36 protein-coding genes (2 of these 36 cut by a window edge) are annotated in these 57671 nt (G+C 63.5%); 22 read left to right on the forward strand and 14 right to left on the reverse strand.

Annotated elements, in window-relative coordinates; genetic code table 11:
• From BMY91_RS05405 to BMY91_RS05445, 9 genes are all read right to left on the reverse strand, one after another.
• Positions 1-542, reverse strand: the 5' portion of a protein-coding gene (locus BMY91_RS05405) for a transglutaminase TgpA family protein (protein WP_090819529.1). The gene continues 1936 nt to the left of window position 1, outside the view; the window shows 542 of its 2478 coding nt (coding positions 1-542); it begins with the start codon at positions 540-542; the stop codon falls past the left edge of the window.
• Positions 539-1951 (reverse strand): DUF58 domain-containing protein, encoded by a 1413-nt coding sequence (locus BMY91_RS05410; RefSeq protein ID WP_090819531.1) that lies wholly within the window; start codon positions 1949-1951, stop codon positions 539-541. Before BMY91_RS05410 ends, BMY91_RS05405 begins: the two co-directional genes overlap by 4 nt.
• 59 nt (positions 1952-2010) lie before the next feature.
• A complete protein-coding gene (locus BMY91_RS05415) occupies positions 2011-2982 on the reverse strand; it encodes an AAA family ATPase (RefSeq protein WP_090819533.1) in 972 nt (323 codons plus the stop codon).
• A gap of 56 nt (positions 2983-3038) precedes the next feature.
• Entirely contained in the window at positions 3039-9122 is a 6084-nt protein-coding gene (locus tag BMY91_RS05420) for an Ig-like domain-containing protein (RefSeq protein ID WP_177179850.1), read from the reverse strand.
• Between the two features lie 247 nt (positions 9123-9369).
• The gene (locus BMY91_RS05425; RefSeq protein WP_090819539.1) at positions 9370-15486 is read right to left on the reverse strand and encodes an Ig-like domain-containing protein; all 6117 of its coding nucleotides are present in this window, start codon (positions 15484-15486) and stop codon (positions 9370-9372) included.
• A gap of 174 nt (positions 15487-15660) precedes the next feature.
• Positions 15661-16833, reverse strand: coding sequence for an adenylate/guanylate cyclase domain-containing protein (locus BMY91_RS05430; protein WP_090819542.1), 1173 nt, complete (start codon positions 16831-16833; stop codon positions 15661-15663).
• On the reverse strand, positions 16823-17416 hold the full coding sequence (locus tag BMY91_RS05435; protein ID WP_090819545.1) for a PH domain-containing protein: 594 nt from the start codon (positions 17414-17416) through the stop codon (positions 16823-16825). Before BMY91_RS05435 ends, BMY91_RS05430 begins: the two co-directional genes overlap by 11 nt.
• Entirely contained in the window at positions 17409-18332 is a 924-nt protein-coding gene (locus BMY91_RS05440; protein WP_090819548.1) for a biotin--[acetyl-CoA-carboxylase] ligase, read from the reverse strand. Before BMY91_RS05440 ends, BMY91_RS05435 begins: the two co-directional genes overlap by 8 nt.
• A gap of 94 nt (positions 18333-18426) precedes the next feature.
• Complete coding sequence (locus tag BMY91_RS05445; protein ID WP_090819550.1) at positions 18427-19305, reverse strand: SDR family oxidoreductase; 879 nt, start codon at positions 19303-19305, stop codon at positions 18427-18429.
• A gap of 203 nt (positions 19306-19508) precedes the next feature.
• Between BMY91_RS05445 and BMY91_RS05450 the strand changes: the two genes are divergently transcribed.
• The 9 genes from BMY91_RS05450 (at position 19509) to BMY91_RS05490 (ending at position 31504) form a co-directional block, all read left to right on the forward strand.
• The gene (locus BMY91_RS05450; protein WP_090819553.1) at positions 19509-21092 is read left to right on the forward strand and encodes an acyl-CoA carboxylase subunit beta; all 1584 of its coding nucleotides are present in this window, start codon (positions 19509-19511) and stop codon (positions 21090-21092) included.
• Positions 21089-21334: an acyl-CoA carboxylase epsilon subunit gene (locus tag BMY91_RS05455; RefSeq protein WP_090819555.1), complete on the forward strand. Its 246-nt coding sequence runs from the start codon at positions 21089-21091 to the stop codon at positions 21332-21334. Before BMY91_RS05450 ends, BMY91_RS05455 begins: the two co-directional genes overlap by 4 nt.
• Positions 21335-21400: 66 nt before the next feature.
• A complete protein-coding gene (locus BMY91_RS05460; protein ID WP_090819558.1) occupies positions 21401-23083 on the forward strand; it encodes a DUF885 domain-containing protein in 1683 nt (560 codons plus the stop codon).
• 304 nt (positions 23084-23387) lie between these two features.
• Positions 23388-24821 (forward strand): dicarboxylate/amino acid:cation symporter, encoded by a 1434-nt coding sequence (locus tag BMY91_RS05465; RefSeq protein WP_090819561.1) that lies wholly within the window; start codon positions 23388-23390, stop codon positions 24819-24821.
• Positions 24822-24913: 92 nt separating this feature from the next.
• Entirely contained in the window at positions 24914-25387 is a 474-nt protein-coding gene (locus tag BMY91_RS05470; protein ID WP_090819564.1) for a YbjQ family protein, read from the forward strand.
• 141 nt (positions 25388-25528) lie between these two features.
• The gene (locus tag BMY91_RS05475) at positions 25529-26254 is read left to right on the forward strand and encodes a TetR family transcriptional regulator (RefSeq protein WP_090819566.1); all 726 of its coding nucleotides are present in this window, start codon (positions 25529-25531) and stop codon (positions 26252-26254) included.
• Between the two features lies 1 nt (position 26255).
• A complete protein-coding gene (locus tag BMY91_RS05480; protein WP_090819569.1) occupies positions 26256-28781 on the forward strand; it encodes an MMPL family transporter in 2526 nt (841 codons plus the stop codon).
• 118 nt (positions 28782-28899) lie between these two features.
• Positions 28900-29574, forward strand: coding sequence for a Maf family protein (locus BMY91_RS05485; RefSeq protein ID WP_090819571.1), 675 nt, complete (start codon positions 28900-28902; stop codon positions 29572-29574).
• A gap of 118 nt (positions 29575-29692) precedes the next feature.
• A complete protein-coding gene (locus BMY91_RS05490) occupies positions 29693-31504 on the forward strand; it encodes an acetyl/propionyl/methylcrotonyl-CoA carboxylase subunit alpha (protein ID WP_090819574.1) in 1812 nt (603 codons plus the stop codon).
• A gap of 69 nt (positions 31505-31573) precedes the next feature.
• Here the strand turns inward: BMY91_RS05490 and BMY91_RS05495 are convergent, their stop codons facing one another.
• Entirely contained in the window at positions 31574-32983 is a 1410-nt protein-coding gene (locus tag BMY91_RS05495; RefSeq protein WP_090819577.1) for an MFS transporter, read from the reverse strand.
• A 294-nt stretch (positions 32984-33277) separates the two neighbouring features.
• On the opposite strand from BMY91_RS05495, the gene BMY91_RS05500 reads away from it, so the two are divergent.
• From BMY91_RS05500 to BMY91_RS05515, 4 genes are read left to right on the forward strand one after another with little or no spacing between them, the layout of a single operon-like run.
• On the forward strand, positions 33278-34690 hold the full coding sequence (locus tag BMY91_RS05500; protein WP_090819580.1) for an MFS transporter: 1413 nt from the start codon (positions 33278-33280) through the stop codon (positions 34688-34690).
• Positions 34691-36892 (forward strand): molybdopterin oxidoreductase family protein, encoded by a 2202-nt coding sequence (locus BMY91_RS05505; RefSeq protein WP_090819583.1) that lies wholly within the window; start codon positions 34691-34693, stop codon positions 36890-36892.
• Positions 36889-38454 (forward strand): FAD-dependent oxidoreductase, encoded by a 1566-nt coding sequence (locus BMY91_RS05510; RefSeq protein WP_090819586.1) that lies wholly within the window; start codon positions 36889-36891, stop codon positions 38452-38454. The genes BMY91_RS05505 and BMY91_RS05510 overlap by 4 nt, the downstream gene beginning before the upstream one ends.
• A gap of 45 nt (positions 38455-38499) precedes the next feature.
• On the forward strand, positions 38500-39237 hold the full coding sequence (locus BMY91_RS05515) for an MBL fold metallo-hydrolase (RefSeq protein ID WP_090819589.1): 738 nt from the start codon (positions 38500-38502) through the stop codon (positions 39235-39237).
• A 21-nt stretch (positions 39238-39258) separates the two neighbouring features.
• Here BMY91_RS05515 and BMY91_RS05520 read toward each other — a convergent pair whose 3' ends face one another.
• Positions 39259-40155: a LysR family transcriptional regulator gene (locus BMY91_RS05520; RefSeq protein ID WP_177179851.1), complete on the reverse strand. Its 897-nt coding sequence runs from the start codon at positions 40153-40155 to the stop codon at positions 39259-39261.
• Between the two features lie 120 nt (positions 40156-40275).
• Here BMY91_RS05520 and BMY91_RS05525 point away from each other — a divergent pair, with 120 nt between their 5' ends.
• Complete coding sequence (locus BMY91_RS05525) at positions 40276-41691, forward strand: M20 family metallopeptidase (RefSeq protein ID WP_090819595.1); 1416 nt, start codon at positions 40276-40278, stop codon at positions 41689-41691.
• 29 nt (positions 41692-41720) lie between these two features.
• Entirely contained in the window at positions 41721-43049 is a 1329-nt protein-coding gene (locus BMY91_RS05530; protein ID WP_090819598.1) for an MFS transporter, read from the forward strand.
• 109 nt (positions 43050-43158) lie between these two features.
• Here the strand turns inward: BMY91_RS05530 and BMY91_RS05535 are convergent, their stop codons facing one another.
• Positions 43159-44568: an NAD(P)H-quinone dehydrogenase gene (locus BMY91_RS05535; RefSeq protein ID WP_090820643.1), complete on the reverse strand. Its 1410-nt coding sequence runs from the start codon at positions 44566-44568 to the stop codon at positions 43159-43161.
• A gap of 121 nt (positions 44569-44689) precedes the next feature.
• On the opposite strand from BMY91_RS05535, the gene BMY91_RS05540 reads away from it, so the two are divergent.
• The 4 genes from BMY91_RS05540 (at position 44690) to BMY91_RS05555 (ending at position 51155) form a co-directional block, all read left to right on the forward strand.
• Positions 44690-45490 carry a purine-nucleoside phosphorylase gene (locus BMY91_RS05540; RefSeq protein WP_175538546.1) on the forward strand — a complete coding sequence of 267 codons (801 nt, stop codon included), beginning with the start codon at positions 44690-44692 and terminating at the stop codon, positions 45488-45490.
• Positions 45491-45982: 492 nt separating this feature from the next.
• Positions 45983-47581 carry a glycoside hydrolase family 68 protein gene (locus BMY91_RS05545; protein ID WP_090819604.1) on the forward strand — a complete coding sequence of 533 codons (1599 nt, stop codon included), beginning with the start codon at positions 45983-45985 and terminating at the stop codon, positions 47579-47581.
• Positions 47582-47675: 94 nt separating this feature from the next.
• Complete coding sequence (locus BMY91_RS05550) at positions 47676-49307, forward strand: glycoside hydrolase family 32 protein (RefSeq protein WP_090819607.1); 1632 nt, start codon at positions 47676-47678, stop codon at positions 49305-49307.
• Between the two features lie 102 nt (positions 49308-49409).
• Positions 49410-51155, forward strand: a complete 1746-nt coding sequence (locus BMY91_RS05555) for a phospho-sugar mutase (protein WP_090819610.1) — start codon at positions 49410-49412, stop codon at positions 51153-51155.
• Between the two features lie 6 nt (positions 51156-51161).
• Here the strand turns inward: BMY91_RS05555 and nirD are convergent, their stop codons facing one another.
• Positions 51162-51542, reverse strand: a complete 381-nt coding sequence (nirD, locus tag BMY91_RS05560) for a nitrite reductase small subunit NirD (protein ID WP_090819614.1) — start codon at positions 51540-51542, stop codon at positions 51162-51164.
• 281 nt (positions 51543-51823) lie between these two features.
• Between nirD and nirB the strand changes: the two genes are divergently transcribed.
• Genes nirB through BMY91_RS05575 form a run of 3 tightly spaced genes read left to right on the forward strand, consistent with a single transcriptional unit; the run spans position 51824 to position 56668 of the window.
• The gene (gene nirB / locus BMY91_RS05565; protein ID WP_090819618.1) at positions 51824-54454 is read left to right on the forward strand and encodes a nitrite reductase large subunit NirB; all 2631 of its coding nucleotides are present in this window, start codon (positions 51824-51826) and stop codon (positions 54452-54454) included.
• Positions 54455-54463: 9 nt separating this feature from the next.
• Positions 54464-55498, forward strand: coding sequence for a uroporphyrinogen-III C-methyltransferase (cobA, locus tag BMY91_RS05570; protein ID WP_090819621.1), 1035 nt, complete (start codon positions 54464-54466; stop codon positions 55496-55498).
• Between the two features lie 12 nt (positions 55499-55510).
• The gene (locus BMY91_RS05575) at positions 55511-56668 is read left to right on the forward strand and encodes a uroporphyrinogen-III synthase (RefSeq protein WP_090819624.1); all 1158 of its coding nucleotides are present in this window, start codon (positions 55511-55513) and stop codon (positions 56666-56668) included.
• Between the two features lie 43 nt (positions 56669-56711).
• Here BMY91_RS05575 and BMY91_RS05580 read toward each other — a convergent pair whose 3' ends face one another.
• A protein-coding gene (locus BMY91_RS05580) for a Y-family DNA polymerase (RefSeq protein ID WP_090819627.1) crosses the window boundary here: on the reverse strand, positions 56712-57671 show its 3' portion. The gene runs 339 nt beyond the window's last position; the window shows 960 of its 1299 coding nt (coding positions 340-1299); its start codon lies beyond the right edge, outside the window — the gene reads right to left on this strand; the stop codon is at positions 56712-56714.

The raw sequence follows: 57671 nt of genomic DNA on the forward strand, positions 1-57671 counted from the left end.
GGAAGCAACGGCCAGTAAGGACTCTTCAGGCGCCATGTCAGCAGGCCGGCGGAAAGCGCCGTGAGCAATGAACTGAGGAACGGCACAATGAGCATGCCGTTGGCCGTGCCCACCGGCACCCCGACGGTCAGCATGTCCTTCCACGAGAACACCACACCCAGCAGAAGGGTCCGCAGCGAATCAAGGCTGGGCAGGAAGCCGAGGACCGCCGAGTCCGGCACCGCCAGGGCGGAACCGAACAGCATGTAGGCGCCGAAGGCCAGGGCGGCCGTGATCAGCAGTCCCAGGCGGAGGTGGGCGTTCAGGACGGCGATGCCCAGCCCCAGTAACACACCGCCCAGGCCGGCCACCAGATAGTGCGGGTCTCCCCCGAAACTCAGGCTGAAACCCAGAACACCCAGGAACAGCAGGACCACCAGCGCGCCGCAGTCGACGGCGAAGTGCCATAAGGGGCGTCCATCAGCGAACATTGATCCGCTGGTGGCGCGGCTGGCGGGCTTGGCGGCGCGGGGGCGTACGCGCAGGTTCGGCGCGGTACTCATGCTGCCGCCTTTCGAAGAACAATGGCAAGATCGTCCAGGTCACCAACCGTGAGGACCGTCAGGTCCGCGATGTTGGCCCTCGACGGCGCCGCTCCGGGTTGAACACGGACCGCGAGGCTCCGGACGCCGGGAGGGACGGACGCAGCCGCGGAGCGCAGCTGTGTGGCGGTCACATGGCTGCCCACCACAAAGAACACCACGGAGGCGTTGGGGACGGTGTCCGACAACGTCCGGGCGAGGTCGACGGCGGTCTTCCGCATGGGTGCCCCGACAATCCTTGTGGTGTCGTCCAGGAGGTTACGGCCGGTTTCGCAGCGGAGCGGACCCTTCTGGGTCAGCACGTCCAACTCGCGCTGTTCGCGGATCGCTTGGCGGCCGATGGACGCGGCCACGGAGATTGCCATCTCGAATTCCGGCTCGGAGCTGTACTCGTCCGTATTGATGGACAGCGAAATGGCCAGGTGTGCCCGGCGGGTCTCTTCGAATTGGCGGACCATGAGCTTGTTGGTGCGTGCCGTCGTTTTCCAGTGGATGTGGCGCCGATCGTCTCCGGGCACATAGTCCCGAAGGGCGTGGAAGGACACATCGGCGCTTGAAAGCTCTGTGGTGGGCATGCCTTCAAGGTCCCGGATGAAGCCTGCTGCCGAGCTACCCAACGACACCGTGCGGGGATGAACGTACAGGTCCACTGGCTCAGTCCACATCACGCGGCGGCGCAGCAGGTGGAGAGGATCTGCGCGAACGGAGCGGACCGGGCCCACCACGATCACGGCACGGCGTGCCGTCGGAATGGTGAAGAGGTCCTCATGCACCTGGGCCGGTTTCATGCGGGGCAGATGGAAAACGGCCGTATTGGCACCGACGGGGAGCTCCAGTGAAGCAGGAAGCAGCGGCCGGGTGGACACGTTGGAGACCGCAATGCTGCCCACGGCGTCATCACCCACCGCCACGCGGGTACGGGCGAGGTCCAGGACCACACCGTACGCCGAACGGCCCACGATGAATGCAATGGCCAGGACGAACAGAAGGAACGCCACCATGGCCGCCGACTTCGCCTCTTGCCAGCCCCAGGCCTGCCCTGCCCACCACAGCCCGATCGCCGCGGCAAGGACCACCCAGCCCAGCAGGCTCACCACGGACAGGACGGGCCAGACGAATTTCAGCCACGCAGCCCGGACTGTGCGCCATGCCGGCGAAAGGGCTTCCCGGGCTGTTCCAGCCGCTTCGGCCCAGACTGCGGCGGGGCGAAGGGTGCCGGATTTGCCTGGACTTCCTGGCTTACCTGGGCGTGTGGAACGTTTGCCGGCGTCGCCGCCGGAGCCACGCAGGCTGCGCAGCGTGCCGCCAAGTGCGGACGCAGCGCGCTTGAGCGAATCAGCAGCCCTGTTCGGGGGTGTGCTGGAGGACATATGGGGACCTTTGTTAGGGCTGGGGTGCAGGTGCGGAGATGACGCGTTGCCGGGCTTGCCTAGGCGCTGGCGCGTTGCTGCGGGGCAGCGACGTCTGCCAGGACCCGGTTGAGGACAACGTCGGGGGTGGCTCCGGAGAATTCGGCTTCCGGATCCATCACCAAACGGTGCGTCCAGACCACCGGCGCCAGTTCCTTGATGTCGTCCGGGAGCACGAAGTTCCTGCCCTGACCCGCTGCCCACACCTTGGCGGCGCGAACCATGGCAAGTGCACCACGAACGGAGACACCAAGACGGGTTTCCGCCGCATTGCGGGTCTCCTCGCACAGGCGGGAAATGTACTCAAGCACGGCAGTGTCCACGTGGGTTGTGGCTGCGAGGTCCGCCATGTCCGCCACTGCCTGCGTGGTGATCAGCGGGGTGAGTTCGTTGGACCGGTCCTTGAGATTCGCTCCACCGAGCAGGCGAACTGTGGAGGCGTGGTCCGGGTAGCCAATGGACGTCTTGATCAGGAAGCGGTCCAGCTGCGCCTCGGGCAGGCGGTAGGTACCGGCTTGTTCGATCGGGTTCTGGGTTGCCAGCACCATGAACGGGCGGCCTGCCTCGTAGGTGGTCCCATCCACGGTCACCCTGGATTCCTCCATGACCTCCAACAAAGCTGACTGGGTCTTCGGGGAGGCACGGTTGATTTCATCGGCCAGGACGATGTTGTTGAACACCGGACCCTTGTGGAACTCAAACTTCTGGGTCTTTTGGTCGTAGATGGTGACACCCGTTACGTCGGACGGCAGGAGGTCAGGAGTGAACTGAATGCGGTTATGCGAACCCTGAACCGTTGCGGCCAACGCGCGGGCCAGCGAGGTCTTACCCGTGCCCGGTGCATCCTCAAACAGGACGTGGCCCTCTGCCAGCATCGCGGTGAAGGTCAGCCGAATGACGTGTTCCTTGCCGAGGACAGCCTTGCCCACGTTGGCCACGAGCTTCTCGAACGTTTCTGCAAACCATACGGCTTGCTCGTTTGTCATGGTCATCGGTTGATCCTGTTCCTTGTGGTGGGGGTTTCGAATGAAGTTGTTGATGTCATGGCCTAGCAGCCGCCGGGACGGGCACCGTAAATGTCCACGGTGGTGGACTTGACGAACCAGCCCGGGTGGCTGCCCTCGGTGACGCGGTACCAGGGGGTGCCGTTGGTGTAGATGTCCTTGGTGCAGTCAATCTTCAACCTGCCCTCCGATCGGGACACCCAGCCAACGCCGCATGACGGGCCGCTCGGGTTGTATGTGTCCGGTTGTCCGGGCTTTCCAGGGCACGTGTTGTTGTGCGCCTGAATCTCCGTAGCCGGAGGTGGTGGCGGGGTGGGGTCAGCACCGCTGGTGGCAGCGACGTTTCCGCTTCCTGGCCCGGCCACTACGGTCACAGCCCTGACCTTAAGCTGATGGGTCTTCTCCCAGCCGCCACCGGCCGCGTCAAAGCTGTTCGCCTTGCCCACGCCGGTCCAGCCACCGTTATCGAGGCTGACCTCGTAATGGTCCAAAGGACGTCCGTTCATGTTCGGGTTGTTCCACGTCCAGTGCACTTGGCCGTCGCCCTTGGCAGACTTCCCACCGCTCACGTTCGGGGCATTCGGCGGACCGTAAGGGTTCCCCGTACCGATCGCCTTGGCATCGCCGGCCATGCCATTCTTCACAGAGGTTGCGATGATGTTGACCACCACGTTGGTGCCGTTCGGCTGGCCACCGATGTCGCCGCCTCCGCGGCCAATGGGACCCGAGCCGCTGGCGGTCTGCCAACGGTAAGTGATCTCGTTGTCCTGGGAGCCGTTCCGTTCTGCGGCCGTGAGCGGTGTGAAGGTGACCCTGAGTTGCCCGCTGGCCCCGGTGGCCACGACGGAGCCACTCCCCACGGTTCCGGGTTTGCCCGCTGCCCGGATGGCAGCGGACTGCTGGCTGACGCCACTGACGCCGGCCTTGTTGGTCGCCGAGACCGTAAACGTGTAGTCGGCTTCGGCATTCGCGACCGTGACGTTCTGCGAGGTTGCGGCCACCGATTGGGAAGCAACGACGGCGCCGCCCCGGTAGGTGGTCAAGGTGTAGGCAGAGACGGCATCACCGTTGTTGTTGGGCGCCTTCCAGCTGACCTGCAGCTGGCTTTGCGGGCCAACGGACCCGGCACCCGACACCGACGGTGCAGCCGGGGTGGCTGGCACTCCGGCAGGGGTTTCCGCAGCGGAATACGGGCTCCACTCGGAAGGTTCCTTGGCGTCGTTTCGGGCCAGAACCCGAACCTTGTACGCCACACCGTTGGTCAGTCCGGTCCAGACATGGCTGTTGCCCGTGAGGTTTTGGATCTGCGGATTTTGCCCTGCCGGTGCCGGGGAGATCTCGAGATCGTAGGACTTGATGGGCGAGCCCTTGCTGGCCGGGGGTACCCAGGCGACGGAGAGTTGCTTGTCGCCAAATTTCAGGGTCGGAGCAACCGGGGTGTCCGGCTTGACGTCGGGACGGACCTCCGCGGATACCGGAGAACGTTCGGATTCATTGATGGCGTTGGTGGCCGTGACTGCGAAGTGGTACTTCACGTTGTTGGTCAGGCCGGTCAACGTACACGTGTTGGCAGGGCAATCCTGCTTGAATCCGCCTTCGCCATACACGGTGTACTTGGTGATGGGTGATCCACGGTCGGCGGGGGCGTTCCAGGTCAGCAAGGCCGTCTGGTCCCCCACGCTCTGGGCGAGGGGCGTGGTGGGCGGTGCCGGCTTGTCTTTGACCGTCAGGCGTATTCGGGCTGTGGCGTAGCGCGAGAGCTCCCCGGTCTTGTCCTCTACTGTGTACGCAACAACCATGGTTCCGGTGAAGCCCGCTGATGGCGTGATGGTCACATTCCCACCGCTGGCCTCGGCCGTACCCTGGCCCGTTTCGGTGACCGCGGAGACTATCTTCAATGGCGTGTCAGGGAACGGATTGGAATCGTTGGCCAACGCGTTGACTGTGACAGGCTTCCCGGACTGGGCGTCCGGTTCGACGTCATCATTGGCCACTGGCTTGGGCCTGTTGGAAGCCGACAGAGAAAGCTTGTACGTTGCCAGCGCTTCAAGCCCCCGCGGGTCCTTGGCTTTCACCTGGACCGTTCCGCCCTGGCCGATTTGCACAGAATCCTCGGCAGAGACCTTGAGGGTCTTGCCGTCGACGCTGACCCTGAAGCCACCGGGAGCAGCGCCCACCAGTTCATACTTCATGTTCTGGACGTCATCGGAGTCGGGATCGGACGTGAGCTTGCCCAAGTCCAGGCTGGCCGAGTCGCCCTTGGGCACCTCAACGTCACTGCCCAGGAGCACAGGCGGGTTGTTCTTGTTGGGGTCAGGCAGCACCTTGGTGCGGATGCTCAGTGTCGACTTCAATCCATTGGGATCGTCCGGACCAGTACCGTCCGTCACTTCAAAGCTGATGGAACCGGGCCCAACATACTCGGCCCCGGCGGTGTACTTGATGGAAGAACCGCCATTGGCCACGGGGTCGCTGCCGTCGGCACCGATGAGCTTGATGCGGTCGGTCTGGGTCAGGCGGGGTGAGCGGCCGTCACGGACCTTCACCCAATCCGCCAGATCCACGGTGACGGACTGGCCGGAGACGAGCTCCACCACCTCGTCCTTGGCGAGCGTCGGAACCTGCTGGCCGATGCCGGGGACCCAGATGATGGCCGTGGATTTCTGCCCATCCACGTCCTCCACGGTGTACGGAACAAGTTGCGGTTGTTCGGTGAGCTCAACAATGACGTTGCCTTCGGAACCCGGGCGGGCCGTTTCCGAGCCTGTGCTGACCTTGAGGTTCTCCCCCACGCCGTCAGGATCTTCGTCGTTCTTGAGGACTGGTACATCCACGGCGGTCTTGCCGAGCGTCTGTGCCGATGTCACTCGATCATCACGGGCAATGGGGGCCTGCAGGGGGATGTCGTTCTTGACGATCACGCGAATGCTGGCGTTGCCCACTGCGTCCCGGTCATCGGCTACGGAGTAGCGGACATTGACGGTCCCCTCGGCGGCAGGTGCCGTCACCAGGATGCGGCCGCTGGTCTTGCTGACCTGGGCATCCAGGCCGGCATCGGCTTCGATGCTGTCCGTCAGGATGCGGATGATGTCACCATCAGGATCGGTGTCGTTGGCTGTGGCATCCACGGCGATCTGGCGCCCCGGGCGGACCTTGACCTCGTCATCCACGGGCGCAGGCTTCTGGTTGTCGTCGCCACGAGGAGCGACGCCCACCGTCACTGTTCCGGTGTTGACCGCACCTTGGCGATCGATCACCTTGTACCGGAACGTATCCGTACCGGCCCCGTCACCGGCGGCGACGAAGTCGATGAAGCTGCTGCCCGCCGTCGCAGTTCCCATGGTGGGTGTGCTGTCGATGCCGGTGAGTTGCACGGAATCGCCGTCGGGATCGATGCCGTCCAGCGGAACCGGAATCCGGACGCTGCCACCGGCCACCACGCGCGCCGTAAGGTTCTGCGGTTGCGGCCGGGAGTTTTGGGCACCTTCAAGCGGCAGGATGTGGATGGTCACCGCCGCGGCGCTCTTCTGGCCTTGCGGGTCCACCGCGTTGTAAATGGCACGCACGGTCTTGGGGGTGGGACCTGCAATGAACCGGAGGGTCTTCTCGGAAATAAACGCCTTGCCGTCTTCTTCCGGGATGCTCTGTGCCAGCACCGGATCGACGGACAGCTCTTCACCCTGCGGGTGCGAGTCATTGTCCAGGACCGGAATGGTCACGACGTCGTTGACGCGGACGTTGACCTCGTCGGGTTTTGGTTGGGGAGCTTCGACGACGGCGGGGGCCGGCACCGGGACGACGCCAACTGTTCCGGTGGCCGAGGCCCGGCCATTGGACATCGTGTAGCTGAACACGAACGGTTCCTTGGCGCCCAGCACGTCGGTGACGCGCAGGACGGAGTGGTCAATCACGCTGACCGAGGCTGACGAGCCATCCGGGACGGTGACGGACTGAAGCACCAGCACACCACCGGACGGATCGGAGTCGTTAGCCAGTGGATCAACGAGCACGCTGCCGCCGACCGGAAGGAGCGCCACGTCATGGACGGCGACAGGGGCTCCCGAGTCTTTGCCGGACTCCACGTCAACGCGGATCAGGCCCTGGCTGCTTTGGGGACCGTTGCTGGCGATGTAGGTGAGATACACAGGTCCGGGCGTGGTGCTGCGGAACGTGAAAGTGCCGCCGTCGGTCACGGGACCCAGCTCGGCTGGACCCGCGGCTTCAACGTGGGCCACACGCAAGGCACCGCCGTTGGGATCAACGTCGTTCTTCAAGGGTGCGATGACCAGGTCCTGGCCTACCACTGCAGTGACGTGATCGGCGTTAACCACCGGCGCCAGGGCGCCAGGTGGCTGGACGTTGACCACGACACGGCCTGTGGTGGTGGCCCGGCCGTCCCAGACGGTGATGGTGACGTTCTTCTTGCCCGGAGCTGCGCCGGAATCCTGATATGTGAGCAGGCCGTCGCGGCGAACCTTCACCTGGTCCTGGTCGTTGTCCGATTTCGCGTCGAGGAGGACCAGGTCGTCACCGTCAGGGTCCATCCAGTCGGTCAGGATGTTCTGGCTGACGGACTTGCCCTGTTCCACCAACATGGTGGTGGGCTCACCGCGTTTGAAGAAGGGAGGCTTGTTCTCCTCGGGAGCCACTACCCGCAGGGTCACCTTGCCGCCCGCTGACAAATTTCGACCATCAGCAGCGTTGTAGTCGAAGACTTCCGCGCCGGGCTTGGCATCTGCCGGAACCTTGATTTGGAACGCCGAGCCACCGTAGATGTTTTCCAGCGCTCCTGCCTTGGGTCCATTGGCTCCCACCGATGCGGTGAGGACATCGCCGTCGGGGTCTGAGTCGTTGTCCAGGACGCTCAGGATGGAGGTCCGTCCGGGACGGACGCCGAACTCGTCAGGCTTGGTTTCCGGCGGACGGTTCGGCTTGGTCCGGTCAGGGAGGACGTTGATGGTGTTGTTGTCCGCAGACTCCTGGTCCTGGTCATCGGACTGGTTTTTGGGCGGGACAACGTCGTCCCAATTGTTGACGAGCTGCATGTTCTGGTTGACCAGCCATACGCTGCCCGAGTTCACGTCGTTCAGGACTACGAGGTCGCGGTTAACGCGGAACACGTAGCTTGGTGATGCACTGGCCTTGGGGACGTCGTTCTTCTTGTCGTCGGCGTCGTTGTCGCAGTCGCGGACGTATTTGTTGGCTCCGGACCACGCGGAGTGGACACACTTGCTCACCTGCACGGGAGCGGCGGGAACGCCTTCGCCGTCCGCGTTGACTGTTGCTGCGGTGGAGCCATCCAAGGGCTGCTTCAGGAGTGCTTTACGCGTGGCGATGGCGACGTAGCTGCTGTCTTCGCTGCTCTGCTGGAGCTTGGCTTCGCGGGCGTCCTGCAACTGGAGCTTGCGTCCGCCGGGCAGGAACAGGTTTCCGGAAGCGGCGTCAAGGACAACGGGCTTGTCCCCTACGACTGCAATTTGGAGGTCGCCCGCACCCTTGAGGTCCTCCACTGACGTGACCTCGGAGTCGGTCCGCTCGCCGTTGGCATCAACGGTGGTGACCGTGATTTCGCCCTTGCCGGGATCGGCTGTGTAGATGCGGTTGTCCTGGCCCACTGCCGACACCAGGCCCTGGTTGCCCGTCAGGACGGGCTCGGTTCCTTCTTCGTCGAAGCCGTTCACGGTGGAGGGAGACAACGCCCACACCTTGCCGCGGGCGGGATCGGTCACCGAGAGGACTGTGGAACCGTAACTGACTTGGGACGACGACGGCAGTTGCTTATCGCCTCCCAGCTTCAGGTTCGCGGCCGATACCTGGTTGATGGTGGAGCCGGACTCGTCGTCAACGAACACGTTGCCGTCGTGCTGCAGGACGTCGAACGTTGTGGTGGCAGGAGTGACGGCACCATCAAGCACGCGGGACGGGTAGTTCAACCGGCCCACGGCGTTCTTGGTTTTGCTCACTACCCACACGCCGCCGTCGTTCAGGTCCACCTCGGTGGTCTTGAACCCCGGGTACAGCACAGCGCCTGCGACGAGGACGGCGCCTGCCGCAGTCACAGCTATGCCCGATACGAGTTTCTTGTTTTGACGCTTTTTCAGCCCCAGCTTGCCGAAGAAAGTTGTCACAGCCCCAGAATTCCCTTTGTGTTTAGCCGCCCCCCAGCGACTTCCGGGCCAACCGACATGTGCCGGCAGCCGTGCATTCCGCAGTACCCCCATACGGCGGCGGAATTTTCAGTCACTAAGAATATCCCACGCGCCCCACGGCCAGCCAAGGAAACCCGAGACCGGGCTATCCATTGGCTTTGACAGCCTACTTTCTTTGCAGGCGGATGCGCGATGGGGACAAGTGCCCGTTCGCATGGCGTCACGGTCAGCATGGGGGCGCTCCGATGCCAGCAGGATCCGGAAGATTGGTGTGACCTGCGATGATGTACCGGCCCACGTTGCGGTAGGACCCGGATTCGATGCGCCACCAACGGTGCATGCCTGTCCAATTATCTGATTGGTCGATGTAACAACGCACAACAATTGCGCCTTGATCGGCCGAAGCCATCCACGGCGGAGTGTTATTGCTTTGACCGTCACACGTGAACCTCTTCGGATCGTAGTTGGCTCCGCCCAGCGTGAAGCTGCATGACCGCGTAACCGCTCCGGGGTTCATGGTGGTGGTCCACTGGCCTTGCCGTCCTGAGGTGGCATTAGCAGTGGCAATGCCCCCGCCGGTGCCCAGGGAGTTGAAGGTCTGCACGCTGATGCTGTGCCCTTCTTCCCACCCGGCTGTGTTGATGGTTCGGCTGCCAGAAGCACCCACTGTCTCCCAACCACCGCCGTCGATCCGGATCTTCGTGGTCTTGACATCGTTGGTACCTGCACCGGGCGAGGACCAGTTGAAGGTCACCGATTTCTGATTCACAGCGCCATTGGAACCGGATGCCGACGGCGTACCCGGCGATCCGTAAGGCGTAGCCGTCGCGGGCGCGCTGGCGTCCGAGTTGGGTGCCACGGTGGAGTGCGCCGTTACGGTCACGTTGGTCGCCTGCCCGTTGGTGAAGCCACCCACTGTCTGTCCGGGCTGGATGGCACCGGAGCGTCCGCCCGCCGAGTAGGTGTAGCTGACTTCATTGGCTTTGGAGCCGTTGCGTTGAGCCGGGCCCAATGCGGTGAAGTTAATGGTGATCTGCCCGCCCGCAGCGCCTGTGTTGGCCGGCGTCGCGCTCACGTTGCCCACCGTGCCGAGCTTGCCGGTGGCCCGCCGGGGAGCTGACGGCGCACTGACTGCGCCCTTGCCGGCCTTGTTCTCAGCCTGCACCGTGAACGTGTAGGCGGCTTCCGAGTTGCCGGCGGTAAAGGTGGCCGTGCGGACGTTTCCGGGGATGGTCTGCGTTTGCGCCGCTCCGGTTCCACCGCTCATGGTGACGTAGTAATTCTTGATGGGGTCGCCGTTGATATCCGGCTCTGCCCAGTCCGCCCGGAGCTGGTTCTGAGAACCAACGGAGGATACGACGACGGTGCTCGGCGCCGCTGGGGCGCCGGGGATCCCGGCCGGGTGATCTTCGGCGGAATACAGACCCCAATCAGAGGGACCGAGTTCATTGACGGCCTGCGCACGGACCTTGTACTTCACGCCGTTACTCAGGCCCGGCCACGTGTAGCTCAGCCCGGTGACCTCATTCTTGACCGCGACGCCGTTGGCGGGTGGCGGCGAGATCTCCAGGTTGTAGTGCTTCACCGGGGAGCCCTCAGTCTTGGCGGGAGTCCAGGTAATAGCCATCTCCCTGTCGCCTGCCTTGACCGTGGGGACGCCCGGCGGTGACGGCTTCTCATCCGGAGTGATCTCGTTGGAGGCTACGGACGGCTGCGAATCGCCTACCTCATTGGTGGCAACCACGGTGAAAACGTACTTGACGTTGTTGGTCAGCCCGGTCAACGTGCAGGTAGTGGTGGGGCACTCCTGTTGGAAGCCGGCAGATTTCACCGTGTATTTAGTGATGGCTGCGCCATTGTCCGACGGCGGCGCCCACTTGAGCACGGCAGTCCGGCTGCGTACATCCGTAGCTGCCGGGGCAGAAGGAGCGTCCGGTTTGTCGCGGACCGTGATCCGTACGCGGCCAACGGACTGGCGGCTGGGATCGTCGGTTTTGTCCTTGATGGTGTACCTGGCCACCAGGACTCCCTTGAAGCCGTCAGCCGGTGTCACCGTGATCGAATCGCCGGAAATGGCCGGAGTGCCGGAGGCGCTTCCGGTCTCAACCACTGCGGACACGATCGTCAGAGGTTCGCTGAAGGGGTTGAAGTCGTTCCCCAGCACGTTGATGGTCTGGGTCTTGCCGGCGTCCGCATTGTCCACAACGTCGTCGTTGGCTGCAGGCTTGGGCCGGTTGGAAGAAACCACTGTGACTGTGACAGCGGCTTTGACCGGCTCAGAGCGGCCGTCGGTCACCTGCAGGGGCAAAGTGCCGCGTGCCCCGGGGTTGAGCGAGCCACCGGGGGTGACTTTCAGCACGCTCCCTTCGATCCGAGCGTCGAATCCACCGGGCATTCCACCATCCAGGCTGAAGGTAAGTTTGCCTTGGTCTTTCTGATCGACGTCCGCAGCGAGGTTGGCAAGGTCCAACTCGACGGTGTCGCCCTTGGGGGCCTCGATGGCCGCGCCGCTAAACGTCGGCGGATGGTTGGCATCGGGGTCAGGGAGCACTTTGGTGAGAATGGTCAGCGTGGATTTCAGGCCTTCGGCGTCATCGGGCCCACTGCCGTCGGTCACTTCGAAAGTGATGGAGCCAGGACCCGCGTACTCGGCCTGGGCCGCATATCTCAGCGCTGTTCCATCGCCTGCGATGACGTTGGCTGAGTCGCCGCCCTGAACACGGATCTTGTCCGCGACTGTGATGCGCGGCTGGCGTCCTTCCCGGACCTTGACATAGTCCCGCAAGGCCAGGGTGATCTCCTCCCCCGCAGTGACCTCAACAACATCGGTCTTGGAGAGTGTCGGGTACTGGAGTCCTTGGCCTGGAATCCACATCACTGCGGTGGCGGTCTGGCCGTCAATGTCGGTCACCGTGTACGGAATCAACTGATCCTGAGGGACCAAAGTCACCACCACGTTGCCGGCGGCTCCCACCCTGGCATTCGGGTTTCCATCAGGCAAGGAGATCTTCAGGTCCTCTGCCACGCCGTCCGGGTCCGAGTCGTTTTTCAGCACCGGAACGTCCACCGCCGTTTTGCCCAGGGTTTCGGTGAGCGTGATCCTGTCATCCACGGCCACGGGGGCATGGAGCGGCGCTGTGGGACTGGCCTGGACGCGGATCACGGCCGAAGCCTCGGCCTTCTTGTCGTCCTGGATCCGATAGTTGATGCTTTCGGTGCCAGCTGCGCCGGGCGCGGTCAGCACCACTTTTCCGGCGGCCGCTTCCACGTGTAGCTCCGGCTTCGCCTCGAACGTCGGCACCAAACCGATGGGGTCGCCGTCGGGATCTGAGTCGTTCTTCAGTGCGTCCACGGCCACACGGCGTCCGGGACGGACGTCGATGACGTCATCCACGGCGATTGGTTTCTGGTTGTCGGCTTCGGCGGGCGCTATGCCCACGATCACCGTGCCCGTGTTCTCGGCACCTATGCGGTCCCGGACACGGTAGCTGAAAGTGTCCGTCCCTGCGGACTGGCCGCCGGCCGTGTATTCCAGGTAACCGTCGCGAAGGATGGCGGTTCCGAGTTCGGGAGCTTTGTCGATGCCGATGAGTTGGACGGAGTCGCCGTCGGCGTCAATGCCGTCCAAGGGGACCGGAACCTTCACGGTCATGCCCGCAACCACCCTGGCAGTCAGGTTGCGCGGCTCCGGCCTGGTGTTGGTTGCATCGTCGCGGCCACGGACGCGGATGGTGACTTGCTGGGAATCTGTCTGCCCGGAATCGTTGCTGACCTTGTAGATGGCATAGACAGTGGTGGGCTCCTCACCCGCAATGAACCGCAAGGTATTCCCGGCAACGAACATTCGGCCCGCAGCCTCGTCCGGTTGCTGTGCCAACACTGGGTCCAGGGTGAGCTCTCCGCCATTGGGATCGGTATCGTTCTCCAACACTGGGATGGTCACGACGTCGCCGACGCGGACAGAGACTTCATCCGGTTTGGCTTGCGGGGCTTGAAGCTTGGTGGGCGCGGGGACCACCTGGACGGAGATATCCCCGGTGGCGGAAGCTTTACCGTTGGAAATGGTGTATTTGAGCGAAAGCTGACCCTCGGCGCGAAGATCGGTGATCTTGATGACCGAGTGGTCCAGTACTGCCACGGAAACGGGAAGTCCGTCGGCGGCCGTCACGGACTGCACCACCAGGACGCCACCGCTTGGGTCTGAGTCATTGCCCAGCACGTCCACAACTACGCTTCCACCGCTGGGCAGGAGCGCAATATCGCGGACCGCCACGGGCGCGCCGTCGCTGTTCCCGGATACGACGTCCACCCGCACCAGTTGCTGCGCGCTGGCCGGTCCGTTGGTCACCATATAAGTGACGTAGTGGGCGCCCAACGCGGTGGAGTTGAAGGTAAACGTCTGCTGGTCCGGTCCTACCACTGCGGTCGATTGCTCGTCCGGTTGTGCCTGGGCAAGCCGAAGGGTTCCGCCCTGGGGGTCAGTGTCATTCTTGAGCGGTGCGATCACGGTGTCCTGGCCGGCGACAGCTACCACGTGGTCCGCGTTCGCTACGGGCGGGAGTGCCCCGGCACCACGGACGTCAACACTGATTTGTCCCTGCGTTGTCAGGGATCCGTCGGAGATGCTCACTGTCAGGGTCTTCCGGCCCGGGCCTGCGCCCGAGTCCTGGAACGTGAGCAAACCGTCGGGCCGGATCCGTACCTGGTCTGCAGGGTCGCTGCTGGAGACGGCGACGGCGAAGATGTCATCGCCGTCCGGGTCTATCCAATCCGTGAGGACATACTGGCTGGCGATCTTGCCGGATTGGACCACCAGCGCGTTATTCCGGTTGGGCTTTGGTTGAGGCGCGTTGTTTTCCTCGGAGGGAACTACGCGCAGGTCCACCTCGGCACTCGCGGTTCCGTCGCGGCCATCGTCAACGGTGTACTTGAAGCGCTCCGACCCCGTGGTTCCGGCGGGCACGGTGATCTGGAAGCCGGTGCCACCATAGACGGCGGACAGCGCACCCGATTTCAGTGGCTCGCTGTTGCTGACAGTCAGGACGTCGCCATCCGCGTCGGCATCGTTGTCCAGGACGGGCAGGATGGTGGTTTTGCCCGCCCGGACCCCAAAGGAATCGGGCTTGGCAACCGGCACCGTGTTCGGTTTGCTGCGGTCCGGGAGGACCGTCTGCTGGACTTCGTCCGCGGAGTCCTTCTCGGCGTCGTCAGACGTTTGCTGCGGAGGGATGACGTCGTCCCAGTTGTTGACCAACTGCATGTTCTGGTTAACCATCCAGACGTTGCCGGAGTTGACGTCGTTCAGCACCACCAGATCCCGGTTGACCCGGAAAACGTACGACGGCGATGCACTCGCCTTGGGGACGTCCGATCGCTTGTTGTCTGCTTCGTTGGCGCATTCCCGGACGTATTTGTTGGCTCCGGACCACGCGGCATAGGTGCAGGACCCCAAGTGGACAGGAGCGGCAGGAATTCCTTGACCGTCCGCCTGGATGGTTTTTGCCGTCCCGCCGTCCAAGGGCTGCAGGAGCAATGCCTTGGATGTGGCGATGGCAACAAAATCCGCGGCCGGTCCACTCTGCTGCAGCTTGGCTTCCCGGGCATCGTCCAAGTGCACCTTGCTGCCGCCGGGCAGGACAATGTCCCCTGTTTCTTCATTGAGGACCACTGCTTTGTCGCCCACAGCCGCCAGCTGGACCTTGCCACCGGCCTTCAACGCGTCGTCTTTCCGGACCTGGGAGTCCACAGCCTTGCCGTCGGCGTCCACTCTGGTGGCCGTCAACGCGCCCGTTGCCGGATCAAGGGTGTGGATGGTGTCGTTACTGCCAACCACCGATACCAGGCCCGGGGACTGTTCGAACAGTGGCTCGGATTCGTCACTGAAGCCGCCAAGGGAGCTCGGAGAAACAGCCCAGACTTTGCCCTTGGCCGGGTCGGTGACCGCCAAAACCTTGTTGCCAAAACTGACGTCTGCGGCACCGGGCAGCTTTTGGTCTCCCCCGAGGCGCATGTTGGCAGCACTGACGGGGTTGATAGTGCCGGCATCGGAGTCGTCAATGAAGATGTCGCCGGCCTGCTGGAGGATGTCGAAGTTGGTGCTCGCCGGGGTCACTGCCCCGTCCAGCGACTTGGAGGGGTAGTTGAGCCTGCCAGCGGCGTTCTTGGACTTGCTGACCACCCACACGCCGCCGTCGTTGAGTTCAACGTCCGTGGTTTTGAAGCCAGGGTAGAGGATTGCGCCGGTCACCAGGACGGCTGCGGCCGCAGTGAACGCCGTAGCCGTGATGACCTTCCGTCGGCGGTTAACGGCACGGCGTTTGCCGGACCCGTTTGGCAGAGCCATCCCACATTCCCCCACAAATTGGCAGCTTAAAAGCGCCGATGCCCGCCCCCACGGCAATCACGACACAAACAACCCCAGACTACCGGGTTAATCCATCGATTTGCTAAGGCTGAGTCATGTGGACTATGTCACAGCGGGGTCCAGATCACGGCAGGGGCCAGGTCACGGTAGCGTCTAGTCGAGCACCAGGCCCTTGCCGCGGCCACGCGCAAGCATCACAGGGTGGATCTCGCCGAAGCCCCGGACATTCTCTGATTTTTGGGGAACCAGTACAAAGCGGTCATCTTGTCCCAGGGCAGCTGCGGTCATCGCATCAACCAGCACGGTGCCGGGCTGGGCCAGTGTGGTGAGGCGGGCCGCCAAGTTCACAGTGGGACCATAAATGTCGCCAAGCCGCGATAGGATCCGGCCCCACACCATGGATACACGGCATTGCGGCAGGATTTCATCCTCGGTGAAGGCTTGCGCCAGCGCCAATGAAATCTCTGCGCCGGCAGCAGGCGTCTCGGCGATATACAGGACTTCGTCGCCCACGGTCTTGACCAGGCGGCCGCCACCCACGGAAATAATCTCGGCACACTTGTTCTCGAAGCGCTGCACCAGCTGGGCCAACGTTTTCTCGTTCATGCGGCGCGAGAGGCTGGTGTAGGACACCAGGTCCGCGAAACCGACGGCGCGGGCCAAGGGCAGCGGTGAATCGTCCTCGTCGCCTTCGCGCCCCTCTTCGCTTGCCTGCAATCCGGCTTCGGCCCGAACTGCCAGCCGCTGGACGCCCGCATTGAGCTGGCGGCGGTAGGAGTAGACCAGGATTTCTTCCAGGGAATCCACCAAGGACGGCAGACGCCCCACAAGCTGCTTACGGGCCACGGCATCAGGAATCCCCTGCTCGGAGACCATGTCCTCCACCAAGGCTTCAATCTGCCAGACCACCATGCGGTCCGTCATCTGGCCAATGGAACGTGTCACTGAGATGGCCGCTTCTTCGGTCAGCAGGCCTGCCCGGACCAGGTCCAGAATGCTGGACAAGGCTGCTTGGTCGCGCTCGGTAAAAGCAACGTCCTCATCGCCGAAGTTGGGGAAGCCCAGCGCGCGCCAAATTTTCCGCGCGGACAGGATGGACACACCGGCGCCTGCGGCAACTTCGCGGCGACGCAGCTTGCGTTCGCCACCCAGAAGCTTTGACTCAAGCGCCTTGATAGCCAGGCGTTCGGCGGACATCACGCCAGTGGGCGGCCCGGTGGGTACCGGTGCGGGCGCGGCTTCGGTGTCCTCATCCACGGAAGGCTCGGGTACGGCGTCGAACTCCTGGTCCAGGTCCTCGCCGGACTGCTGATCCTCAACGCTCATCTCTTCCACCTTCTCTCAGCTCCCACGGCAATTCTTCAAAATCCCTCAGTACTTCACCCTCAAAAACCTCACCCTGCGGGAGTTCGTCCATGGCGTCAAGAATGAAGCCCCTGAACTTCCCAACCTCGGGAACGTCGGCCAGGACGGCCGTTCCGGAGTGCCCGGTATCCAAGGATATATTCCCTGAGTGCAATGTCCGCTGGATGAAGCTCTGATGGACCTCCACATGGCGGACCGTCATCAGGGACACCTGCCAGTCGCGACGCCGAAACATTCCGTATTTGGCAAGTATCCGCCGGCTCGTCAGGATGTACCGGGCGGAACGCCACCGCACCACCCTCCTAACGCTGTAAGCAATGAGCAGCCACGCGGCGAGCACCACTGCAGTTCCCATCAGCCACGGCGTCCATTCCACTGTAATGAATGGCGCAAGCCGCTGCGCATTTCCCTTGACTACCCAGGCACAGGCGTAGGCCGCCACGGCCGGAACCACAATGAAGGCCAGCACCGGGAAAAAGAGTGAGCGGGCCTGTTGACGCGTGATGGTGATGACCTGCTCCCCCGGAAGCAGCTCTTTACGCATAACCGCTTTCCGTGGCGCGCAAGTGCACCACGTCCCCGGCCGTTATGACGTGCTCCCTGCCGCCGTGGTCCACCACCAGCAACGAGCCGTGCTCATCAAGGCGCGAGGCGTGCCCCACCAGCTCGTTGTCACCGGGCAAGTGGGCGCGCACTTCGCGGCCCAACGTCACCATGGCAGATTCCACCCGCTTGTGCAGGGACGGCCCACCTGCCAAGCCCGCGGCCGGGTCCCCTTCGGAATTGCAAAAACTGCGGTAAAGCCGGGCAAAACGCGAAAGATAGCTCTTCAGCAGCGCGGTGCGGTCCGTCGTCGTGGCTCCTTCCAAGGCGAGAGATGTTGCCGTGGGGACGGGCAACTCATCCTCGGCCAGGCTGACGTTGAGGCCTACGCCAAGGATCACGGCGGGAACGGACCCATCGGCCAGGGGCGTCATCTGCGCCAGAATGCCCGCCACCTTGCGGCCCTTAACCAGGACATCATTGGGCCATTTGATCTCGGCTGTTACGCCGGCGGTTTCCTGCAAGGCCTCGCGCAGGGCCACGGCCGCAAGAAGGGAAAGCCACGAGTAGCTCTGCGTCGGCACCGGCATGCCTTCTGCGGTGACAGGCCGAAGCACCATGGACACGGACACCGCGGAACGCTCCGGCGATTCCCACTGCCTGTCCAGCCGTCCGCGGGCAGCAGTCTGGTGTTCGGCAGTCAATACCGCGAGGTCTCCCCAGTTTTTCGGCTCCACCGTAACGGCCCGCACCAGGTCCTGGTTGGTGGACCCTGTGGATTCGACGATGGTCAACTGCGAAATGCCGGTGGCTGACAGGAATTCCGGCTGCAGCAGCGACTCACGGTCCAAGGTGGGCCGATTGCTCCCGGCGGAGGGGACCTGCGGTTCGCTGCTGTCTGACTGTTCGGCATCCATAGCTGAATCCTATCCAGTTGCGGCGCGCCCGGAACGGCGCCGGCCCTGAAATGCGTCTGGGAATCCGCCCAGAGAAATCTGCCCGGAGATTCGCCTAGAGAAAGATGTCCGGCACCAGGCGGTCCTCGGGCGCGCCAAGGCTGTACGGGGTGAAGTCTGATACTCCGGCAGCGCGAAGCACTTCCTCGTCTGTAAAGAACTTCCCGGTGGCGCCCGAGCCGGTCAGCACTGCGTGTGCGGCGTCGGCCATGATTTCCGGTCCACGTGCTGCTTGCACGATCTGCTGCCCACCGGGCATGTTCCGGATGGCTGCTGTGTCAATGAGGGTGCATGGCCAGAGCGAGTTCACTGATACTCCGTCGCCCTTCAGCTCTTCAGCGAGTCCCAAGGTAGTGAGGCTCATCCCGTACTTGGCCATGGTGTATGCCAGGTGCATCCCGGCCCATTTGGGATCCAGGTTGAGGGGCGGCGACAGCGTGAGAATGTGGCCGTGCGCAGATTCCCGCAGGGCCGGCAGGGCCAGCTTGGAGAGCAGGAACGTGCCACGGACATTGATGTCCTGCATGAGGTCATAGCGCTTCATGTCCACGGCGTCAGTGCGCGAAAGATCAATTGCGGAGGCATTGTTGACGACGACGTCGATCCCACCGAAACGCTCGACGGCGGCGGCCACCGCGGCAGCGACGTCGTCGTCATTGCGGACGTCCCCCACGAGCGGCAGGGCCTGGCCCCCTGCTTCCACCAGTTGTTCCGCGGCGGTAAAGACAGTGCCCTCGAGTTTGGGATGAGGATCGCCGGTCTTCGCCATGATCACAATGTTGGCGCCGTCGCGGGCTGCGCGGGTGGCGATGGCCAGTCCGATGCCGCGGCTGCCACCGGACATCAGGATGGTCCTGCCCTTGAGCGAAGCGGTGGCCACGTAGGGAGTCTCTGCCTGCGAAAGTGCGCTGGAAGCGTCGTTGCTTGAAGTCATGGGGACACTCTAGCCCAACTATGTTACTGACGGGTAACATAGCATTGGCTTTGGCTTGGACGCTGAAAATTGTAGGGTTTCTACAGCGGTTCGCGGCAAAGGCGTCACTAGACTGGCCATCGGGGCCTGTTCTTTGTACGGAAGCTACTTAACCGTGAACGAACTGTGCCAGCGAAAATCAGCTACAGAGCCGGAGACACTTGATGAGCCACGATCTGACAACGACAGCGGGAAAGATTGCCGACTTCCGCGACCGCCAGGCCCGTGCAGAGCAACCTTCCGGCCCGGAAGCGATTGAGAAGCAGCACGCACGCGGCAAGAACACGGCCCGCGAACGCATCGACCTCCTGGTTGACCCGGGGTCCTTCGTGGAGTTCGACGCCCTGGCAGTCCACCGTTCCACGGCCTTCGGCATGGAGAAGAAGAAGCCGCTCGGCGACGGCGTTGTCTCCGGATACGGCACAGTGGATGGCCGCCTGATCGCCATTTACAGCCAGGACTTCAGCGTCTACGGCGGTTCGCTGAGCCAGGTCAACGGCGAGAAAATCGTCAAGGTCCAGGAATTCGCACTGCGCAACGGCTGCCCGGTTGTGGGCATCAACGACGGCGGCGGTGCACGTATCCAGGAAGGCGTCGCCTCTCTGGCCATGTTCGCGGACATCTTCCGCAACAACGTCCACGCTTCCGGCGTTGTCCCCCAGATCTCCCTCATCATGGGCCCTTGCGCCGGCGGTGCCGCCTACTCCCCTGCCCTCACCGACTACGTGGTGATGGTGGACAAGACCTCGCACATGTTCATCACCGGACCCGACGTCATCAAGACCGTCACCGGCGAAGACGTGGACATGGAAACACTCGGCGGCGCCCGGCAGCACAACGCCACTACCGGTACCTCCACCTACCTTGCCTCCGATGAAGCCGACGCGATCGAATTCGTCCGCGAGCTCCTGGATTTCCTCCCGTCCAACAACCTGTCCGAGGCCCCCGTGGTGGAGCACGACCAGGAACTGGAACTCAACGACGACGACCTCGCCCTGGACGGCCTGATCCCGGATTCCGCGAACCAGCCGTATGACATGCTTAAGGTCATCGAGCAGATCGTTGATGACGCCCACTTCCTGGAGATGCAGTCCTTGTACGCCCCCAACGTCATGATCGGCTACGGCCGCGTTGAGGGACACACCGTGGGCATCGTGGCCAACCAGCCCATGCAGTTCGCTGGAACACTGGACATTTCAGCGTCGGAAAAGGCCGCCCGCTTTGTGCGCCACTGCGATGCGTTCAACATCCCCATCATCACGCTGGTGGATGTCCCCGGCTTCCTGCCCGGCAAGGACCAGGAGTTCCAGGGCATCATCCGCCGCGGAGCCAAACTGCTCTACGCCTACGCAGAAGCCACTGTCCCCAAGCTCACCGTCATCACCCGCAAGGCTTACGGTGGCGCGTACATCGTGATGGGCTCCAAGAAGCTCGGAGCCGACCTCAACCTGGCGTGGCCCACAGCCCAGATCGGCGTCATGGGGGCCCAGGGTGCAGTGAACATCCTCTACCGCCGTGACCTCGCAGCGGTTGCCGAGGCCGGCGGCGACGTAGAGGCAAAGCGCGCCGAGATCATCCAGGGCTACGAGGAAGAACTCCTCAACCCGTACCAGGCAGCGCAACTGGGCTACGTGGACGCGGTGATCGCGCCGTCGGATACACGTATGCAGATTATCCGCGGACTCCGCGCCCTGCGGGACAAGCGCGCGAGCCTGCCCACCAAGAAGCACGGAAACATCCCGCTGTGAGCACGCCGAAGCACCGGGCTGATTCCGCGCCTGATCAGGTACCGGCCACTCCTTTGTTCTCGGTGGTTAAGGGCGAGCCGACGGCCGAAGAGCTCGCGGCGCTTGCCGCCGTCGTGGTTTCACTCGGGACAACGCACGAGGCTGCCGCATCGAAGCCGAACGTCCGGCATTGGGTGCGTCGCCAGCAATTGCGTCTGGACCCGACCCCGGGTCCTGGCGCATGGAAGCGCAGCCGCGGCTGATTTTTCTCGTGCGTAGATAGTTCAACAACCCTTTCACGTAAGCGGTCTCGCGGCTAGGCTCTGTGGGTGACTACTGCAAACACTCCTGTACGCCCGAAGTCCGCCATCGATGCCGTCGCTGACGCGTACACAGAAAAGCTGATTGAACTCAATCCCAGCTTCGCAACCACGCTGGGATTGCCGGGACACGAAACCGAATACCAGGACTACTCGCCTGCTGGCGCTGAGGCCCATGCGGAGGCCACAAAGTTGGCCTTGGATGCTCTGGCCGGCCTTGAGCCTTCCGATGATGTGGACGCCGTCACCCTCGACGCCATGCGCGAGCGGCTGGGCCTGGAACTGGAGATCCACGAGTCCGGTTGGGATGCCGCGGACCTGAACAACATTGCCTCCCCCGCCCAAGACATTCGCGCCATTTTTGACCTCATGCCCACGGACACGGTGGAACAGTGGGAGCATATAGCCGGCCGTGCCGCCAACGTTCCCGGGGCTGTTGAGGGGTACATCGCTTCCCTTCGCTCGGCTGCTGCCGAAGGAAAAGTGGCCGCAGCCCGGCAGGTCCGGATTGTGATCGAGCAGACCGGCCGCTACGCCGCAGAGGACGGCTTCTTCGCCAAAATGGCATCATCGGCCGCCGTTGGTGGTTCGCCGCTGCCCGCCGAGGTTCAGGACAGGCTCGACGCCGGTACCGCAGCCGCGCGCTCAGCGTACAGCGCTTTGGGCGACTTCCTCCGGGACGAATTGTTGCCCGCAGCCCCCGAAAAAGACGCCGTGGGGCGCGAACGCTACGCGCTGGCCTCCCGTTCATTTGTTGGCGCCGAAGTGGATCTCGAGGAAACCTACGCATGGGGTGTCCAGGAGCTTGAACGGCTTATCGGTGAGCAGGAAAAGGTCGCGGCGCAGATCAAGCCCGGCGCATCCATTGAAGAAGCCAAGGCCATCCTCAACAACGACCCCGCACGCCAGATCAAGGGCACCGACGCCCTGAAAGCCTGGATGCAGGAACTCTCCGACCGTGCCGTCTCGGAGCTGGCCGATGTCCACTTCGATATCCCCGATGTCATGAAGACCCTTGAGTGCATGATCGCCCCCACCGACGAAGGCGGTATCTACTACACCGGCCCTTCCGATGACTTCTCCCGGCCCGGACGCATGTGGTGGTCCGTGCCCGCGGGCGAAGACACCTTCACCACGTGGTCCGAAACCACCACCGTTTTCCATGAAGGGGTGCCCGGCCACCACCTTCAGGTCGCCACGGCAACATACCGCCGGGAGCTGCTGAACAACTGGCGGCGGAACGTCTGCTGGGTCTCCGGCCATGGTGAAGGCTGGGCGCTCTACGCCGAACAGCTCATGCTGGAACTGGGCTACCTCAAGGACCCGGGTGACCACATGGGCATGCTGGATGGCCAGCGAATGCGGGCAGCCCGCGTAGTGTTCGACATCGGTGTGCACTTGGAACTGCCTGTCCCCGAACGCTGGGGCACCGGCACCTGGACACCGGAGAAGGGCTTCGACTTCCTCAAAGCCAACCTCGATATCAGCGAAGGCCAGCTCCAGTTCGAATTCACCCGCTACCTGGGCTGGCCGGGACAGGCGCCGTCCTACAAGGTGGGGCAGCGTCTGTGGGAGCAAATCCGTGCCGAACTGGAGTCCCGTGAAGGCTTCGATCTCAAGTCCTTCCACAGCAGAGCGTTGAACATCGGCTCTGTGGGCTTGGACGTTCTCCGGCGGGCGTTGCTGGGCTAGAAAGTTGCTGCGCGCGGCGGGCTCCAGTTCCCTCCGTGCGCACCCCTTCGGCGCTAGGGTCGCACCCGTTCCCGCGTTTCGCACCAGAGGTTACGGGTGCGATCCGCGGGAAAGGGTGCGCCAGCGGGGGAAAGGCTCGCAACGCACTCGAGATGATCGCCACACTGTTTCCGGGAATAACTTCACAAAAACCCGCGCCGGGCCCGCAATTTAGCGGCTCACAATCGAGAACAGCACAGGGGGCGACGTAACATTTCTCAACGTTCGTTCGCTATGTTATTTGCGATGCACCTAACGTGTTCCGGTGAGCACCTCAACCAACACTTCCCCAGCAGCTGGCAAGACCGGCTTCCGGCTCCCCAAGTGGGCCGGTTCCTTCGGCGTCCAGATCATCGCAGCCCTCATCATCGGCCTGGTCCTCGGCCTCATCGCCAAGTACACGGGCAGCACCAAGACGGCCCCCAACGGCCTCGGCGCTACTCTCCAGACCATTGGTTCCAGCTACGTCTCGTTGCTGCAGACCGCCGTCGTTCCTTTGATTTTCACCGCTGTGGTGAGCTCCATCGCGAACCTGCGTCAGGTCTCCAACGCCGCCCGATTGGCATGGAACACACTGCTCTGGTTCGCGATCACCTCACTGGTCTCGGTGCTGATCGGTATCGGCCTGGGCGTACTCCTGCAGCCCGGCGCAGCAACCGGCATCACCGAGGAAGCGAAGTACGCCGGTAAGACCGGCGACTGGTGGGCCTTCCTGATCGGCCTGTTCCCCAAGAACTTCCTGGGTCTTGGCGCCAGCTCCACCGTTACTGAGAGCGCCAATGCTGCCACCACCGTCAGCACTGCCGTCAACTTCAACGTGCTGCAGATTCTGGTGATCGCCATCGCCATCGGCGTTGCGGCCCTCAAAGTGGGCAAGCAGGCCGAAGCCTTCCTGACGTTCAACGCTTCCGCGCTTGCAGTCATCCAGAAGGTCCTGTGGTGGATCATCCGCATCGCCCCGCTGGGCACCATCGGCCTCATCGGTAACGCTGTTGCGATCTACGGTTGGGACACCATCGGATCCCTGGGCAAGTTCACGGCTGCCATCTACATCGGCCTGGCCTTGGTGCTCTTCGTCCTCTACCCGATCCTGGTCCGCGTCCACGGCCTGTCCGTCAAGCAGTACTTCTCCGGTGTTTGGCCGGCAGTGCAGCTTGCCTTCGTTTCCCGCTCCTCCATTGGCACGCTGCCGCTCACGCAGCGCGTCACTGAACGGAACCTGGGCGTCCCCTCCGGCTACGCTTCCTTCGCCGTGCCGCTGGGCGCTACCACCAAGATGGACGGCTGCGCAGCCATCTACCCGGCCATCGCAGCGATCTTCGTGGCCCAGTTCTTCGGCATCAACCTCGACTTCAGCCAGTACCTGCTGATCGTGCTGGTCTCCGTCCTCGGTTCCGCAGCCACGGCGGGCACCACCGGTGCCGTGGTCATGCTCACCCTGACGCTGTCCACGCTGGGACTTCCGCTTGCCGGCGTCGGGCTCCTGCTGGCGATCGACCCCATCCTGGACATGGGCCGCACGGCCGTTAACGTGGCAGGCCAGGCACTGGTCCCCGCCATTGTGGCGAAGCGCCAGGGCATCCTGGACGAGTCGTTGTACAACGCGCCCCGCAACGGTGCTGCGTTCGCTGACGAATACGCAGCCGACAAGGCAGCAGCAGAAAGCAACGAGCGCGAACTGGCTGATTCGAAGGCCTAAGCCTCGGCCTCTGGACACGGCGCAAATCCCCCGGGGAGTTCTCCCCGGGGGATTTCCCTGTTTAAGTGACTAAAGCTGGATAGGCTCAGACCATGCTGATCGTCACCTCCAATGAAATCCCAGGCCACCGCATTGACGCCGTCTTCGGCGAAGTCATGGGACTCACTGTCCGCTCCCGTGATATTGGCTCGCAAATGCTGGCCGGTTTCCGATCCCTCGGCGGCGGAGAGCTGCCCGAGATGACCAAGGCACTCTACGAAAGCCGCCAGGAAGTCATGGCGCGCATGGTCAACGAAGCGCAGCAGCGCGGCGCCAACGCCATCGTCGCCATGCGTTTCGACACCTCAGAGATGGGCACCAACTGGACCGAAGTCTGCGCCTATGGAACCGCGGTGTACGTCCTGCCGCTGGGTGAGGGCGAACCGGGCGCCACAGGGCAATCCGTTTACTTGACCAAGACGGCCGCGGAGCAGAACTCCCGGCCGGCGCAGCCTGCTCCAACCCACCCCGCTCCCCCGGCACAACCGCAGCAGCCCACTCCGCCCGCGCCCCCGCAGCAGTTCTGAGCCCAGGCACACCCATCCGAGTCCCGTTCTTGTTCGTTTCGTCACCCTCTAGGCGGTGAGAGAAGCAAGCGAGGGCGGGATTTTTACTACCCAGAACAGCTCAAATTGCGCACAGTGCAAACTTGCACTTAGTGTAAGTATGTGACCCAAACCAGTAGCCAGGATGCCACTGCGGAGTCGCTTACCCTTGCAGAGACCAGCGCCCCGTCCCGGCGCGAGCTCAACAAGGCGGCCACCCGCAGTTCCATCGCGTCCGCAGCCCTTGACCTGTTGCGCAGCAATGGATCCGGGAACTTCACGGTCGAGGACATCGCCGCAGCCGCGGGCGTCTCCCGACGGACTTTCTTCAACTATTTCCCCAGCCTTGAAGCCGCCCTGGCCTCCGTAGCCGACGGCTTCATGGATCACGCACTGGAACAGTTCCGCCTCCGCCCCGCCGAAGAGTCCATCCTCGAATCCGCGCAGGCAGCCCTGATGGCCCTGGCAGATCCGATGTCCGTGGCGCCCATGGCGGAACTGTTCAGCCTCACGCAGGACAACCGCTCACTGGCCCGCTCCGAGCTGGAAGCCTGGGAACACTGCACCGGGCAAATTATCGATGCTGCGCGCAGCAGGTTGGGCGAAGGCATCAGTGAGCTCTACCTCCATGCGTTGGCCGGCTCCGTCATCTCCTGCGGCAAAGCGGCAATGACCGTCTGGTTCGCCGAACGCGGACCCGACCTCTCCGCGGAATCCCTCGCGGTCCTTCGCCAGCACCTCATCGATGCGATGGGCCTCCTCGGCACCGGCTTCGCGCCGCCGTCGGACGTTTCCCCCACAGCGGCAACAGCCTCACCCTCCGTTCCAACCACCACAGATCGGTTCTGACATGGCTTCGTTCCTCTACAGGCTCGGTAAATTCTCGTATCGGCGCCGCTGGCTGGTGATCTCCATCTGGCTGGCCGTCCTGGTGGCAGTGGGCGGTTCAGCCGCAGCTTTCCACGGCACCATGTCCAACAACTTCACCATTCCCGGAACTGAAACCCAACGGATGGCGGACAAACTCAAGGAAGCCCTGCCTGATTCCTCAGGCGGCTCGGCAAGCGTGGTGTTCGACGCCGGAGATGCCGGTTTCGATCAAGCCAAGAAGGACGCGGTTGCGGCCGCGCTCACCAAACTGGAAGCCATGCCTGACGTTCAGGGCACGGTGAACCCGTTCACCACGCAGGAGCAACTGGACACGTCCGCTGGCGAGATCGCGGCCGGCGAAGCGAAGGCCGCAGAAGGCAAGGCCCAGCTGGACGCCTCCCGGGCGCAGCTGGAAGCGGGCGAGGCACAACTCACCGGGGTTGAACAGCAGCTCGCCGCCTCAGGCCTCACCCCCGCCCAGATTGAAGCCCAACTGGCACCGCAGCGCGCCGAACTTGCTGCCAATAAGGAAAAGCTCGACGCCGGAGCCAAGGAGGCCGCCGATGGCGCCGCCACGCTGGCTCTTGGCAAGCGACAGCTCGAAGCATCACAGGGGCTCCGTTTCGTTTCCAGTGACAACAAAGCCTCTGTAGCGCAGGTCCAGTTCAAGACCTCCATCAACGCCGTTGATCCCGCTGTCCGCGAAGAAGTCCAGGAGATCGTCCACGGAGTCTCCTCCGCTGGCGTCACTGCCTACGCCAGTAAGGAAATCACCGAGGACGTCTCGGAGATCTTCGGCATCGCAGAAATTGTGGGTGTTGCTGTTGCGGCCTTGGTCCTGATCCTCATGCTTGGCACGCTCATCGCGGCAGGCTTGCCGCTCCTCATGGCTCTCATCGGCGTCGCCGTGGGCGTGGGCGGAACGTTCGCGCTCACCAGTGTGATCGACATGAGTTCCATCTCCCCCATGCTTGCCCTGATGCTGGGCCTCGCCGTGGGCATCGACTACTCGCTGTTCATCGTCAACCGCCACCGGACACAGCTCCTGGCCGGAATGGACGCCGAAGAATCCGCAGCCCTGGCCACCGGCACCTCCGGCAACGCCGTGCTGTTCGCGGGACTCACCGTTATCATCGCTTTGGCAGCATTGGTTGTTCCGGGATTGCCGTTCCTCGCGGTCATGGGTGTTGCTGCCGCAGCGACAGTTGCAGTGGCCGTCGTCGTGGCTTTGACCTTGACGCCGGCTGTCTTGGCGCTGATCGGCCGCAGGCTGATTTCCAAGCGCGCCTGGGCCAAGGCCGCCAAGCACAACGCCGAACCTGGCCATGAAGCCGCCGATCGCGAACTCGAAGAGAAGCGCAGCAGCGGGGGCTGGGGAGGCATGGTCACGCGTCACCCCTGGGTTGCCTTGATCCTCAGCGTGGTCCTTCTCGGAGCCGTTGCGCTGCCCGCTTCCCAGCTGCGGTTGGCACTGCCCGACGGCGGATCCGAGCCTGTCGACTCGCAGGCCTTCAAGGCCTACGACCTCACCCGCAGCAGCTTCGGTGAAGGCGTCACCGGACCGATCGTCGTCGTCGGCGAATTCCCCGAAGGCCTCAGCGAGAATGACGCCAAGAACAAGCAGTTCGACGTCGCGGATCAGCTCCGCAGCGTAGAGAACGTCATCGCCGCAGTGCCCATTGCCCTGAGCGAAGATCGCCGCACGGCCGTCTTCCAGGTCATTCCGAAGGAAGGCCCCGCCAGTGCCGGCACTGTGCAGGTAGTGGCAGACCTCCGCGCCAAGGGCGCCACAATCGAGGACGACCTGGGCGTGACCATCGGCCTGACGGGCCAAACCGCAGGCAACATCGATGTCTCCAACAAGCTCGGCGCAGCACTGCCGCCGTATCTGGCGATCGTGGTGGGGCTCTCCCTGCTGCTGTTGCTGTTGGTGTTCCGTTCGATCGTGGTGCCGCTGTTGGCTACTGGTGGCTTCCTGCTCTCGCTGGCCGCAGCATTCGGCGCCGTCGTTGCCGTGTATCAGTGGGGCTGGCTGGGCGGCGTCTTCGATGTCGCCAACCCGGGCGCGGTGCTGAGCTTCCTGCCCATCATCCTGATCGGTGTGCTGTTCGGCCTCGCGATGGACTACCAGGTGTTCATTACGTCCGGCATGAGGGAGTCCTTCATGCACGGTGAGTCCGCCAAACATGCCGTCCGGTCCGGGTTCAGCCACGCCGCAGCAGTAGTCACCGCAGCCGCGATCATCATGGTCAGCGTGTTCTCCGGCTTCATCTTCAGCCACCTCACCATGGTCCGGCCGCTCGGCTTCGCGATGGCGTTCGGCGTCCTGATTGATGCCTTCGTGGTGCGCATGACCATTGTCCCCGCCGTCATGTACCTGCTGGGCGAGAAGGCCTGGTGGCTTCCCAAGTGGCTGGAACGCATCCTTCCGGATGTGGACGTCGAAGGCGCAAAGCTGAACCGTAGCGACCGTTCGAAGGCCGGAACCGAGGAACTGGTCCACTGACGCTCTCTCACCAAATCGCCCAAAAGCACCAACGCTCTCTCACTTGCCTCACGCAAGTGAGAGAGCGTCGGCGTTTAAGGGGCGATTGGTGAGAGAGCGTCGTATTAGGCTGGGAGGCGTGACCCGATTGATCCTCGCCTCCCAGTCCCCCGCCCGAACCAAACTCCTCACCGAGGCGGGCATCCACCATGACGTCCTGGTCTCGGATGTGGACGAGGATGCAGTGCAGGCCAAATACGGTGTAACCGATGCCCATGATACCGCCCTGCTGCTGGCCCGGGCCAAAGCCGAAGCAGTTGCCGCGCTCCCCGAGTCCGACGGCGCGCTGGTGATCGGTTGCGATTCCGTCTTCGAGTTCGACGGTGAGTCCCATGGCAAGCCCTACACTGCAGAGGTCGCCCGGGAGCGGATGCTGCGCATGAGCGGATCGCAGGGAGTGCTCCACACAGGACACTGGTTGGTGGACTGCCGGGACACCGCCGCTGACGCAGACGAGGACGCAGCAGAGGACGCCCAGACCCCGGAGGGCACCGGCGCCACCGTCGGAGCCGTTTCCTCCGCCGAAGTCCATTTCTCCCAGATGAGCTCACGGGAAATCGACGCCTACATCGCCACCGGAGAACCCTTGCACTGCGCGGGCTCCTTCACCATCGACGGCTTGGGTGGGGCCTTCATCCGCAAGGTCGACGGCGACCCGCACGCCGTCGTCGGGCTTTCCATCTCCACTCTCAGGGACCTGCTGGTCCACGCGAACGTGGGTATCACCGAGCTGTGGGACGCGGACGAGGACTAGAAGCCTTTTGTAGCAACCCTACAAAGGAACATCGCCTCACACACGGAATCCCCCATCAATATGGGCGGAACCCTCACAATCACGCTAGGCTCCCTGAAGGACAGAAGGAGTCAACAACTTGTCAGCTAACCCGGCGCAGCCCATTTCCAGCCCTCTTACCAAGGTCTTGATTGCCAACCGCGGCGAAATCGCGGTCCGCATCATCCGAGCCGCCCGGGACGAAGGCATTGCCTCCGTAGCGGTCTATGCAGACCCCGACCGTGACGCACTCCATGTCCGCCTTGCCGATGAAGCCTACGCGCTGGGTGGCAACACCGCCGCTGAGTCGTACCTCGTGATGGACAAGATCATCGACGTCGCCAAGCAGTCCGGCGCTGACGGGATCCACCCCGGTTATGGCTTCCTGGCCGAGAATGCCGAATTCGCTGCAAAGGTCATTGAGGCCGGCATCACCTGGATCGGCCCCTCACCCGAGGCCATCTCCGCCTTGGGAGACAAGGTCCAGGCCCGCCACATTGCCGAGAAGGTAGGAGCTCCCCTGGTTCCGGGCACGGCTGACCCGGTCCAGAACGCGGACGAGATCCTGAAGTTTGCCGAGGAATTCGGGCTTCCTGTCGCCATCAAGGCTGCCTTCGGCGGCGGCGGACGCGGCATCAAGGTGGCCCGCACCATGGACGAAATCCCTGAGTTGTACGAATCGGCAGTTCGCGAAGCCGTAGCAGCCTTCGGCCGCGGCGAGTGCTTCATCGAGCGCTTCCTCGACGCTCCCCGCCACGTCGAGACCCAGTGCCTTGCCGACTCCTTCGGCAACGTGGTGGTCGTCTCCACCCGCGACTGCTCGCTGCAGCGCCGCAACCAGAAACTCGTGGAGGAAGCCCCGGCTCCTTACCTGAGTGAGGAGCAGGTAAAGCGCCTCTACGAGTCCTCCAAGGCCATCCTGAAGGAAGCCAATTACCTTGGCGCCGGCACGTGTGAGTTCCTGGTGGGCCAGGACGGCACCATCTCCTTCCTTGAGGTCAACACCCGCCTCCAGGTTGAGCACTGCGTTTCCGAGGAAGTCACAGGCATCGACCTGGTCCGCGAGCAGTTCCGCATCGCCCGCGGCGAAGCACTGGGCTACGACGACCCCGAGGTCCGCGGCCACTCTTTCGAGTTCCGCATCACGGGTGAAGATCCGGGCCGCAACTTCATGCCTGCTCCGGGCACCATCAGCACCCTGAAGAACCCGACGGGGCCCGGCATCCGGATCGACTCCGGCGTGGAGCAGGGCGACGTCATCAGCGGCAACTTCGACTCCATGCTCTCCAAGCTGATCGTGACCGGCGCTACCCGTGAGCAGGCACTCCAGCGTTCACGCCGAGCCCTGGAAGAGATGGTGGTTGAAGGCATTCCCACCGTCATCCCGTTCGACCTCGCAGTGGTTACCGACCCCGATTTCGCACCGGCCGAAGGACCGTTCAAGGTTCACACGCGCTGGATCGAGACCGAGTTCGTCAACAGCATTCCGGCGTGGTCGGCGGCAGGCACCGCTGAAACGCCCGACGCCGGTGAGCGCCAGCGCGTCGTCGTCGAGGTTGGCGGCAAGCGCCTTGAAGTCGTCCTGCCGTCAGGCCTGGGCGGCAGTGTCGCTGCTGTTTCCAGCGGTTCCGGCGCCAAGTCCGGCAAGTCCAAGAAGCGCTCCCACTCGGCCGGCGCCACGGCTGCTGCAGCTGGCGGCAATGCGTTGACCTCCCCCATGCAGGGAACCATCGTCAAGGTGGCAGCCGCTGAAGGTGATGTTGTGGCTGAAGGCGACCTGATCGTGGTGCTCGAGGCCATGAAGATGGAGCAGCCCCTCACCGCCCACAAGGCCGGCACCGTGCGTGGCCTGGTTGCCGCTGCTGGTGAGACCGTTGCCGCCGGCGCGGTCATCGCCACCATCGAGGACTAACGCAAAGAACCTCTTAACGACGTCGGCCCCGCACCGTTTGGTGCGGGGCCGACGTCGTACTTGAGCTACTTAGGCGACGTTGTTTTCGTAGTCCATGTCCTTGGTTTCGCGAGTCAACCAGAGAGCGATAAACGTCACCACAGCGGCGGCGGCCATGTAGGCGCCCACCAGCCAGGTGCTGCCGTTCGCCGCCGACCACAGGGCGATGGCAACGAAGGAGGCCGGTGCCGCTCCGATCATCGACGACAGGTTGTAGGCCACGGCAGACCCTGTGTACCGGACGTTCGCAGGGAACAGCTCCGGCAGGATGGCGGCCATGGGACCGAAGGTCAGGCCCATAAGCGTGAAGCCCACAATGAGGCCCACCATCGCCGCTGCCTGGCCTGGACCGAACATGGTGAACCAGAGCGCACCGAAGACGAAGATGCCGGCAGTGACGCCCAGCAGGAACTTCCGGCGGCCCCACTTCTCAGCCAGCGGCCCGGAGACCACGGTGAAGATACCGAAGAAGACGACGCCGATGATCAGCATCCAGAGGAAGTCGGACCGTGTGATGCCCAAACCGGGGACGAACGCCGCGATTTGGTCTGCCGTCATGGGCTTGCCGGCCTTTTCAGCAGCTGCCTGCGCACCGGCCAGGGTGGGCTTGGTGCCGTAGGACAGGGTGAACGTGGTCATGATGTAGAAGAGCACGTAGGTGGCAAACATGATGAAGGTACCTGCCACAACAGGGCGCCAGTGGCTCTTGAGGGTTGCCGCGAGGGGAACTTTCTGGACCTTTTCCTGCTCGATGACCTTGGTGAAGGATGCGCTCTCCACCAGCTTCAGGCGTACGTACAGTCCCACGATGACCAGTACGGCGCTGAGGATGAACGGAACGCGCCAGCCCCAGGCCAGGAATTCCTCGGCACTGAGGGCCACGTTCATCCAGATAAAGATCACGTTGGCGATGATGAAGCCGATGGGAGCACCCAACTGCGGGAAAGTTCCATAAATGGCGCGCTTGCCTTCCGGGGCGTTCTCCGTGGCCAGCAGGGCTGCACCGGACCATTCTCCGCCCAAGGCGAGGCCTTGGAAGAATCGCAGGATCACCAACATGATCGGGGCAAGGATGGCCCATCCTGCCATGGAGGCCGTGGGCAGGAGTCCAATGAGGAACGTCGCAATACCCATGGTCAGCAGCGAAGCAACCAGGGTGCCCTTGCGGCCGATCTTGTCACCGAAGTGGCCAAAGACCACGGCGCCGATGGGACGCGCGAAGAAGGCAACACCAAAGATGGCGAACGCACTGAGGAGAGCATTGATGTCAGTGGCGTCGGGGAAGAAAAGCTTCGGGAAGACGAGTACCGACGCGGTGGCATAGGCGTAGAAGTCGTAGAACTCGATCGTCGTGCCGATCAGGCTCGCGAAGATCACCTTGCCCCGCGAGTTCACCGGCTTGGTGGACTCGCCTTCCTTGGATGGTGCGGTGGAAGACATGTGTTTGCAGCTTTCGTTCACGCCGGCCGATGCCCCAGGAGCCTACCCGGCGAAGGATTATTCGAGAGTTCAATAATAGTTCCGGCTGTCCATTGACTGGACAACCAAGTCCAACATGCGGACGTACAGGAAAATCTCACCCTGTGGTCCGGGCCACATTACCTCACCAAGGCCTCACGCGCCGGTGACCCCTCCGATAGGGAAATGTCACAGGCCGTTTACAAACCGCGCCCGTCCACGAAATGCGTGAAACCTACCTTGGAATAACAACGTCCCCCACCAAGGAGGCACTCCGTGACTGTTGACCGCACTGCAGATGAACTGGCCCCCGTCCAGTCCACTGCCACCGCCGCCCCCGCCCTTGAGCACCGCCCCGGCCGCTGGATTGCCAACTGGGATGCCGAAGACAAGGGCCAGTGGGAAGCCGAAGGCCGGTCCATCGCCAAACGCAATCTTTACTGGTCGATCTTCGCCGAATTCCTGGGCTTCGTCGTGTGGCAGCTATGGTCCATCGTGGTGGTCCAGCTCCCCGCCGCAGGCTTCAAGTTCGATACCAACCAGATCTTCTGGCTCATCTCCATCCCAAGTCTCGTGGGCGCAACGCTCCGTATCCCCTACACCTTCATGGTTCCCAAGTTCGGTGGCCGGAACTGGACCATCGTCTCGGCCCTTCTGCTGCTGATCCCCACCACCGGCCTGGCCCTCTGTGTCTCCAATCCGGAGACGCCGTTCGGTGTCATGCTCCTCATGGCCGCACTGGCCGGCTTTGGCGGCGGCAACTTCGCCAGCTCGATGGCCAACATCACCTTCTTCTACCCTGCCAGGGAAAAGGGGTGGGCGCTGGGCCTGAACGCCGCGGGCGGAAACCTGGGTGCCGCCGTCGCCCAGCTTGTTGTTCCCATTGCCATCACCCTCCTGGCTGCCGGCACCGTCAACCTTCCGATGGCGGGCATCATCTGGATTCCGCTGATCATCATTGCGGCCTTCGGTGCCTACAAGTACATGAACAACCTCACCAGCGCCAAGGGCGATGTGGCTGGCTCCCTGGCCGCCCTCAAAGAACCGCACCTCTGGATCATGGCGTTCCTCTACATTGGAACGTTCGGTTCGTTCATCGGCTTCGCGGGTGTCTTCCCCAAGCTGATCAAGGACTACTTCCCGGACTTCTCCTCCATCCACGTCGGTGCTGTGGCGTTGTCCCTGGCCTTCCTTGGCCCGCTGGTTGGATCCCTGGCCCGTCCCTACGGTGGACGCATGGCCGACCGCATGGGCGGGGCACGCATGACCATTGCCTCGTTCGCCTCCATGGCGGTTATCACGCTGACCATGATCTGGACCCTGCCGCTGAAGAACTTCTGGCTCTTCCTTACCTTGTTCCTGCTGCTCTTCCTGGCCAGTGGCTTCGGAAACGGTGCCACGTACCGGATGATCCCGGTCATCTTCGCAACGTCCAGCCGGGCAGCCCGCTCCGGGGCGCCCAGCGCCACCACGGCAAGGCTCGCCTCCTCCTCACTGGGCCTGATCTCCGCGATCGGCGCCTACGGCGGATTCGTCATCCCGCAGGTACTCAACGCCTCCAACACGGCCAGCGGCTCCTACACCCCGGCTTTCTACGGCTTCGTGGGAGCCTATGTCCTGATGCTCACCGTCTGCTGGATCTTTTACATCCGCCCAGCCCGGCAGCGCAACACGATCGGACACATCTAGATGCCCAACGGCGCCGATACCCACTGCCCTTACTGCGCGCTCCAGTGCGCCATGACACTGACCCCTGCTTCCCCTGCAATTCAAGGGACAGCGGCAGCGCCGGCAACTGAGGCAGCACCCGCCGTGCCCCTGGAAGTTTCCGGGCGCGAGTTCCCCACCAACCGGGGCGGGCTGTGCCGCAAGGGCTGGACATCGGCGTCGTTGTTGCGTCATAACGGCAGGGTCACCGAGCCAATGCTCAAAGGATCCGACGGCGTCCACCAGCCCATCTCCTGGGACCAGGCGCTCATGCTTATCACGGCCGCGGTCAAGGACACGCAGCAGCAGTACGGGGATGACGCCGTGGGAGTGTTTGGCGGCGGTGGCCTCACCAATGAGAAGGCGTACCTGCTGGGGAAGTTCGCCCGGCTGGCCCTTCGCACTTCGCGGATCGACTACAACGGCCGCTTCTGCATGTCATCCGCGGCAGCAGCCGGCAACCGCGCCTTCGGCGTGGACCGCGGCCTCCCCTTCCCCGTCACGGACCTGGACACCGCGTCCGTGATCCTCATGCTCGGCTCCAACGTTGCCGAGACCATGCCGCCGTTCGTCCAGCACCTGCAGGGCGCCCGCGACGCCGGCGGGCTGATCGTGGTGGACCCCCGCCGCTCGGCTACTGCTGCGTTCACGTCCGACGGCGGTGGCCTCCACTTGCAGCCCACGCCCGGCACCGATTTGGCGCTTCTTTTGGGGATCAGCCACGTGGTGGTCCACGAAGGACTCTCCGACGCCTCGTACATCGAGAAGAACACGTCCGGATACGCCGCTGTGGTCCGCAGCCTGTCGTCGTTCTGGCCGGAGCGCGTCCAGTCCATCACCGGCGTTCCGGCCACCCTCATCCGCGAGACAGCCCGACGCCTGGCCGAAGGCGCCCGCGCAGGCGGCAGCTACATCCTCAGCGGCCGTGGGGTGGAGCAGCACGTGGACGGCACGGACACTGCCACTGCGGCGATCAACCTCAGCCTCCTCCTGGGCCTGCCCGGCTCGGCCCGCAGCGGCTACGGCACGCTCACTGGCCAAGGCAACGGCCAAGGCGGGCGCGAGCACGGCCAGAAAGCCGACCAGCTCCCCGGCTACCGCAAGATCACCGACCCCGCCGCCCGCGCCCACGTCGCTGGAGTATGGGGAATCGACGAGTCGCTGATCCCCGGACCCGGCCTCCCCGCCGTCGAACTTCTCAAGTCCCTGGGACAGCCCGACGGCGTCCGTTGCCTTTTCGTCCACGGCGCCAATGTGGTGGTGTCGGCGCCGGACACCAACGCGGTCATCCAGGGTCTCCGCAGCCTGGACTTCCTGGTAGTTTGCGACTTCTTCATGTCCGAGACCGCCGCCGAAGCCGACCTGGTTCTGCCGGTCACCCAGTGGGCCGAGGAAGAGGGGACGCTGACCAACCTTGAGGGCCGCGTGATCCGTCGCCGGCGCGCGCTGACGCCACCCCCGGGGGTCCGCAGCGAGTTGTGGCTCATGGCCCGCTTGGCAGAGATGTTAGGGGCTCCTTCTACGTTCAGTGATGACCCCGAGACCGTGTTCGAGGAGCTCCGCCTGGCCTCTGCCGGCGGCCTGGCCGATTACTCAGGCATCGATTACGCCATGCTGGACCGGGGCGAAGCTGCTTACTGGCCCTACCCTGTGGGCAGCACCGGTACGCCCCGGCTCTTTTCCGACGGCTTCGCCCACGCTGACGGCCGCGCCGTGATGGTTCCAGTCACTCCGTCCAAACGGGCCGTACGTTCCTTCGCCGACGACTCCCTGGCCCTGGCCACTGGCCGGCTGCTGGAGCATTACCAATCCGGCGCTCAGACCCGACGGGTGAGCGAACTGCTGGCGTCCCAGCCGCAGGCCCGTCTCCTCATCCACCCCGGAACTGCGGCTTCGCGCGGCATTTCCGACGGCGACTACGCCATGGTCACCAACGAGCGCGGCGAGGTCCTGTGCCGTGCGGAGCTCAGCACCACGGTCCGCCCTGACACGGTCTTCCTGCCGTTCCACTTCCCTGGCCAGGAAAACGCCAACCGTCTCACGGAAGCGGCTACAGATCCCATTTCCGGCATGCCGGAGTTCAAGACCAGCCGGGTGTGGGTCCGGAAGGCCGCTGCGACACAGGGCGCGCCTTCCGTTCCCGAACGGTTCGGGATGCCAGTGCACGTCAAGGAGGCTTCATGAGCGAGCGAATTGTTGTTGTTGGATTCGGGCCGGTCGCTGCCCGCCTCGTGGACGAATTGCTCCCCGCTGTCCGCACCGGGCTGGTGCAGTTGCTGGTGGTCGGCCAGGAGGCCGAAGCTGCCTATAACCGCGTGATGGTGGCTGAATTGGCCGTCGGCCGCACCACCGCCGAGGCTTTGGCGATGGCTGACGCTTCCGAGTTGGAGTCCGACGGCGTGCAGCTGCGGTTGGGCGTCAAGGTCAAGAGGATCGACCGTGCCCGCCAGAACGTCGTCCTATCGGACGGCAGCACCGAACACTATGACCGTCTGGTGTTCGCCACCGGATCCCGACCCGTGATTCCCAACCTCACCGGGCTCAACCCTGATCCTTCCGGGCCCGTCCTTCCGCCTGGCGTGACGGCACTGCGCGATCTCAAGGATGCCGCCGTGCTCCGTTCCGCCGTCGCTGACGGCAAGCGCGTGGTGGTGTTGGGTGGCGGCGTTTTGGGATTGGAAACGGCACTGGCCGCCTCGGAAGAAGGCGCGCAGACCACCGTAGTTCACAATGGGCCCTTTCCGCTGGGCCGCAGCATCGACCGTGGCAGCGGCTCCGTCCTCACCAACAGCTTGCGCGCGGGTGGCGTCCGGATGGCCGGCAACGCCCGTTCCACCGGCGTGGAGACGGCCGGACCTGGCGGCAGTTTCTCCGCCTTGCTGCTGGATGACGGCTCTGCAATCGACGGCGACCTCCTGGTGTTGTCCTGTGGCGTGCGGCCCAGGATCGAATTGGCGGAGGGCTGTGGCCTGCCTGTCGCGACCGGCATCCTGGTGGACCACCACCTCCGGACCTATCACGAGCCCCACATGTTCGCGATCGGCGACTGTGCTGAAGTGCGCTGCCCTGACGCTGCGTGCGTTGACTGCCGGAATGCCGGCGGTCCTTCCGGTCTGGTCGGTCCGGGCTGGCGGCAGGCCGAATGGCTGGCCGAGTACCTCGTGGTCCTGGCTCGGAATGGCCAGGCCGCTGCAGATACCTTGGAAGCGTTGCCGATCGAAAAACCCGGTGTGGTGGTTCTTAAGGCACGGGGCATCAACCTGGCCGTAGCGGGCGACAACCAAGCCGATCCTTGGGATGAAGAGCTGCTGGAAGCCGGCGCCGTTTCCGGGCGGCCCCGCCGGCAGATCTCCCAATGGGCCGATCCCGAGCACGGCCGTTACGTCAAGATGACCACGCGCGGCGGAGTCCTTGAGGGCCTCGTGGCTGTGGGCATGCCCCGCACGGCTGCTGAGCTGGTTGTGCTCTTCGAACGCTCCTCCGAGCTGCCTGCGGACCGTTCGTTGCTGCTCCGGCTCGATGGGCCCGATCAACTGGACGCCGGCGGTGCCACCAGCAACGATCCTCAGCGGACCGTGTGCCGATGCGCCGGGGTGAGTGCGGCGAGCATTGAAGATTCCGTCGTGGAAGGCTGCAACACCGTCGGCGAGGTCTCCAAGGCCACCCGGGCTGGCACTGGCTGCGGAGGGTGCCATGAGGACATCAAGGGGATCATCGAAAAACATTTCCAAGCGGCTGCCGCCTGAGGCCAGGTGAGCCACCAGTGAGCAGTCCGGATCTAGACTGCTCAGGTGAATGTATCCGAACCCGTGCCCGGCGTCTTTTTTGTCGAAGGACCGGCTTCCAACTGGCTCATAGTCCGTGACGATTCAGGTTTCATCCTGATCGACGGCGGCTACCCTGCGGACCGCGACGTGGTCCTGGAATCCGTCCGTGGGCTCGGGCTGGATCCCGCTGCAGCCAGAGCCATGCTGATCACGCACGGCCACGTGGACCACACCGGCTCCGCGGCCTACTTCTCCCGCACCTTCGGCACACCCATACTGTGCTCCCCCGAGGAACTGGCCCACGTCCAAGGCAAGGAGAAGCACCAAGTCACCTTCGGGCAGGTTTTGATCCGTGCATGGCGGCCCAAGGTGTTCCGCTGGATGCTCCACGTGATCAAAGCCAAAGCCCTGCAGGCGGAGCCGGCTGCGCGTGCGGAGGCCTGGACAGCTGAGACACTCCAGAGTCTTCCCGGCCAGCCCCGGGCGATCCTTCTGCCGGGGCATACCCCAGGCAACGCAGCAATTCTTCTCTCCGGCGCCGGGGTAGTCGCTGTTGGGGATTCCTTCGTCAGCGGGCATCCGATCAGCAGGCAGTCGGGTCCGCAGATGCTGCATGGGATGTACCACTCGGACCCAGAGGCAGCGTTGGAGGCCACCCATCGGCTGGACGAAGTTGAGGCTTCAGTGGTCCTCCCTGGACACGGCCCGGCGCTGCGGCTGCCCCTTGCTGAAGCGCTCTCAGCGCTGCGTAAGCAGAAGTGAGCCGATCAGATGTGAGCCGATCTACTCAGCCAATAGCTCGTCCGCCAATGCCGAAGCGAACGCAGTGACCAGGGCCGACTTGCGGCGCCCGGCCATGGTCTGGATTTGCCCTTCGCGCTGAAGGAAGACCGTATTGTCCACGGGGACGAAGACGAGGCCTGTGTCTTCCCGTGCCGGCACCGTGAACCTGCTCATCAGAGCCACGCCCGCTCCGCTGCGGGCAAAGGCCAGGATTGGTCCTACTTGATCCGTTTCCAGGACGATCTCCGGACTCAGTCCTTCCCGCTGGACAGCGATGTCGAAGAGTTCACGCTGGGTAATCCCTCGTCCAGGGAGCGCGAGCCTCTCTTCGCACAGTTCCTGGAGAGAAACCGAATCCCGAACTGCCAGCCGATGGTCGCGAGTGACTGCGGCCAAGGCGGGAGCAGGCAAGGAGAACTCCACAGTGACATCGCGCTGGGGACCGAGGGCAAACACTGCGGCAATGTCAGCTTTGCCCTCGATCACCTGACGTGTGGCCTCTGCCGAGGGAACAACTACGAGGTTGAACACCACGTCGCTGTAGCTGGCAACCATCGTGGCAATGGCCGCCGGCACCCTGCAATGAGCCAACCCCTCCGCACTGGCAACCTTGATGACGCTGGTACGCCGGGACTCTGTATCACGCAGTTCCTGGAGCAGTGATTCCCCTTCGAGTTCGCTCCTGCGGGCATGGGCCAACAGCAGCCGTCCAGCCTCGGTGGGCAGCATGCCCCGCGGGTGCCTGAGGAAAAGCGGTGCCCCGGCCGAGGCTTCCAGCTTGCTCATCTGACGACTGATGGCTGATGGCGAGACGTGCAGGATTTCTGCAGCCTCCGTGATGGATCCAGTCTGCGCGACCTCGCGGAAATAAATCAGAGATGTTGGCAATAACTGCATGCCACTCCCTTCCTGGCGGTTTGCATCAAAGTCAAAGCTCGTTGAGAAAAGGATACTGGTTAGTGAGTCAGGCCACATCTAGAGTCGGAGGAAGCCACCACGATTTGAGGAAGCACCACCATGAACCTTCGCAATGAAATCCTTGCTGCTGCTGATGAGCACGTCACCTCTGGAGCCTTTCTCAACGGGCTGCGCACAGCGGTCTCTTACCCGAGCGAGAGCGGCAAGCCTGAAGGAAGAGATGCACTGAATGCATATCTGGAGGAAATTCTGACCCAGTCGCTGCAGGATATGGGGTGCAGGGTGGATCGCTGGGACCGGTGGGACGGGAGCGACAACTCGTTCCTGCTGGGCACCCGCGTGGAAGACCCCGGGCTCCCCACGGTCCTCTGCTACGGACACGCAGATGTTGTGGACGGCCATGAGGGGCGGTGGGCAGCTGGCCGCAGTCCGTGGGAAGTGTCCGTTGACGACGGTCACTGGTACGGCCGGGGCACAGCCGACAACAAAGGCCAGCACCTGGTGAACCTGGCCGCCCTCCGGCTCCTGCTCGCCCACCAGGGCAAGCTTGGCTTCAATCTGAAATTCCTGTTCGAATGCGGCGAAGAAATTGGCTCACCCAAACTGGCCGAGTTTGCTGCTGCACAGCAGGGCCTCCTCTCCGCTGACGTCTTCATCGCCTCCGACGGTCCCCGCCTTAACGCCCATACTCCAACGATCTTCCTTGGCGCCCGGGGCGGCGCAAGCTTCGAGTTGACCGCCGCCCTTCGGCCTAGCTCCTATCACTCGGGAAATTGGGGCGGACTCATCAGGAACCCCGCGACCACCCTGGCCGCAGCCATTGGCACCCTGGTGGACGGTCATGGGCGGATTCAGCTCCCCGGGCTACTCCCGGAGTCCCTGCCGGACTCGGTGAGGCGCGCCTTGGCCGACGTCCGGATTGTGCCCGGCCGGGAAGATCCACCCGTTGATGAGGGCTGGGGCGATGCCAGCCTTAGCCCCGCTGAGCGCGTCTACGGCTGGAACACCTTGGAAGTCCTGGCCCTCGGAGCCGCAGACGTGGACAACCCCGTCAACGCCATTCCCGGAACCGCGCGGGCAATCCTGCAACTTCGATTCGTCACCGGGACAGACACCAACAACTTGGAGAGCCGGCTTCAGGACCATTTGGATGCCATGGGATTTGGCATGGTCACAGCCCGCCTCACCACGGTTTTTCCTGCCAGCAGGTTGGATCCGGACAATCCCTGGGTTGCGTGGGCCAGCAACTCCATCGCGGAGACCACGGGCACAGCACCGGCGATCCTGCCCAACATCGGCGGCTCCCTGCCCAACCACGTGTTCGAGGACATTCTGGGGCTGCCTACCCTCTGGGTCCCGCACTCCTACCCCGGCTGCCTGCAGCACGCTCCCAACGAACACATGCTCGAATCCATCGCACGCGAAGGCTTGAAGATCGCGTGCGGGCTCTTCCACGATCTAGGCCGAGCCCAGGTTCCGGTCCCCGCACACACTCTCACAGCTGCCCACGCCTGAATGGCACTACTTACCTTAGAGGGAACACCATGACAACAACGCCCAACGCCGATCCTGCCCAGCAGCCGGCACCTGGTGCCGTCAACAACGATGTTGACCGGCAGCAGTCCAGAAAATCCACCACGAGAGGGATCGCTGCCGCGACGGTAGGCAACGCCCTGGAGTGGTTCGACATGGGTATCTATGCGCTGCTTGCCATCTACATTGGCCGCAATTTCTTTCCGGCTGACAACCCGGCAGTGGAACTGATCCAAGCCTTTGCCGTCTTTGGAGCCTCCTACCTGATCCGCCCCCTCGGCGGCCTGATCCTGGGTTCCTACGCCGACAGGAAGGGGCTGAAGAAGGGACTCATGCTGACCATCCGCCTGATGGTGATCGGCACCGCGATGATCGCTTTCATGCCCGGCTATGACCAGATCGGCATGCTCGCCCCGATCGGCATCATCCTTGCCCGCCTGGTCCAGGGTTTCTCAGCCGGCGGGGAGTTTGGGGCCGCGACATCGTTCCTCATCGCCCAGGACTCCAAGCGCAAGGGCTTTCTGGGGAGTTTCCAATTCGCCAGCCAAGGTTTGGGGTCGCTCATGGCGGCCATCTTCGTCGCCGTCCTCACCTCTTTGCTGTCCGCATCAGACATGAGTGACTGGGGCTGGCGCATCCCGTTCATTTTCGGGCTGTTGGTAGGCCCCGCAGGCTACTTCATCCGGAAACATGTGGATGAAGCACCGATCGTCCGGAGCGAGGATACCGAGGCCACAACATCCCCCATCCTGGATGTTTTCAAGACTCAAAAGCTGGGCATCTTCATTGCCGGCGGCGCCCTTGCCATCTCCACGGCCGTGAACTTCATCCTGCAATACATGCCCACCTACGGCATCAAGCAGCTGGGGCTCGACCCGTCGGCTTCGTTCAGCTGCCTCGTCATCACAGGCGTGATCCTCACTTTCGGCACCCCCGTAGTGGGACACCTCTCGGACAAGTTTGGACGCCTGCGAATCATGATCCCCACGGTGATATTGACCGCGCTGATGGTGATACCGCTGTTCCTGTGGCTCACTGCCGGGAGGTCGTTCCTGGTGCTGGCCACCACCATGACCATCCTTGGGTGCCTGAAGGCGGCCTACTTTGGGGCGCTGCCCTCGGTCATGTCGGATGCCTTCGATGCCCGGTCCCGGGCAACGGGACTGTCCTTCAGCTACAACGCTTCCGTGGCAGCCTTCGGTGGTTTCACTCCCATGATCGCGGCCTACCTGATCGAGATCACAGGGCAGGACGTAGCCCCTGCCTACTACCTGGCCATCCTGGCTTGCCTGAGCCTGGCGGCGCTGGGAGCGGGGCTCAGGTTCAGGGGCATCCGCTAAGTCCTGGACGCAGAAACGCCCGCTTCGATGGATCGCTGCGCACCGTGCCGGGCGAACGGCATGGTGCGCAGCGAAGCCTCGAAACGGGCGTCCGTGCTGGATGGGGAAGCTACATGTGCACGTGCAGGCGCCGGGCAGCTTCGGAGATGGATCCGGTGAGCGACGGGTACACAGTGAATGCGCTGGCGACATCGTCCACGTGAAGCTTCTGGGTCACGGCCACGGAGATCGGGAAGATGAGCTCGGAAGCGTTAGGGCCAACCACCACGCCACCAATCACAGTCCCGGATCCCTTGCGGGCGATGATCTTGACGAAGCCGTCCTTGGTGTTGCGCATCTTGGCACGGGCATTGCTGAGCAGGGACAACATCACCACGTCACCCTGGTACTTGCCGGAAGCGAGATCGGCTTCGGAAACACCCACCGAGGCAATTTCCGGTGAAGTGAAGATGTTGGACGCCACCTGGTTGAGCTTGAGCGGCTTCACGCCGTCACCCATGAAGTGCGCAATCGCGATCCGTCCCTGCATGGCAGCAACGGATGCCAGGGCGAACACACCCGTGCAGTCACCTGCCGCATAGATGTTGGGGGCAGTGGTGCGCGAGACGCCGTCCACCTTGATGTGCCCGGACTCGGTGAGGGTCACGCCGGCTTCTTCGAGGCCGATACCCGCGGTGTTGGGAATGGACCCGACACACACCAGGCAGTGCGAACCTGTCACCACCGATCCATCACCCAAGGTGACCTTGACGCCGTCGTCCGTTCGCTCGACGGCGTTGGCGCGTGACTTCGACAAGACGCGCACGCCGCGGCGTTCGAAGACGCCTTCCAGCAGCTTGGCAGCGTCCGTGTCCTCGCCGGGCAGGACTTGGTCGCGGCTGGAGATCAAGGTGACCTTGGAGCCCAGGCCGTTGTAGGCGGAGGCGAACTCGGCTCCGGTAACACCGGAACCCACCACGATCAGTTCTTCGGGAAGCTCGTCCAGGTTGTAGATCTGGGCCCAGTTGAGGATGCGTTCGCCGTCCGGCTTGGCCGTGGGCAGTTCCCGCGGGTGGGCGCCGACAGCCAGCAAAATGGCATCGGCATCGATGGTGCGCGTGCCGTCGATGGTGAGGACTTCGATGGTGTTGTTGTCCAGCAGCTTGCCGGAGCCAATGACGATCTCCACGCCCAGGCGCTCAAGGCCCGCACGGATGTCCTCGGACTGTCCGTGGGCGAGGTTCAGGACGCGATCGTTGATGTGCTTGAGGTCGGCCCGGGGCTTTGACGCCGTGCCGTCGCCGTCGAACTTCACGCCCAGCTCGTCCGCCTCACCGACGCGGGTCATGAGATCGGCGGTGGCAATAAGGGTTTTGGAAGGCACGACGTCGGTCAGCACAGCTGAGCCGCCAAGGCCTGCCCGCTCGACGATGGTGACGTGCGCGCCGAGTGAGGCGGCCACCATGGCAGCTTCATATCCGCCGGGACCACCTCCCAGGATCGCGATACGGGGGGCACTGAAGTCAACTTGGGTGGTCACAATCCTCAATTCTCGCTCATTGCCACGCCGGCTGCCACTCAGCCCACCCTCACCACGCCCGGGTCCCTACCAAAGTCCGGTGGGCGCAAGGTAGCTTGTACCAGTGAGTAACACTGAGCTGATGAACACTGACCCTTTCGAAGCCGCACAGGCCGCCGCAGACTTCATCGCCGCGGAAACCGGCGTCGAGTCCCATGATGTAGCTTTGGTGCTCGGTTCCGGCTGGGCCGAGGCAGCGGACCTCATCGGAGAAACCACCGCCACGCTTAATGCGTCAGAGGTCCCCGGCTTCCACAAACCGGCAGTGGTGGGCCATGTAGGCACCATTCGCTCCGTCCTGACCAAAGAGGGCAAGCGGGCTTTGGTCCTGGGCGCCAGGACCCACTACTACGAGGGCCGCGGAGTCCGTTCGGTCGTCCACGGAGTGCGCACCGCTGCGGCCGCCGGTTGCAAGACACTGGTTCTCACCAATGGCTGCGGCGGACTCAACGAGGATTGGACCCCGGGCACTCCTGTCCTCATCAGCGACCACATTAACCTCACCGCTACCTCGCCTCTGGAAGGCGCCACGTTCGTTGACCTCACGGACCTTTACTCCTCACGGATCCGCGACCTTGCCCGCGACGTCGATTCCTCGCTGCAGGAGGGCGTGTACGCGCAGTTCACGGGCCCTCACTACGAGACGCCCGCCGAAGTCCAGTACGCCAAGCGCATCGGGGCCGACCTTGTTGGCATGTCCACTGCCTTGGAAGCGATCGCGGGCCGCCACGCGGGCATGGAAGTTTTCGGCATCTCGCTGGTGACCAACCTCGCGGCCGGCATAAGCCCGGTTCCCCTGAGCCACGCGGAGGTCCTGGAAGCCGGCCAGGCGGCGGGCAAGCGCATCTCCAAGCTCCTTGCGGAGATCATCGCCAAGCTCTAGAACATATCGCCAAACAATGCGTGGTGACCCGAGGGGTGACCACGCATTGTCGTTTAAGGGCACGCCTGCGGGCCCCAGGGGCACGTCAGCGTGTGCGCTAACAATCCCCAGGGAAAGTAAACGCACAGTAAATTCTCAGGATAAATCTGATTTATGGCGCAACATTTGACCCGCAGCCCCCGGAAATGCCACGCGCGCACGTTGGAAATGTAAGCGCTTGCGCATCTACCGAAGAGTAGCCCCGCAAGCCCCCGAAATGCCCTTTGATTTGCGACCTAACACGTGTCTAGCGTGGAGAGCGTTCCGGTAAGTCGACGTGCCGGAGCGCAGTGCGGTGAGTGCCTTTCCAGGACTGACCGCCACCTCGAAACGATGGCGTCCCTCGATGACGCCCCCAGCGGATCGAGCGGACGCTTGAGCAGCGAGCCCTTACCAGGGATCAGGGCATGCGCCCCACTCCACGAAGTCCAACACTCCGCGAGAAGAGCAAGCATGAACACGCACTCAACCCCTCAACGGCCACGCCGCCGTCTGCGACGGGCAGTAGCCGTCGCAGCGGCAGCCAGCGTGGCAGGCAGCATCCTGCTGGTCACGCCGGCCGCGCAGGCGAACCTGCCGGCCGACCCGCCGTCGAGCACCATGCCGGCGCCCACGCCCGGCTTCCCGCTGCCAACTACCCACACGCAGCAGGCATATGATCCCCCAGCAGATTTCACGTCCAAGTGGACGCGAGCCGATGCCAAGCAGATCATGGCCCAGAGCAACCCCAACGTTGCCCCCGGCCAGAACTCCATGAGCCCCAACGTCACCATGCCGGAAATCCCCAAGGACTTCCCGGCCATGAACGACGACGTCTGGGTCTGGGACACATGGTCACTGACCGACGAGAATGCGAACCAGATCAGCTACAAGGGCTGGGATGTCATCTTCGCTCTGGTTGCTGACCGCCACGCCGGCTACGGCTTCGACCAGCGCCACTGGAACGCCAGGATCGGCTACTTCTTCCGGAAGACCAACGCCGATCCTGCCAAAGACAAGTGGAACTACGGCGGACACCTGTTCCTGCCGAATACGTCCATCGGCAACACGGAATGGTCCGGCTCCACGCGCCTCATGCAGGGCAACAAGATCAACGTCTTCTACACGGCCACCACGTTCTACGACGTCGCCGAGCGCAACGCCGGTGGGGGTGGCATTGCCCCGGATGCAGTGATTGCCAAGGCACTGGGCACTATCCATGCCAACCAAAACGGTGTGACCTTTGACGGGTTCCAGCACACCAAACTGCTGGAGCCGGACGGAAAGCTGTACCAGAACAAGGCCCAGAACCCCGGCTTCGCGTTCCGTGACCCGTACACCTTCGCGGACCCTGCACACCCGGGCAAGACCTTCATGGTGTTCGAAGGCAACACCGGCGGCACCCGCGGTTCCTACAAGTGCAAGCAGGAAGACCTCGGCTACCAGCCGGGCGACCCCAACGCCGAAACCGTGGCCCAGGTCAACAGCACCGGCGCTTGGTACCAGACCGCCAACGTTGGCCTGGCAGTGGCGGACAACAAGGACCTCACCAAGTGGAGCTTCCTTCCGCCGATCCTGTCCGCCAACTGCGTCAATGACCAGACTGAGCGTCCGCAAATCTACATCCAGAACGAGAACGGCAAGAACAAGTACTACCTGTTCACCATCAGCCACCAGTTCACCTACGCGGACGGCATGCGCGGCCCGGACGGCGTGTACGGCTTTGTTGGCAACGGCGTCCGCTCGGACTACCAGCCGGTCAACAACAGTGGGTTGGCCCTCGGTTCCCCCACGGACCTGAACATGCCGGCCAACGCACCGGAGGGTCCGGACCCGCGCCAGAACGGCCGCCAGTTCCAGGCCTACTCGCACTACGTGCAGCCCGGCGGCCTGGTCCAGTCGTTCATCGACAACGTGGATGGCGTCCGGGGCGGCTCCCTGTCACCCACCGTGAAGATGAACTTCAAGGGCGGCGTGACCCAGGTTGACCGCAGCTTCGGCCAGAACGGCCTTGGCCCCTTCGGCTACCTGCCCACCAACGTCCGCGTTGGCGGCGAAGGCCACTACAAGTAGGCCGCAACACCCCCGGCTGTAAGGCCACGGCAAGGGTGCCGGCCCCACAAGGACCGGCACCCTTGCCACCCCCAACCCCTTCAGGATTTATCCCATGACTTTTCCCAGCCCCCAACTGTCCCGCCGCCATTTACTGGCGGCAAGTGCCGCCGTCGTGGTCGCTTTTTCTGCCGCGTCCTGCACGCCACAACCGGAAAGCCCGACGCCGGTCCCCACCCCGGGCGGCCACCGGCCGTCCCCATCGGATCCTTGGCGGCCCTCCGCACACCTGACAGCTGAGAAGAACTGGCTCAACGATCCCAACGGGCTCATCTATCACGACGGCACCTACCACGCGTTTTACCAATACAACCCGCGCGGAAACTCGTGGGGCAACATGTCCTGGGGCCATTCCACCAGCAAGGACCTGATCAACTGGGAGCAGCAGCCCGTTGCCATGGAAGCAAGCCCCGAGGAAGAGATCTTCTCCGGCTGCATCGTGATGGACAAGAACAACGCCTCCGGACTCGGTTCAGCAGAGAACCCACCCATGGTGGCCCTGTACACCAGCGCGTACGGCAAGAATGGCGCACTCCCCCAGGGCGCGCAGGCCCAGTCAGTGGCGTTCAGCCTGGACAGTGGCACCACGTGGCAGAAGTATCAAGGCAATCCCGTGCTGAACCTCGCCCCGGCCAACAACAACTTCCGCGACCCCAAGATCACCTGGTACGAGCCCGGCCGCTATTGGGTGATGACCACGGTGGTGGCGGACGCCCAGGTGGTCAAGATGTTCAAGTCCACCGACCTGCTCCGCTGGGACTACCTGAGTGATTTCTCCGGGGTCGGTGCCCAGGGAGGGCTGTGGGAAGTACCCGAACTACTCCAGATGAAGGTTGAGGGTTCCACCGCGAAGAAGTGGATCATGCTGCTGAGCATCAACCCGGGCGGCATTGCGGGCGGCTCTGGCATGCAGTATTTCGTAGGTGAATTCGACGGAACACGATTCGCCCCCGAGAATGCTGCCGCACCGGATGCACCGCTCAACGAGTCCCAGTGGCTGGATCACGGCGCCGACTACTACGCGGCGAACTCCATCTCCGGCGCGCCCGGGGATAGGCCCGTTCTGCTCGGGTGGATGGGCAACTGGGACTACGCCCAGCACGCTCCCACCACTCCGTGGCGCGGCTCCATGGCTATTCCCCGCGAACTAACGTTGGTTCGAGGTGAAAAACGGCTTGAGCTGCGATCCGGCATTGCGGGCGCGGTACGGGAGAGCTATGGACGCGCTGCCGGTGACGTCAAGGGCAAAAACCTCACCGTCAGCTCCTCAGCACAGGACCTTGGCCAGGACTTCAGCGGGCGCACGCAACTGATCGAACTGGACATGGACCTGACGTCGGCGCGCGAAGCAGGCGTTGTCCTGCGGCAGTCGTCCGGCTCCGGGCCGGGTCTGCGGATCTCCTACACCAGGGACACACGCACGGTGAAGGTTGACCGGTCCCTTGCCGGGACCAACAACTTTTCGGAGAAATTCAGCCCATTCCACCAGGTCACCCTCCCTTCGTCCGGCAACGACAACACCGTCCGTCTGCACATCCTCCTGGATTCCTCGTCCGTGGAAGTCTTTGTCCAGGACGGGACGGCCGTCATCTCGGATACCTTCTTCCCTGATTGGGACGCCACGGGTTCTTCGGTGTTCAGCATGGACGGCGACACGGAGTTCCAGGTACGAAGCCAGACGTTATAGAGCCCGGCGAGGGGCGGGATCCCACCCTTTACAACCAGTCAAAAGGGCAGGATCTCACCTCTCGTTGCCCCTCGCGGGCCCAATGAGGATAGTTTTGTCCCTATGACATCCAGCGATGCCGCCTTTGAACAACTGATCACCGACGCCCGCGAGTGGGCCTCCCAAGACCCGGACCCGGTGACGTCGGCTGCCCTGCGTGAGCTCGCCGAGCTTGCCAGCGGCGGTGATGCGGGAGCAGCCCAGGAATTGGGAGACAGCTTCAACGGCACGCTGCAGTTTGGCACCGCCGGACTCCGCGCAGCCCTGGGACCCGGGCCGAACCGTATGAACCGGGTGGTGGTCCGCCGTGCGGCCGCAGGTCTGGCGGCCTTCCTCACCGAAGCCGTAGCCGCTGCTGCGCCGGGGACCCGGCCACGCGCCGTCGTCGGCTTTGATGCGCGCTACAACTCGGACATCTTTGCCGAGGAAACCGCTGCCATCTTCACTGCGGCCGGCATCGAGACGTTCCTCATGCCGGCGGCACTTCCGACGCCGTTGCTCGCCTACGCGGTCAGGTCACTGGATTGCGACGGCGGCGTGATGGTCACTGCCAGCCACAACCCGCCGCAGGACAACGGTTACAAGGTCTACCTGGGGCGGCACGCGGTGTCCGAGAGCGGCCGGGGCTCGCAGATCGTGGCCCCTTATGACGCGGAAATCGCTGCGAAGATCCAGGCTGTGGGTGCGTTGGACGCGATTCAGTTGGCCGCGGACGGATGGACGGTACTGCCACGCTCCATCGCTGCAGAGTACCAAGCTGCCATGGCCGGGCTGGTTGATCGGGAGCACTTCCCTGCACGTGACCTGAAGATCGTTTTGACCCCCATGCATGGGGTTGGCGGCGAAACGGCCGTCTCCGTCCTGAACGCCGCAGGGTTTACGGACGTCACTTTGGTTGCTGAACAGGCTCAGCCGGACCCCGACTTCCCCACCGTCGCTTTCCCCAACCCGGAAGAGCCTGGCGCGCTGGACCTGGCCCTTGCAGCCGCCGCGGACTCGGATGCGGACATCGTTCTGGCCAATGATCCCGACGCCGATCGCGCTGCGGTTGCCGCCTTGGATCCCGCAACGGGAGCCTGGCGGATGCTGCGGGGCGATGAAGTGGGAGCATTGCTGGGCGCACATGTGGTTGCCCGTTTGGCGGCCGCCGCCGGTGACGACCCACAGACCGGAGTCTTCGCCAATTCCATCGTTTCCTCACGACTGCTCTCCAGGATCGCAGCAGCAGCAGGATACTCGCATGAGGAAACGCTCACGGGCTTCAAATGGATTTCGCGCGTCCCCAACCTCACCTACGGGTACGAGGAAGCACTGGGTTACTGTGTTGCGCCGGAACTGGTGCGTGACAAGGACGGCATCTCGGCAGCCGTGCTGATTGCTGAATTGGCAGCGGCTGCCAAGGCCGAGGGCAAGACGATCTTTGACACCCTCGACGATCTGTACCTGGTGCACGGCCTGCATGCGAGCGACCAATTGAGCATCCGGGTTGCTGATCTTGGCCTGCTGGACGCCATGATGAACCGCCTGCGGGTCAACCCGCCGGAAGCGTTCGGAGGCTCCGCCGTCGAGGTCTTCACTGACCTGGCGGAAGGAAGCGAAGCCTTGCCACCCACGGACGGCCTCCTGTATTTGACCCGGGACCTCACCCGCGTGATCATCCGCCCCAGTGGCACGGAACCCAAGCTGAAGTGTTACCTGGAAGTCATCCAGGCTGTGGAGTCCGCGGCTGAACTTCCCACCGCTCGACAGGCAGCGCGGACTTCCCTGGACGATGTTCTCAGGGACGTCCGCGAAGCATTGGGCTTGTAGGACTCCTTAGAGCTCAACCTCGATGAAGCCGTCCACCAAGCGGGTTGGGAAGGCTTCGAGCGTGAGTTCCGGATTGGTGAAGCATTCACCGGTTTCGAGGTCGTAGACCTCTTTGTGCAGCGGCGATGCGATGGTGGGCCGGCTTCCGCGGGATCCGATGATGCCGCGTGCCATGACGTTGGCGAGGGTCGCCGGGTCTTGCTGTGCCACAGCAAAGACCTCGGTGGGCGCGGTGCGGAAAAGCGCAACCTGACGGCCGGCGATCAGCGCAGCTTCGCCCCAGGCCACTTCAAGTTCTTCCACCGGGCAAACACGATGCCAGGTGGCGGCGGTGGTCAAGTTCCCGGCCCCGTCAAGAATCTCCGCAGCATCCAGAATTACGGTCATTTCAGCCCCTCTCACTGTGTCCGGGTGCTGGCATTTTCGCCGTCACTCCCCCGGACCAGGCCACGCTTGCGGCCACTCCTCCACGCTAGGGCTGGGGTGTTTCAACAGGGGTGCGTGATTGTGTCCAACGCGTAAAAGAGACCTCACGCACCCGGAAATGCGTTCGTGATGCAGAAGTTAAGATCACGAAACAAAAGGGAAACTGAAGCGAAACTGCCCGTCCCTAGGCTGGAACCACAAGTTGCGGAGATCCGTCTGCAACATCTGCGAAAGGCCCACCAGTGACCGGACACACTTCAAGTACAGAGAACCCGCGCCGCATCGTCGTCGTCGGCGGCGGCCCCGCTGCCCACCGTTTCGCCGATGCCATGGTCAACCGCGGACTTGAAGGTTGGCAGGTTACGGTCCTCACTGAAGAGGCCCATCTCCCCTACGACCGCGTGGCGCTGAGCAAGGCACTCACGGAAACCGGCGTTGACCTCACTTTGGGCGAGGCTTCCATGTGGGACCACAAGGCACTCACCCTCAAGACCGGCGAGCGCGCCGTCAAAATCGATTCCGTGGCCAAGAGCGTGATCACAGCGGCCGGCAACAAGTACGAGTACGATCACTTGGTGGTTGCTTCCGGTTCGGATGCAGCCCGCCTCCCCATCCCGGGCGCCGAGCACACCCACGTTTACCGGACGCTCGAAGACGTATGGGCCATCAACAAGGCCATCGCCGAGCTGACAGAGAAGCTGGGACGCAAGGTCAACGCCGTCACCATCGGTGGTGGCCTGCTGGGGCTTGAGTCCGCAGCCGGTACCGAGCAGCTGGGCGCCACCCCGATCGTCATCAACGGCTCCCCCTGGCTCATGAACACCCAGCTGGACGAAGGCGCAGGCCAGGCCCTTGGCCGGCTGATCGAAGCCAAGGGCTTCGAAGTCCACGGTGGTGTCTTCCCGTCCGAGGTTGTTACTGACGACGACGGCAACGTCACCGGGGTCTTGATGGCTGATGGCCGCACCATCGACGCCGACCTCGTGATCGTTGCCATCGGCGTCAAGCCCCGCGACGATCTCTTCCGCGCAGCCGACGGCGAAGAGCAGCTCTTCAGCTTGGGCCAGCGTGGCGGCGTGGTCATCAACGATTTCTGCGCCACCGAAGTGGACGGCATCTGGGCCATCGGCGAGGTAGCCAACTTCGGGGGCATGTGCCTGGGCCTCGTTGCACCGGCCAACACGATGGCCGAGATCGTTGCCGATCGCCTGCACGGCGGAGCGGCAACCTTCCCCGGTTTCGATACCGCTACCAAGCTTAAGTTGTCCGGCGTGGACGTGGCCAGCTTCGGTGACGCCTTCGCCAGGACTGAGCACTCCCTCGAGATCGTCTACGCCGACCCCGCGCGCGGCGTCTACCAGAAGATCGTCACCACCGACGATGCCAAGACCCTCCTGGGCGGCATCTTCGTCGGTGATGCCTCCCCGTACATGAGTCTCCGCCCGCTCCTTGGCCGCGAGCTTTCGGCTGAGCCCGGCGCCTACTTGAGCGCTGCCGGCGGTGGCGAAGCCCCGGAGACCGAACTCCCTGATGACGCCATCCTCTGCTCCTGCAACAACGTGGCCGCCGGAACCATCCGCGACGCCATCAATGGTTGCGGCGCCTGCGAAGGCAGCGCTCCTGTACAGGAACTCGGTGAGCTGAAGGGCTGCACCCGCGCCGGTACCCAGTGTGGATCCTGCGTTCCCATGCTGAAGAAGCTGCTTGAAGGCGAACTGACCAAGTCCGGCATCGAGGTCTCCAAGGCACTTTGCGAACACATCAGCCTGTCCCGCCAGGAACTCTTCGATGCCATCCGTGTCCTGGAACTGACCTCCTTTGAGGAGATCATGGCCAAGTACGGCACGGGCGCGGGCTGCGATATCTGCAAGCCGACCATTGCCTCCATCCTTGCCAGCCAGCACTCGGCCTACGTCCTGGACGCCGGACGTGGCTCGTTGCAGGACACCAATGACCGCGCCTTGGCGAATATGCAGAAGGACGGAACGTACTCGGTGGTCCCCCGCATCGCCGGTGGCGAGATTACGCCCAAGGGTTTGGGTGTCATCGCAGCCGTTGCCGAGAAGTACAACCTGTACACCAAGATCACTGGTGGCCAGCGCATCGATATGTTCGGCGCCCGCCTTGAGCAGCTCCCGGATATTTGGAAGGAACTGGTGGATGCCGGTTTCGAGTCCGGGCAGGCCTATGGCAAGAGCCTGCGTACGGTGAAGTCCTGCGTTGGATCCACATGGTGCCGCTTTGGCGTCCAGGATTCCGTGGCCATGGCCATCGCCCTGGAGCTGCGCTACCGCGGCCTCCGCAGCCCGCACAAGTTGAAGATGGGTGTGTCCGGTTGCGCCCGTGAGTGTGCCGAGGCACGTGGCAAGGACGTGGGCGTGATTGCGACGGCCGACGGCTGGAACCTGTACGTGGGCGGTAACGGTGGTGCCACCCCGGCGCACGCCAAGCTCCTCGCCAAGGACCTGGATGACGAAACCTTGCTCAAGTACATCGACCGCTACCTGATGTACTACATCCGCACTGCTGACCGCCTGCAGCGCACCGCGCGGTGGCAGGAAGAACTCGACGGCGACATCAAGCACGTCGAGGATGTGGTGGTCCACGACTCCTTGGGCATCGCCGATGAGCTGGAAGCCGCCATGGCCAAGCACATCGACACCTACGAGGACGAGTGGGCCGAGACCCTGAAGGACCCGGAGCGCCTCCGCCGGTTCCGTTCCTTCGTCAACGCCCCCGACCAGAAGGACGAGTCCATCTCCTTCGTTCCGGAGCGTGGCCAGATCCGCCCCGCCACGAACGAAGAAAAGGGCGGCGTGCTCATTGCCTCCACCATCCCGGTCCGCAGCGAAACCGTCGGCGTAGAAAACTAGGGGTTCACCATGCAGCTCACCATTGATCTGACCGGCCGCGACGTCCTTGTCACGGGATCCGAAAAGTCTGCCCGCCAAGCAGTCCGCCGTTATCAGCAAGCTGGCGCCAAGGTGTACCGGCTCAGCACCCCGGAAGGAGTACCGGGCGACGGCCAGCTGCCCGATCGTCCTTTCCTGGTAGCTGTGGTGGATGACGGCGAGGCTGGCTGGCTGCCACTGGTGGATCGCTGCCGCGAGGCCGGAATCCCGGTGGCGTTCGAGCCTGCACCAGGTGCCGACGGCCACGTGACGCTGGTGGGTGGAGGGCCAGGGGCCCTGGACCTGCTGACCGTTGGCGCCGTCGACGCCTTGCGGGATGCCGACGTCGTGTTCTATGACCGCCTGGCTCCCTACCAGGAGCTGGCCGATCTGACCTCTGCCGAGCTGGTGGATGTTGGCAAGCAGCCCGGCCTCCACAAGGTTACGCAGCGGGACATCGAAAAGCTCATGGTGGAAGCCGCGTTGCTGGGCAAGAACGTGGTCCGGCTCAAGGGCGGCGATCCTTACGTGTTTGGGCGCGGCGGCGAAGAAGTGGCTGCCTGCGTTGCTGCCGGCGTGCCGATACGGGTCATTTCCGGTGTCACCAGCGCGATTTCTGTTCCTGCCGCGGCCGGTATCCCGGTGACGCACCGCGAAGTGAGCCACATGTTCACCGTGGTCTCCGGCCACGCGCCATTGACGGAGAAAGAACACACCCACCTTGCCGGCCTTGGCGGGACGATCGTGGTGCTCATGGGCATCGGGACCCTGCCCCAGCTGGCCGCTGGCCTGCGTAGGGCGGGGATGAAGCCGGACATGCCGATGGCTGTGGTGGAGCGTGGATACCGCCCCGGACAGCGCACCACCATCGCGGACCTCGGTACCATCGAAACTGCGGCCACCGGCTGCAGCAACCCTGCGGTGCTGGTCATCGGCGAGGTGGTGAGGGTGGCTGAAGCCAACCGGAATCACGCCGAAGCATCCGCCGAACTGAGCCGACTCGCGGCTTCGCTCCTTGAAGCCTGAAGGTAAAAACACATGACTGTTGCACGTGCCATCGAAATCCAGGACCCTACGGCCGCTCCCGAGGTATCCGAAACCGCCGAAGCGCCGCTGGACGGATTCCGCATAGGCGTCACCTCGCACCGCCGTTCCCGTGACCTCATTGAGGCACTGGAACGCCGCGGTGCAAGCGTGTTGCACGCCCCCGCCTTGAAGATCGCCCCTGTGCAGGAGGACATGGTCCTCATCGAGGACACGCGGACCATCATTGCTGCCCAGCCGGATATCTGCATTGCCACCACGGCCTACGGCATGCGCCGCTGGTGCGAAGCCGCTGATTCCTTCGGCATCGGCGAGCAGCTTCTGGAAACCCTGTCTGCCTGCCGCATGTTCGTCCGCGGCCCCAAGGCCCGCGGAGCCGTGCGCGCGGCTGGGCTTGCCGACGTCGGAATCAGCAGTGACGAAACCACCGCAACCCTGGTGGATATGCTGCTGGCTGAGGGTGTCCGAGGCAAGACCGTAGCTGTCCAGCTGCATGGGTACACCGATGTCCGCCAGCTTGAACGGCTGCGCATGTCCGGGGCCACCGTGCTCACCGTGACCCCGTACCGCTGGGTCAAGCCCGACGGCGAAGACAAGCTTCCTCGCCTGATCGAGGCTGTGGTGGGCGGAAACCTCGATGTGCTGACGTTCACCAGTGCCCCCGCGGTGGACGCCATGTGGAGCACCGCGCACGAAATGGGCTTGTACCGCCAACTCATCGAAGCACTCAAGGGACCGGTGACTGTTGCCGCCGTTGGGCCTGTTACCGCACAACCACTGGTCGACGCCGGGCTGACGCCCCTTATCCCCGACCGCTACCGGATGGGGGCCCTGATCCGTTTGGTGACGGAGCACCTCTCCCTGAACCATGTGCGACGCCTGGAGACCAAGAGCGCCACGATCGAGCTTCGGGGCCGCTGCTTGCGGATCAACGGTGAAGTGGTGGAGCTTGCGCCGGCTCCGCTGCTGCTCCTGCGTGCGCTGCTCGGCGCGGGTGGAGCTGTCCTGTCCCGCGAAGCGCTCTCTGACCTGTTGGATCTGCGCGGCTCCGTGCACGCCTTGGACATGACGGTCAGCAGGCTGCGTTCCTCGCTCCCGGACGGCAGGCTGGTGGAAACCGTGGTGAAGCGCGGTTACAGACTGCGGGCCTAGCTGCCGCGGTGCGCCATGACCCGACGCTCCGTCCTCCGCCACGCTACGCCGCCTTCACCAGGGGAAGTTCGTCCCAGTTGGTGGTGTAGCGGGGGCTGAGCATGTCACGTTTCATGGTCCAGTCCGGGCCGCCTTTGATGCCTGCGTGGCCAAGCCCGATGGAGCCGCGGCCATATCTTTTGCTGACTTGCTCCAGCAGTGGGCCAATCCCGCGCTCCTCGTGCCGGTTCTCGAAGATCTCCAGCGGTTTCTGGTTGCCGCTGGGACGGAGGTCCGTGACCATGATCCCTGCTTTGGCGTATTTCACGCCTTCCTGGATTTTGGGCACCAGTGCGTGTGCGGCTTTGGTCAGGAGCACGGGGTCCGCAGTGGGCATGGGCAGCCTGACGGTGACCGTGGGGAAGGATTTGTCATGGGGGTTGTAGACCGATGTGGCCGCAAAGGCCGTCAGCAGTTTGGCTTGAAGGCCATGCTTTGCCAGCCTGGCACTGGCCATCTGGCCATAGACGCTGAGCACCTGCCGCAACTGCTCCGTGGTGGTAATCGGCGTGGAAAACGAACGGGAGAAAATCAGCTGGTCCCGGCCGATCCTTTCTTCTTCCATGGGGATGCACGGTGTGCCCTGGAGCTCCAGGACCGTTCGCATCATGACGATGGAGAATTTGTCCCGCAAAGCGATGGGGTCGGCGCGGACCAGGTCCAGGATCGAGAAGATCCCCATGGCATTCAGCCGCTTGGTGAGCCGGGTTGCCACACCCCAGATTTCAATAACGGACAGCCGTGCCATGAGGGCTTGGCGTTCCTCTGCGGGAATGGAGTCCCAGCGGCACACACCATTGAAAACCGGGTTGTGCTTGGCCCATTTGTTGGCGAGCTTGGCCAAGGTTTTGGTGGGCGCGATTCCGACGCAGACAGGGACCCCCACATGCCGTTGGCAGGCAACCTTGATGGTGCGCCCCAGCTCCAACAGGTCTTCGGGTTTCCCTTTCACCCCAAGAAACGC

The sequence above is a fragment of the Arthrobacter sp. yr096 genome (assembly GCF_900108925.1).
Lineage (GTDB): Bacteria > Actinomycetota > Actinomycetes > Actinomycetales > Micrococcaceae > Arthrobacter.

Bases quoted from the DNA above. Each gene is read 5' to 3' on its own strand.
- BMY91_RS05410 (WP_090819531.1), bottom strand. From the start codon at position 1,951: ATGTCCTCCAGCACACCCCCGAACAGGGCTGCTGATTCGCTCAAGCGC.
- BMY91_RS05415 (WP_090819533.1), bottom strand. From the start codon at position 2,982: ATGACCATGACAAACGAGCAAGCCGTATGGTTTGCAGAAACGTTCGAG.
- BMY91_RS05425 (WP_090819539.1), bottom strand. From the start codon at position 15,486: ATGGCTCTGCCAAACGGGTCCGGCAAACGCCGTGCCGTTAACCGCCGA.
- BMY91_RS05430 (WP_090819542.1), bottom strand. From the start codon at position 16,833: ATGAGCGTTGAGGATCAGCAGTCCGGCGAGGACCTGGACCAGGAGTTC.
- BMY91_RS05435 (WP_090819545.1), bottom strand. From the start codon at position 17,416: ATGCGTAAAGAGCTGCTTCCGGGGGAGCAGGTCATCACCATCACGCGT.
- BMY91_RS05440 (WP_090819548.1), bottom strand. From the start codon at position 18,332: ATGGATGCCGAACAGTCAGACAGCAGCGAACCGCAGGTCCCCTCCGCC.
- BMY91_RS05445 (WP_090819550.1), bottom strand. From the start codon at position 19,305: ATGACTTCAAGCAACGACGCTTCCAGCGCACTTTCGCAGGCAGAGACT.
- BMY91_RS05450 (WP_090819553.1), top strand. From the start codon at position 19,509: ATGAGCCACGATCTGACAACGACAGCGGGAAAGATTGCCGACTTCCGC.
- BMY91_RS05470 (WP_090819564.1), top strand. From the start codon at position 24,914: ATGCTGATCGTCACCTCCAATGAAATCCCAGGCCACCGCATTGACGCC.
- BMY91_RS05480 (WP_090819569.1), top strand. From the start codon at position 26,256: ATGGCTTCGTTCCTCTACAGGCTCGGTAAATTCTCGTATCGGCGCCGC.
- BMY91_RS05495 (WP_090819577.1), bottom strand. From the start codon at position 32,983: ATGTCTTCCACCGCACCATCCAAGGAAGGCGAGTCCACCAAGCCGGTG.
- BMY91_RS05505 (WP_090819583.1), top strand. From the start codon at position 34,691: ATGCCCAACGGCGCCGATACCCACTGCCCTTACTGCGCGCTCCAGTGC.
- BMY91_RS05510 (WP_090819586.1), top strand. From the start codon at position 36,889: ATGAGCGAGCGAATTGTTGTTGTTGGATTCGGGCCGGTCGCTGCCCGC.
- BMY91_RS05520 (WP_177179851.1), bottom strand. From the start codon at position 40,155: ATGCAGTTATTGCCAACATCTCTGATTTATTTCCGCGAGGTCGCGCAG.
- BMY91_RS05525 (WP_090819595.1), top strand. From the start codon at position 40,276: ATGAACCTTCGCAATGAAATCCTTGCTGCTGCTGATGAGCACGTCACC.
- BMY91_RS05530 (WP_090819598.1), top strand. From the start codon at position 41,721: ATGACAACAACGCCCAACGCCGATCCTGCCCAGCAGCCGGCACCTGGT.
- BMY91_RS05540 (WP_175538546.1), top strand. From the start codon at position 44,690: ATGAACACTGACCCTTTCGAAGCCGCACAGGCCGCCGCAGACTTCATC.
- BMY91_RS05545 (WP_090819604.1), top strand. From the start codon at position 45,983: ATGAACACGCACTCAACCCCTCAACGGCCACGCCGCCGTCTGCGACGG.
- BMY91_RS05550 (WP_090819607.1), top strand. From the start codon at position 47,676: ATGACTTTTCCCAGCCCCCAACTGTCCCGCCGCCATTTACTGGCGGCA.
- BMY91_RS05555 (WP_090819610.1), top strand. From the start codon at position 49,410: ATGACATCCAGCGATGCCGCCTTTGAACAACTGATCACCGACGCCCGC.
- nirD (WP_090819614.1), bottom strand. From the start codon at position 51,542: ATGACCGTAATTCTGGATGCTGCGGAGATTCTTGACGGGGCCGGGAAC.
- cobA (WP_090819621.1), top strand. From the start codon at position 54,464: ATGCAGCTCACCATTGATCTGACCGGCCGCGACGTCCTTGTCACGGGA.
- BMY91_RS05575 (WP_090819624.1), top strand. From the start codon at position 55,511: ATGACTGTTGCACGTGCCATCGAAATCCAGGACCCTACGGCCGCTCCC.